The sequence below is a fragment of the Nocardioides sp. genome (genome assembly GCF_036493135.1).
GTDB lineage: Bacteria > Actinomycetota > Actinomycetes > Propionibacteriales > Nocardioidaceae > Nocardioides.
The window spans coordinates 1-57,671 of the sequence record NZ_DASXQG010000070.1; the positions used below are offsets into that span (position 1 = coordinate 1).

The following is a 57,671-nucleotide window of genomic DNA, read 5'->3' on the forward strand; positions in this document are numbered from 1 at the left end:
CCGTCCGCCTCAGCGAAGACCATCGTCTCGATGGCCTTGGCGGCGTCCCAGGTGAGCGTCGGAGCGAGCACCTTGATCATGCGAACAGCTCCTCGTCGCCGGACGGCGGGGCGGGTGGCACGAAGATCTCGTCCGCTGTCAGGGCGGGTTCCGCCTCGTCCTCGACGGACGCCGGTGCCACCGCCTCCGGCGCGGTGACGTCGGCGAGGAACGTGTCGAGGTCCGCCTGTTGGCCGCCCGCGGCCAGGTACTCGTCACTGAACTGCTGGAGCGCGTCGGGCACCACCGCGTCCGGGTCAGGCGGAGCCGGTGGCGGCGAGCCGTCGGCGTTCGCAGCGGGTGCCGGGCCGGTCGCGGCCGCCCTTTGCGAACCGAAAGACACCGTCCGGTACTGCGTCGCGTTGGAGACCGCGACGTCCACGTCGATGACCGAGGCGAGCGCAGCGATGTTCATCGTCGCCCACTGCGGGTCGCTGAGGTCGGCGTTGCCGGCGGTCATGTCAGCAGCGGTGATCACGACGGGCTCGGTCGTGTCATCGTCGTCGCTGGACGTGATCACCGCGCTACGCACTGGAAGGGCGGTGGCGAAGGCCGTCTTGAAGACCGAGTACACCTCGCCGAAGAAGAACTCATCCTTCGTCGAGTCCAGCGTCGCGTTCGCGGCGCGGCTGTTGATCACCGAACCCGTCGCGATGTCCTTGATGAATTTCAGGTCCGCCTTGTGGGTGAAGGTGTCGCGGGCGGTCGGCCACTGCGCGGTCTGAGTCGCGTGGATCGACGTCGCGCCCCACAGCACGGACCAGGTCCGGGCGAGACGGTGCTGGACCTTGCCGTCCTTGAGCCGGAAGACCGCCACCCGGATCGGCGCCGACACCTCTCTCGGCCCACCGAACAGCTCGCCGAGCGAGGTCAGGAACGCCGTGTCGCGACCCACGTCGCAGCCGTAGAGCACGATCCGCGTCTTCGGGGTGACCGCGCCGCTGCCCGGGGGCTGCAGCGATCCCGCCGACTTCGCGCGCGCGTCGAGGACGGCGTTGCCGAGGGAGTCTCGCATCGTCACGCCGCCGGCGGCCTCATCGGTCTTGCGCAGCGGCATGTCCATCCCGCCCATACCGGTGGCGTGGCTGACGATGTTGATCGTGTCGAACACGGCCGATGGACTTGCTGCGGCGCGCCTGGTGAGCTCGTCGAAGACGCTCTCCAGGCTCAGTGCTCTCTTCCCCGAGGCCGGCCCGACCGCCGGGATCGATACGCCTCGCTGCAGGACGAATCGCTTCGCCAGCGCGTAGTACTTGTTGGACGAACCGGCCGGGTCGGTTCCGGCGAGGAACAGGATCTCGCTCACCACGCGCCTCCGGCCTCGATCGCGACGTCGAACTCCAGGCCACTGGAACCGGGGCCGCGTCCAGCTCTGACGCTGCGACCCGCCCAGACATGACGGCCACCGTCGGCGGAGCGGGCGAGGAACCAGCGTCTGGTCACCACCACGCCGTCGGGCGGCACCTCCTCCTCGTGCAGCGGCGCGCCGCGTAGCTCTCGCAGCACGCTCGAGCGCGGCTCGACGGTGTGGAGCTCACCGGCGGAGTCGGGTCTCGGCAGCACGGCCTCGACGAGCACGACCGCCCGCAGCGACCCCTCGTCGTGGACCGGCACGAACGGCACCCAGTGAGGGGGCACGTCGGTCATGAGCCGGTAGAGCAGCTCGGCGCCCTGCGGCCAGGGTTCGGCCGGGCCGAGGCCGGCGGTGTAGGCGGCGACGAGGTCCTGGGTGTCACCGGCGTCGTCGGTGACGATCTTCTCGAGGCCCCAGACCAGGTTCGCGTTCTCGTCGCGCACGAACGCGACCTCCTCGACGACCGGGCCGCTCAGGGCGCCGGGGGCTGTCGCCGGCAGCACGAGGCGTGCCCGATTCGTGCCTGGCCCGCTCGGGGTGAACACGGCCCAGCTGGACAGGTCGGCGGCCGCGATCAGCTGCTTCACGCCGAAGGTGTCCACCGCGACGAGATCGTCGACTGAGGCGATCGTCCCGGAGCTGACTGGCGTCGGGAAGACGAACCAGTCGTTGCCGTACACGGTGCTGAACTCCACCAGCGCGAGACGCGACAGGTCGTGGGTGGACGCGTCGACGCGCGCCAGGGACAGCCGCGCGTCCTCGAAGGCCCAGTAGCGGTTGTCCGGCATGCCTGGGAAGCGGATCGGTGTGGGGACGCGACGTACCAGCGGCGCATCCCCGGTCGACGCCAGCGCCGCCCCAGCCTCGGTGAGGTCGAGATCCGGCACGTCGATGGCGTCGCGGGTGTGTTCGGGCGCGCCCAGCACCAGCTGTCCGTCGCTCGCCAGACCGAACCGTCGCTCGAGGCGCTTCGGATCCCAGCTGGACGGCCCGAGCCCGAAGGTCGTGGCCGCCCACCGTGCGACGGCTCGCAGTGGCCCCTCCGCCGTGCTCCACTGGGCGTCGCTGAGGCCGAGCACGTGCGCGGCGCCCCCAGACGACGCGTTCGTGACCGCGAGCGTCGCGGCGAGCCCGTCGCAGAAGCGCTCGGACGCACGCGCGAGGAGCACGTCGTCGGTTCCGGAGACGTCCAGCGGCAACGCCGCGCGCAGCGCGTCGTTGACGTCGCCCGGCACGGCGGCAGCGACGCGACGACCCGCGTCGACGCGGTCCCGGAGACTGTGCGACGGCCCGGCCGACTCGCCGGCGACGACCGCCTCGAGCACGTCGGAGGCAGGGTCGTAGGGCACGATCTGGTCGCCGTCCGCGCTCCAGCCGTCGATCGGGTGGTCGACGATCCGGAAGTCGACGCGGATCGGGCTGCCGGCGTCCTCGCCCGCGAGCTCTCCGTACTGTCGCTGCCGCGCGAGCATCCACAGCGGGTCGGCGACGACGGCGGCGAGCGCCTGGCCGGGGTCGCCCTGCCGACTGATCGGCTCGACCCGGTGCATCGCGTACACGGTCATGACGGGGACTCCGTCCATCGCCAGCGGGCGGGCTCGACCGCGGTGGCGGCGACGATGTCGCGCCAAGACCTGGCGTCGTCCTCGTCGAAGTCGTAGATATAGACCGCCGGCAGCAGTCGCGGAATGCGTTTCGAGGCGTCGAGGTCGACGAGCCGACAGTCGGCGAGCTCCAGCGCCTCGTCCACCAGGCCGAACAGGGAGTTGCGGGTCCACTCCTCCGTCCCCGGTACGCCGAGGAGGATCGTGTTCGGGGCGCGCGAGTTCGGGGCTGGGAGGTTCGCGCTCACCGCGCCGGAGGCGACGCGATCCGGGACGACCTCGGACCAGGCGTCGAGCTCGATCCCGGTCACCGCGCCGTCGAGCGCGCCCGGCCCGATGGCGACGATGCTGGTCACCGGCGTGTCGCCGAGCGGGAGCGGCTGGACGTCGCCGACCCAGGACCGGGTGGCCGGCACGGTCTCGCGGTAGGGGAAGACCGGTTCCTGCGCGGCCACGAGGGGTAGCTCGGCGATGCCGGTGAGCTCGTCGAGCAGCGTCGCCTCGTCCAGCTCCCGAGCCGCGTCGCGCACCCGGGCGGAGTCCTGCACCCACCCGGCAAGGGCGGCACGATCCACCCCGAGGGCAGCCTGGTCGGCGGCGCTCGTCCGGATGGACTCCGGGACGGTGACGGTTGCTTCGAGCACCGGCGCTCCGCCGAACATCGCCGCCGCGGCAGCCACCGGGTCGGTCGCCGCGGCGGCGGCGTCCCGGCGTCGCGCGACCTCTGTGTCGGTCTGCGCGCCGGGCGGTGTGACGACCCCGAACAGCCGGGCGTTGGATGCGGTGAGCAGGGCGCGGACGGCCGATACCGCGGCGACGAGATCGTCCGCCGCGACCCGGGTCGAGGTCGCGCCCTGGAGGCCGAAGCTCGTCGGCGACAGGGGAGGCCTGCCCGCCAGCGCGCGGTGCCACGCGGCGGCCCGCCGGAGCAGCGTCAGCAAGTCGGGGTCGCGGAGCCCGTCCAGGCCGATTCCCGTCGCGACCCGGCCGTCCCCGCCGCCGTCCGCCGTCGTCGGCAGCCCCGAGGCGACGAGAGCGCTCGCGGTGAGCAGTGGAAACAGCTGCGCTCCCTGGCTATCGGCCGCGTCCGCGGCGAGGTCGAGTGCCGACAACCCGAGGGAGGCCAGCGGGACGGTGGCCAGCTCGTAGCCGTCCCGGTCGACGACGCGCACCGCGACGCCGTCCAGCGGCCCGAGGCGGTTTGCGACGAAGGAGTCGGTTCGCGGGGCGAGCACGGCGCGCGGCGTCGAGCTCGCGTAGCCGACAGGGCGCGGCTCGTGCCCCGGCATCAGGAGCATTCGCTGTTCGATTCCGGTGCCGGCCCGCGGAGTGGTGACGACGTCGTAGGCGTCCGGCGGCGGCGCGGCGCGGCCGATCACATCCGTCGCCGCGGCCGCACGCTCGAAGTTCGAGCCGCCGAGCTGGAACAACGCCTCACTGAGGTTCAGGTCGGCGAACGCGTCGAGCGCACCGATCGCCCCCGCCACCGCGTCGGCCAGCGCGGTGTTGGCTTCGTCCACCAGACCGGCCCGCTCGGGGCCCGGCACGGACGCGTAGGCGTCCGCGATCGCCGGGGCGAGCTTCGCAGCGACAGCGCCGGGGGTCGCCAGCTCCTCGTCGGCGAGCGTCCAGCCGTTCACGACGAGCCGTTCGTCAGCGAGGTTCTCGGCGGCGTTCTCCAGGGTCCGGATGCGCAGCGGGTACTGCCTGCGAAGCTCGAAGACCAACCAGTCGGCCTCGACACCGCGCGTCGTGAAGGCCTCGTGCAGCGACCGCTCGACGCGGTAGCCGAGCAGCGCTCCGAGCTGCTGCCCCTGCCGCATCCCCTGCGCCAGCCCGAGGGCGAGCCGGACGCGGTCCGAGTGGAGGTCCACCGCGAAGGGAGCGGTGCCGGCCCCCGCGCCGTGCTCGTTCCACACCGCGCGCAGCACCCCTGCGGTCGCCGCGTGCCGCACGGACGGCGCCAGCAGACAGCCGCGGTTGCGTGCGTCGGTGAACACTCCCTGACGGTCGGCTAGCTCCTCCAGTCCCTGCGCGCCGAAGCCGCTGACATGTCCCCACGCGCCGAGCTGGATCCCGGCCGGTTGTTGTGCGCGCAGTGCGGCCAGCCGTCGCGAGGCCAGCGAGGTGACCCAGGCGTCGTACCGGTGGGATGCGGAGTCGATCACCTGCCCGGCGACGAGGGCGCGCAACCCGACCGGGATCGCGTCCACCTCGGCGAGCGACGCGGAGAAGGCGCGGACGGCGTCCGCCGCGAGGTAGGTGCCGAGGTCGATGGGATGGGCGCCGAGATCGATGTCCGTGACGAGCTGGCCGACCCACTCCGCAACGGAACCGCTCGCACCGTTGTCGAGGTCCACCGTGGCGGCGAGCTTCTGGGTGGTCGTCATCGGCGAGCTGACGGCCACCTCGGTATTCGTGCTGACCGCTGCCTCGGCCAGCGTCGGGAGGGACACTCCCAGCGGCCTCGCGACTTGCACCTCGTCGAAGACGTGGGACGCGACCAGCTTGTCGTTCACGGCGTTCTCGACGACCTGCAGCGCAGCGTTGCGGAGCAACAGCCCGAGGACGCTGGTGGCGTCCTTGGGCCTGGGGTCGCGGATGTCGAAGGTCGTCTCCCCCTCCACCGAAATCGGCAGGCGGAGGGGCGCGGTCGCGTCGACGAAGTAGTTGCGCGCGGCCAGCGGGATCGCGTCGCCAGTGAGACCGATCTCTGCGACGAGGAGGACGTCTGCGGCGGTGTCCGTGACCCCACCGGGACCGATGATCCCGGACGCCGCAAGGGCGGTGTGCGAGTAGAGCGCGACAGCGCTGCGGATCCGGACCCGGCTCGACGCGGGTTCGAGGCCGAGGATGTCCAGGCCGTGCGGCGCGTCCGGGACTCCGGCCAGCCACAGCTCGCGGATGCGCGGGAGGAGACCGGTCAGCCAGGCGACGAACGCGTCGTCCTCCACCGCCTCGGCGCGGGGTGGCTGCACCGGCAGGATGCCGTAGGGCTGGCGACCCAGCCGGAGCACCGGTAGCGGGCCGCCGGGGCGCAGGTGCTCGGTGACGTGACGGTAGACCGCCGGCAGCTGGGCTGCCTTGAAGGCCGGCACGGCGAGCTGGCGCAGGTAGGGCCCCCAGGTCGCCTCGAACAGGGCGCGCTGCATCGCGCCCTGGCCGGAGACCGCGCGCGTCTCGGAACCGGGCAGCCCGGCGAGGGCATCCAGGGGAAGGCCCAGGGCCATGCCGAGGACCGCGGCGTCCGAGTGCTCGTCCGGGGCCGCCGACGACGCCGGGTCGAGCGCCGCCGCCGGCGGCCGGAAGTCGACGCCGGACGGGCTGTCGGACAGGTTGTTCGTCGGTGTCCCGGGTGCGATGATCCCCGCGCCGTGGCTGACCTGCTGGTCGGCGATCAGGTCGGCGAGCAGGGAAGCGGACTGCTCGGCCGTGAGCGAGACGGTGATGCCGACGACGGTGACGTCGACGATCTGCGTCGCCCCCTGGAGGTCGATGTCGAGCGCGAGCCCGACGTCCACGGCCGCCTGGAAGTCCGAGAGCCAGGCCAAGCCGCCCTGCAGCGTGCCGTCCCCGTCGAGCAGACCGGACGAGGTCGGTCCCCAGTCGATGCCGACCTCCACCTCGTCAGGGACGGGCTGGCCCTGGGCATGGAGCTCGCCCTGCTCGGTGCGGACCCGGGCCAGGAACAGGTCGGGCAGCGCACGGGCGACCGCCGGGCCGGCGGTCCCGGCGGGGCGGAGCTGCAGCTCAGGCGTCACGCCGTCGGCGCCGGGACGCGTCTGCTCCCGCACCCAGATCGCACGGTAGAGGCCGACCCGGGCGGTAAGGCGGTTCCAGGCCGATTCGGTCGCCTCATCGCCGCCGGCGGCGGCGTCGGACCAGTACGCCTTCCCTGCGGTGAGCTCGTTGTCGTCGAGGAGCGGCTCGTGGTCGTCGACGTGGACGTCGTCGGGGAAGATCCGCAGCTTCAGGTGCCCGTCGAGCAGGCGGGTCTCCAGGCGCACCGGGAGCAGTGCGATCGGCACCGACTCGTCGACGCCCTCGAGCGGAGCATCCGCGTCTGGAGCGCCGCCGCCCCCGACGAAGACGGGCGACTCCCTGACGCCGCCGGTGAAGCGATCGGACGCGGTGCGCAGGTCGGCGCGGGCCTTCGCGAGGCTGGTGACGGCGTCCTCGCGCGCGTCGGTCGTCCTCGCGATCGCGTCGGCGTCCCCGACGCGGCGGGCCTCGGCCAGCTGCCCGTCGAGGGCGGTCACGGCACTGCGCCGCGCGTCGAGTGCGGCGCGGGCTGCACCGAGGTGCGTGCGAAGCGCGGCGAAGTCGGTCACTCGTCCTCCTGCGGGGGCAGCAGGTCAGTCGCGGGGATGCCGCGGCGGAACGGGAACTGGAGGGTGATCCACGCCTGAGTAGCCGCGTCCGCGCCCCAGGCGAAGGACGAGCCACCGCCGGTCCCCTTGGGAAGGGACCTGCCGAAGCTCGTCGCGGTCAGGAAGGTGCCCCGGCCCAGCGTGGCCCCGGCCCAGGAGGCGTCGTTCCAGGTGTCGCCGGTCCAGGCGGGCCCGTCCGCGTCGTCCAGCCCGAACCGGGGCTCGGAGACGTGCTCGGAGAAGAAGAACCACCAGGCCGCGTCCGCATCGTCCTTCGCGGCGAGCACCACCGGCAGCGTCAGTGCGGTGAATCCTGCGACCAGGACGTCAGGCTCGAGCAGGCCGCGGAAGTCGGGGTCGACCGCAGGCTCGGCCATCCGCCGGGTGCCGTCCTGGAGCACCGTGTGCCCGGCCTGGATGATGAGGGAGGGGTAGCGATGGATCAGCTCGCCCTTGATCACAAGGACCAGCGGGTCGTCCCCGGCGTCGCCCGACACGGTCTGCAGGCCGGCCAGCGACAGGGTCGCGGCGCGGTGCAGCTCGTGCTTGAGGTCGTAGTGGTCGCTGACATCGGAGGTGAGCCTTCGCGACCAGAACTGGCGAGCGTAGGTGGCCCGCTGGTCGGTCGGGTACTCACGCCACAGCAAATCGCGCGCGAGCTCGTGGTTGACCCCGACGAGCAACGCGCTGATGAAGCTCCGGTTGGACGTGGCCAGTGTCGTGGTGTCGGGCGGTAGCTCGTCGAGCCCGGGCAGTAGCCAGTCGTGCGAGATCGCCGCGAGGTCGTCGAAGGTCGGCTCCGACAGGTCGGGCGCGGGCATGATGTCGTCGAAGGAGCCGGCCAGCGTGCCGGGCAGGGCGGCGATCCGGCTGTTCACCGCCGCGCGCAGGGTCGTCCGCGGGTCGAGGGCGCTGAGCACGGAGGCGCGCAGGCCGTCGAGCCCCCTGGCCAAGGGCTGCGGCCCGCCGCTGTCCGGCGGGCGGACGAACCGGTCGACGATGCCCTGGAGGGTGCCGACGAGCTCCGCGCGAACCGTCGACATGGCCCCCGCGCTGAGCCCGAGCGACTCGACGACCGTCGACGCCGGAGTGAAGGTGCCGGCGACGATCTGGTCGAACACCTGCTCGTCCAGCGTTGTCGTCGCCCGCCCGGTGGCGGTGAGGTCCTGCAGGGCACCGACGTCGATCACGACCCGGTCCCCCATCGTCCGCACGATCGAGGAGTTGTCGCGCAGCACGTCGATCGCGTCGCTTGCCGTGATCCCGTGCAGCTGCGGCAGATGGCTCGCCACCGGACCGTGGCCGCCGTGCGGCGCGACCGGGTCGGCGGGGGTTGCGGGGGTTGCGGGGTCGGTGACGGCCCGGCGGACGAGACTCGCCGGGAGCAGCCCGAAGCTGCTGGCGAGTAAGTCGGGGTCGAGCGTCGGACTGGCGAGGGCCGACGCGACCGTCGCCTCCTCCGGCAACGCGAACCCCTGGGTGCCGCCGATCGCGTCGAGCTTCGTCCCGGCCTCGGCCGGCGTCAGGGCGGACACGTCCAGTTCGGACACCAGGGCGCCGAGGACCTGCACCAGCCGCTCACCCGGCCAGATGGAACTGGGCGGGCTCGACTGCTCGATCCCGTCCAGCTGGACCGCGGTCGTGTACGGGTGGACGTCGGTCGAGCGCTCGCGCACGGCTGCGACGGACACCGCGCCGGACCACGCGGGCGGCGCGAACGCCCCCCGGGTACGCGTCTGCCGACGCAGCTCGACCGAGACCGCGGCGGCGGTCACGCTCGAGGTGGCCAGCGCGCCGCGCACCGTCTGGTCGGACGTCACGGCGGTCTTGGCGAGCACCGGCGCTGCGGTGGCCAGCAGCATCCCGGAGTCGAGCGTCGCTATCCACCTCGTGTAGAGCCTCAGGCTCGCCCCCAGCGACAGCTCGGCACGGCGGCGCAGCCGGTTCGCGGCCAGCACGTCCCCGACCTGCTTCCAGGCCGACTCGGCGTAGTGGTCCTGGTCCCGCCGGACGATCTCCGCCCCAAGCCCGGCCGCAACCCTCAGGCGCGGGTCGACATTGAGGTGGGCCAGCCAGGGAGGCGCCGCGCCCGCCCCGATCGCTCCGGCCGAGCCGACTGCGCCAGCCGCGAGCTGGCCGTAGACCGGCGGCCCGACACGTGGCGACTCGGCGTCCGGCCCGGTGACGAGCGCCAGGTCGTACCCGGCGTCGGCCAGGCGCGACAGGAGGGTCGTGGCGTAGTCGGCGCCCACGAGCGGACGGATCGGCTCGTCCTGCTCGGCCGGCGGACGCAGCGCGACGTGCATGACAAGGTCCGCTCCCGCCACTGCCGGGTCGTCGGGAACCGGTGACGGCAACCCGGCGAGAGGGTGGTCGATCCGCAGGCGCCGACGTCCCATCCCGTCCGGGAGCGGCATCCCGTGCAGCCGGCGGACGAGCGCCTCGAAGTCGCCGTTGTCGCCGGTGGAGAAGGTAAACGAGTGGTACACCGGCAGGACCACGGTGCCGCCACCGGGCGCCCACGCGTACGTGCGGGCGGTGCGGATCGCGTCCGCCTGGTCCGTCTCGCCGACACCCGCCAGACGCGCGCTTTCCAGGGTCGGCACGACACAGGCCAGCCAGTCGCGGTCCGGCGCCAGCCGGCGGGGGCTGATCAGCCGGGCGAGGGAACGTCCCGGGTCGTCGGGAACGACGTCGTCGCCGAGGAACTGCACGTGGCTCCACAGCCAGGACTCCGACGGGTCGGGCAGCTCGTCCGCGTCGACCGTGAGCCGCAGCCCGGTATCGGACTGCTGCATCGGCAGCTCCGCCGGGAGCGTGTCGGTGACGTCGACCACGACAAGGGCGAGCCACGGCTCGATACGGCCGTTCTGCGCGGGACGACTGAACAGCCACGGCACGTCCGGAGAGTCGAACTCGACCAGCGGAAGGTAGTTCGGTTCGACGCCGCGCGAGCCGTCCCTCGGCCAGCTGCGGACGACCTGGGTCGCCGGGATGCCGACGACGTCGGCGGCCGTGAGCATGTCGAGCGAGCCCTTCGCCTGCCCGTTGGAGCCGGGGACAGTGACGACCAAGTCAGCGATGCCGGAGTCGGTCGGCTGAAAGCCACGCGTCGCGTGGGTCGCATAGGTGTACCGGGCCAGGCTCAACGGTGCATCAGCTCCGCCTCGTAGTCGGCGAACACCGCGACGTCGGCGTCCCGCAGCACCGAGACACCCAGGACGTCCGACGCGGCGACGAAGGAGACACCGGCCGCAGGCCCGCTCTCCGATGGTGCGACGACGTAGGCCGAGTCCTGCAACCCGATGCCCAGCGGGGTTGGTTGGTGCAGCTGGGCGAGGTGGGCCGCACCGACGGCGCCCAGGTGGTTCCACTCGAAGACGGCTACGTCGATCGTGGTGAACAACCGCGGCCCTACCGGCACGGGGTCGCCGATCTCCTCCTCGTACACGACGTCGACCGAGATGGTCGGTCCCACCCGCCAGGCGAGGTCCTGCACCACGACCCCGGATGCCATGGCGACGAACGCTTCCTTGGACAGCCGCTCGTCGTCGCTGAGCTCGAAGTACTGCGCACGCGCGAAGCTCTCGGTCACGGGCGTGGAAGGCAGCCCGCCCGAGGCAACGGCCAGGCTGACCGGGTTGGGGCCGGTGACGGGGTTGGTGCCGAATCGCTCGAGGGTCACGTCGAGGGGGGCCACCGTCTGGCTCAGCCGCACCGCTCCGAGGGGGTGCAGCCCGGAGGCCCGGTCCCGGACACGCACGACCTCTGAACCTCGCGCGGGCGCGAGCGCCGTCCAGCCCGCCGCAGCGTCGCCCGCGTCCGCCGCGGCTTGGCCGGCGAGGCCCGCCAGGACCTTCGCGGCCACGTCGACCGCCGGACCCGCGGTGAGCGGTGCCGTGCTGTCCCCCCACTCGATGTCGAGCGTGCCGGACACCGAGAAGAACAGGATGTCGATGCTGACGTGCGCGCGGGCGTGCCAGTGGCCCGGTCCCTCGAGCAGCACGGTGACCGGCACGGAGAGGAGGTCGTCACCGTCATAGGTGAGGGCGAAGGCACCGGTGATCTCCGCGATGAAGGAGAAGCGCGGCTCCGTGTGGATGAGCACGTCGGCGGTGAGCGAACCACGCGCCCCGAACGGGCCGATCTTCGCGGTGACGTACAGGCCGCCGCCGAACTGCACCGTCGAGGCGGTCAGGGCGAAGTAGGCCTCCGCCCGGATCGACAGGATGGCCGAGGGCGCGAAGGAGACCGACAGTCGCTTCAGCTCCTTCTGCGGGCGGGCGCCGTCGTACCTCGGGTTGAAGCCGCCCGCGGAGAAGATGAAGCCCGGCGAGCCCGCCTGGAGCACGAGGTCGCCCTGGACCTCGAACATCGCGATGTGCGACTTGACCAGGGACGCCGCGAAGTACAGGTCCCCGGTGCTGAAGTCGACGACGCCGATGAAGTCCGCCCGGATGTCGATGATGGCGGCGTCGGGTGTGGGCAGGGCGACCCGCACCGCTCCGATGATGGCGCCGACGACGGGGTCGGGGAAGGTGAACACCAGACCGGCGGAGATGGTCACGAAGGGTGTGGGCCGCCCCCAGCCGAGCTGCAGGATCGGGCCGACGACGTACTGGCTGCGGCGGGCGGGGAAGGCGTTCTTGACGCTGGCGATGATCTCGGGTGCCCGGGCGGCCAGATCGTCCGGGAACATGATGTCCTCGAGCTTGCCGGCACGGACGAGATCGGTCAGTGCCGCCGCGTCGAGTGTGCGGTTGAAGCCGAAGACTCCGCCCACGCCGGTGAGCTGCAGCCCCATGAACAGCTCGATGCCGGGCTGGAACGACGCCGAGATGACGACGACGAACGAGATCGCGCCGTCAACGGTGCCGAAGATGCCGACCGCGCGAACGGTCAGGTGGACCGCTCCGAGCTTGAGTGCGAGCTCGAGCGCTCCCTCCGCACCGTCGTCGGTGAGGGCGAGGAAGCCACCGCCCCCGATCACCGGGGTGTCGATGGAGATGCCGATGCCGGTCGGCATCTTGAGGGAAGGCGAGGCGATGTCGAGCGGGCCGACGTTGCCGCCACCGTCGGAGCGAACGATGACCGGCACGTTCATCCCGAGACCCGCGATGCTCACCTTCAGGGGCCCGAGCGCGACGGCAACCGACCCGGCCGTGCCCAGCTCGACCCGTCCGGACGAGGTGGCGATCGTCGTGTTCAAGGCGGTGATCGACAGCCCGGGCAGGCGGACCGAACCTGGCCAGGTGACCGAGAAGCCGACCCCACCCTCGAAGTGCACGCCGTGCTCGTCCACCACGACCACGAAGGCCCCCTTCAACGTGATCCCGTCGGACGGCAGCACCAGGCCGAGCACTGGTCCGAGGGCGTCGGAGGACACGATGCCGTCCAGCGTCCCGAAGCCGCCGCGAACGCTCCAGACCCCCGAGCCTGAATCCAGGGTGGCCTCCAGAACCGGCTGCCCGAACTCGAGCCGCAGTCCACCCGGGTCGCCGAAGGCCCACGACGAGGTGGTCGGATCGATCCCCAACGTCACCTTCGGGGTGATGCCGAACGGCGTGACCGTCCCCCAGCCGGTGATCGCGACACCCACGTCCTGCGAGCCGTCGACGGTCAGCCTCGCGATGGAGCCCAGCTGCAGCGGCTTCGTGATCCCGGGAACCCGCGCGACGGCGGCGGCGAAGTCGGGCGGATCGGCGGATGTGCCGTACAGCTCGACCGTCAGCGGGAAGGGTTCGTCATAGGCGTCGGCGGCGAACCTCAGGACGATGCGCTGGAGCAGGACGGCGGCGTCCGGTACCGCGGCGGTGAGCTCGGCCGGCAACGGCTCGTCGACGACGGGGATCGTCACGATCGAGCTGGTGCGGACGCCGGTGAGGATGCCGGCGACGGAGATGTCGACGGTTCGGCGGAGAGTCTTGGCGCGGTCCCAGACGAAGGCGGTCGGGTCGTCGATGACCGACTGGACGAGCTCGACGATCGGCATGTCCGGCGCCGACAGTCCGACCCCGCGCAGGAGGGCCCAGACGGACGGGGTGAGGGCGCGGATCGCGTCGTCGAGCGCTGTGGCGACCAGGGTCTGCAGCAGCGCGCCGACGTCGCTGAGGACGGCCACCCCGCCGATCCGCGCGAGCTCGGCTGCGTCCGCCGTGCCGGGAGCCACCGGTGGCTGCGGCAGCGTGACGGTCTCGAGGGTGTCGATGAGGTCGCCGATGCCCTTCCAGGCCTGCGCGACCGGTCCGATCAGCTTCGCCGCGTCGGGATGTCCGGATTCGAGCTCGGTCACCGCGGACTCGATCGCCGAGCTGACGGCGGTGATGTCGCCCTGGCTGCCCTTGAAGGCGTTCGCCGCGGTGTCGGCCGCGTCCCCGGTGAAGCCGAAGCGCGCGACCAGCTCGTCGATGCGCGCCTCGTCGGCCAGCGAGTGGGTGACGGAGTCGATCGTTCGCGTCAGCAGCGCGCCGACCGCACCGTCCAGTCGCTGCGCGTCACCGGCCATGATCTGCCACCGCTGGACGGCTGCTCCCGAAATCCATCCGAAACGCTACTGCGGAAACGCGCGGGACCGCTAGGGCCGTGCCTTCACTGCCAGCATCGGGCATCGCGCGTCGAGCAGAACGTTGGAGGCTTCGCCTGGCAGCGGGCTGGGAGCTCGCCTCGTCGTGAGTTGGCCCCGATCGACCGTCTGGGTCAGGCCATGCTTCAGGTGGCGGAGGATGCGGGATTCGAACCCGCGAGGGCTTGCACCCAACCCGCTTTCCAAGCGAGCGCCATAGGCCACTAGGCGAATCCTCCGTCGAGGAGGTTACCCAAGCGCCGACCGGCCCACGAAATCGCTCGAAACCCCTCGGACGTCATACGTTCTGGCTGCTAGAACGACCAATTCGTATGACGTCCCCGGAGGTTCCGCCGCTTTGGCCGGCCGTCACCGGCTCGCCTAGACTCGCGGGCAACCCCCCATGCGGCGGCATCTCACCGAACTCCCCCAGGGCCGGAAGGCAGCAAGGGCAGGCGGGCTCTGCCGGGTGCGTGGGGGGCCTCCTCATGTCCCGGGTCCGCATGCGTTCGACAACGCCCGGGACGGGTCTAGCATCCGGTCGTGTCGTTCCTCGACCTGGCGATCGTGTGCACGGTCGCGCTGGCCGGTCCGATCCTCGCCACGCCGAGGCGCTGGCGGCTGCCGGTGGTGCTCGGCGAGCTGGTGGCCGGCGTGGTTCTCGGGGCGACCGGGTTCGGCGTGCTGGACGCGAGCGACCCGACGTTCTCCTTCTTGGGCAGCTGCGGTTTCGTGCTGGTGATGTTCGTGGCCGGCACGCACGTGCCGGTGCGCGACCCGCGGCTGCGGACGGCTCTGCGCACGGGCGCCACCCGCGCCGTCCTCGTGGGCCTGGTCGCCGTGGCTCTCGGGTACGGCGTCGCGCAGCTGGTGGACACCTCCCACGCCCTGCTGTACGCCGTACTGATGGCGTCGTCGTCGGCGGCGATCGTGCTTCCGACGGTCGACTCCCTCCGCCTCGACGGACCCGACCTCGTCGACCTTCTCCCGCAGGTCGCCATCGCCGACTCGCTGTGCATCGTGCTGCTGCCGCTGGTCATCGACCCCGACCACGTGGGCCGCGCGGCGGTCGGTGCCGTGGCCGTGATCGCCGCCGGTGTGGCCCTGTTCGTGCTGCTGCGCTGGGTCGAGCAGAGCGGCTGGCGTACCCGGGTGCACGACGTGTCGGAGGACCGTCAGTTCGCGGTCGAGCTGAGGGTCAGCCTGGCGGTGGTGTTCGCGATGGCCGCGCTCGCCGTCAGCGTCCACGTCTCCCTGATGCTGGCCGGCTTCGTCTCCGGGCTCGCCGTCGCGGCCGTCGGCGAACCGCGACGCGTGGCCAAGCAGCTGTTCGCGGTGACAGAGGGCTTCTTCGGGCCGCTCTTCTTCGTCTGGCTCGGGGCGACGCTCCAGCTGCGCGACCTGGTCGACCATCCCTCGATGATCGTGCTCGGGGCCTGCCTGGGCGCGGGGGCCGCCGTGGCTCACCTGGCCAGCCTCACCCTCCGCCAGCCCGCGGCGTACGCCATGCTCGCCACCGCCCAGCTCGGAGTCCCGGTGGCCGCCGCAACCGTCGGCCGGCAACTCGACGTGCTCGCACCCGGTGAGGGTGCCGCCCTCGTGCTCGGCGCCCTGGTGGCCCTCGCGGTCACCGTCGCCGGCGGCTCCCTCGCGGCCCGCCGCCGTACGCCGGAGCCGGCCGATGCCTGACCTCAGGGCCCTGACCGCCGACTACGAGCACTGGCTCGGCGACCGGATCCCGCTCGACCGCGACGAGCTCCGCCGCAAGCACGAGGAGCTGGCCCACGACGAGTACCGGTTCCTCCGCGGCACCTACTACCTCTGGCTCATCCGCGCGGCCGCCGAGGTCCCGGACGCCTTCGGCCGGGCCGCCGTGCCGCTCGTCGGCGACCTCCATGTGGAGAACTACGGCACGTGGCGCGACCACGACCAGGTCCGTCGTTGGGGCGTGAACGACCTCGACGAGCTCGCCCGCGGCTCCTGGCTGCTCGACCTCGTCCGCCTGGCGACGTCCGCGGTGCTCGCGCCCCACCTCGCCCTGAGCGAGCACGAGGTGTGCGACAGCGTGCTCACGTCCTGGTACGCCGCGGCGCCGGGCGCGGCCGCCGACCTCCGCGACGCGCCCCATCTGGCGACACTGGTGCCGGAGCTCGCCGACACCCACTCCTTCTACTCCGCGCTCACGCGGGGGCAGGAGGCGCACGACGTCCCGGCGGCCGTGGTCGCCGCAGCGGAGCGGGTGGCCGAGGCCGGCTGGCGACCGACCTGGCACGTGCACGAGGCAGGCACCGGGTCCCTCGGCCACCGTCGCCGGGTCGGCGTCGGTCACGCCGCCGACGGCTCGTGGCACGCCCGGGAGGCCAAGGAGCTCGGCCCGCCCGCCTGCGTCTGGGCCGCCGGGCGGGGGTTGTCGGTGCGGGTCCCGCGCCGCGACGACACGGCGTACGACGCGGTGGTGGCTGCCCTGCGTGGTCCGGCCGGTGCCGCCCGTGTCGACGACTGGCAGGTCCGCGACCTGGCTCCCGACGTCGTCCGGATCCGACCCGAGGGACTCCACCATCACGACTCCCGGCGGCTGCTGGAGTCCATGGCCGCAGCGGCGGCCGACGTGCACGGCACCGATCCCGTCTCGCTGAGGGAGGCTCGGGCCGAGACCGTCTCGGAGCACGACTTCCGGGACCTGGTCGCAACGATGGGGGCGGCGGTCCGGGCCGATTTCCACGCGCAGGCCTGACCCGTCCGGACCGGTGTCCGGTTGTCGGCGTGGCTGGTTAGGGTTCAGGAGTGGAGTCACCGCTCGCGCTCTATCGGCGCTACCGGCCTGAGACCTTTGCCGAGGTCATCGGGCAGGACCACGTGACCGAGCCGTTGCGCGCCGCCCTCGCTGGCAACCGGGTCAACCACGCCTACCTCTTCTCCGGCCCGCGCGGCTGCGGCAAGACGACGTCCGCGCGCATCCTGGCCCGCTCCTTGAACTGCGAGCAGGCGCCGGTCGCCGACCCGTGCGGCGAGTGCGATTCATGCCGCGACCTGGGCCGTGGCGGTCCGGGGTCGATCGACGTGATCGAGATCGATGCGGCGTCCCACGGCGGCGTCGACGACGCCCGCGACCTGAGGGAGAAGGCGTTCTTCGCGCCGGTGCGGAGCCACTACAAGGTCTACATCATCGACGAGGCCCACATGGTCAGCACGCAGGGCTTCAACGCCCTGCTCAAGCTGGTCGAGGAGCCGCCACCCCATCTGCGCTTCATCTTCGCGACCACCGAGCCGGAGAAGGTCATCCCGACCATCCGGTCGCGCACGCACCACTACCCGTTCCGGCTGATCCCGCCGCGGCTGCTCACGGCGTACCTCTCCGACCTCTGCGAGCGCGAGCAGGTCACCATCGAGCCGGCCGCGCTGCCGCTTCTGGTCCGCGCCGGCGGCGGCTCCGCCCGTGACACGCTGTCGGTACTCGACCAGCTGATGGGCGGTGCCGGGCCCGAAGGCATCACCTACGCCCTGGCCTCGGGTCTCCTCGGCTACACGCCTGACACCTTGCTCGACGAGGTCGTCGACGCGTTCGCGGCCGGAGACGGCTCGGCGGTGTTCGGTGTGGTCGACAAGGTGATCGAGACCGGTCAGGATCCGCGACGGTTCACCGAAGACCTGCTGCGCCGTCTCCGAGACCTGGTGATCGTCTCCGCCGTCCCCGACGCCCCGGCCACCGGGCTCATCGACATCGCCGAGGACGCCGCCGAGCGCCTGGTGGCCCAAGCCGCGCGCTTCGGCCCCGCCGACCTGTCCCGCGCGGCCGACCTGGTCGCCACCGGACTCACCGAGATGCGTGGCGCCACCGCGCCGCGGCTCCTCCTCGAGCTGATCTGCGCCCGCGTGCTGCTGCCCGGCGCCGACCACTCGACCGACGGTGTGATGGCGCGCCTGGACCGTCTGGAGCGCCGGATGACGATCAGCGGCGGCGACCCGTCTGCCGCCTGGATCGCGGCCACCGAGCCGGAGTCGGTGAAGCCGGACCCCCACATCGTCGAGCCGACCGTGATCGAGCCGGTCCGGCCGCCGACCGCGCAGACCACTCCGGAGCCCGCGCCGGAGCCCGCCCCGACACGCGAGGCGACGCCGGAGCCGGTGCCCGAGCCGGCACCGGAGCCCACCCCGACTCCCGAGACCGCGGCGACCGAGCCCGAGACCCCGCTTGCGCCCGGGCCGGGCCCCACGACGACGACCGCCGGCTCCACGCTGACCCTCGTCGACGTACGCCGCCTCTGGCCCGACATCGTCGAGGCCACGAAGCAACGCCGCCGACTCACCTGGATCTACCTCACCCAGCAGGCGCAAGTGATCGCCGTCGACGACACGACCCTGACCCTCGGCTTCGCCAACGCCGGCGCCCGCGACTCGTTCGACAGCGGCGGCAGCGCAGAGATCGTCCGCCAGGCCGCGATCGACGTCGTCGGCCATGACTGGCGGGTCGAGACGATCGTCGATCCCGGTGCCGACCCGGAGGCGGCCACACCGCCGCCGAGCCGGCCCGCGGAGCCCGTCGCCCAGCCGAGTGGCCCGCAGCCGGACACGCCGTCCACGCCGGAGCCGGCCGCGAGCGAGACTCCCGATCCCCGTCCGGCCGACGAGCGCGCCAAGCCGGTCGAGGCCGACGGCGGCGCCCGGCCCGACGACACCGATGACGAGTCCTCGGGGCGCGACGGCGCTCAGCTGCTCCAGGAGGCGCTCGGTGCGCAGGTCATCGAAGAGATCCCCCACCAGTGACACCGCTCGTGACGACCCAGAGAGACGACCCAGAGAGACGACAGGTGAACCCATGACCGACAACCCCTTCGAGGGCCTCGGCGGCGAGGGGGGCTTCGACCTCCAGGGGCTCCTCCAGCAGGCCCAGCAGATGCAGGAGCAGCTCGAGAGCGCCCAGGAGCGGCTGGCCGACGCCCGGGTCGACGGCACGGCCGGCGGCGGCGCGGTCACGGTCACCGTGAACGGCATCGGCGAGCTCCAGTCGGTCACCGTCAAGCCCGGCACGTTCGACGGCTCGAGCGACGACGACCTGAGCGACCTCGGCGACCTGGTGGTCGCGGCGTACCGCGACGCCAAGGCGCAAGCAGACACCCTCGCCAGCAGCGCCCTCGGACCCCTCTCGGGCGGCATGCCGGGGCTCGGTGGTCCCAGTCCCGACGCCGGCCCCGGCGCCCTCGGGAGCTCCTTGGGAGACGCGACCTAACTTGTACGAAGGAATCGTCCAGGACCTGATCGACGAGCTCGGCCGCCTGCCGGGCGTGGGTCCCAAGGGAGCGCAGCGCATCGCGTTCCACCTGCTCCAGGCCGAGCCGGCCGACGTACGCCGCCTGGCCGAGGTGCTGCTCGAGGTCAAGGCGCGGGTGAGGTTCTGCTCGATCTGCTTCAACGTCTCGGAGGACGAACAGTGCCGCATCTGCCGTGACCCACGGCGCGACCAGACCGTGCTGTGCGTCGTGGAGGAATACAAGGACGTCGTCGCGATCGAGCGGACCAAGGAGTTTCGCGGTCGCTACCACGTGCTCGGCGGGGCGATCTCGCCGATCGACGGCATCGGCCCCGAGCAGCTCCACATCCGCGAGCTGATGACCCGGCTCGCCGACGGCGCGATCACCGAGGTGATCCTCGCGACCGACCCCAACCTCGAGGGCGAGGCGACCGCGACGTACCTCACCCGTATGCTCAAGCCGTTGGAGATACGCATCACCCGCCTGGCGAGCGGGCTTCCGGTTGGCGGTGACCTGGAGTACGCCGATGAGGTCACCCTCGGGCGGGCATTCGCGGGGAGGCGATCAGCAGAATGACGGAGCGGACCACCGAGGAGATCAGCGCGCAGGTGCTGGCTGCCGGGGCGTCGTTGCCCGAGGTCGGCCCGCAGGACGAGTTCGCGGTACAGATCGCCGACCAGATCGAGAGCTTCCTGATCGCGCTGAAGGCCGTCGCCGCCGAGGGCAACCCCGGCACCGGCATCTCGATGCTGCTCCTCGAGATCAGCCAGCTGCTGCTGGCCGGCGCGCGCCTCGGCGCCCAGATCGACTTCACGCCGACCACCGACTACCAGCCCGACGTCGGGCCCGACGCCGACCTCGACGAGCTGCGACTGCGGCTGGCCGAGCTCTTCGGCGGCGTCGACACCTACAGCTTCGTCTTCGACCCCTACGACCCGGAGCAGGTCGAGAGCCAGCTCTCCGACGACCTGACCCAGGTCGCGGCCGACCTGGAGAACGGCCTACGCCACTTCAACCTCGGCAACACCGCGGAGGCCCTGTGGTGGTGGCAGTTCTCCTACGTCTCGTCCTGGGGGAACCTCGCCGGGGCGCTGCTCAACGCCCTGCTCTCGATCGTGGCCCACGACCGGCTCGACGTGGAGTACACCGGTGAGCTCGACCGGGTCGCGGCCGCCAACGAGATGCTCGAGGGCTCCCCGGACCCCGGCGCCTGACCGGCCCTGCCCGGTTACCGCCCAGACCCGGCTGAGATGGACGCCGGGACGACGAGGCGTCCCCGGTAAACTCGGGGGCGGTCGCAGCGCCGCGACGTACCCGTCCGTCCACCTCTCCCGAGGACCCTTCGTGATCCCCCAGGTCAGCCCGTCATGAGCATCGTCGTGCAGAAGTATGGCGGCTCGTCGGTCGCCGACGCCGCGGGCATCAAGCGGGTGGCCCGTCGCATCGTGGACACCAAGGTCTCCGGTCACGACGTCGTCGTGGTCGTCTCGGCGATGGGAGACAGCACCGACGAGCTGCGTGACCTCGCCGAGCAGGTCAGTCCCGCACCGCCGCCGCGCGAGCTCGACATGCTGCTGACCGCCGGCGAGCGGATCTCGATGGCGCTGCTGGCGATGGCGATCGCCGAGCTCGGCCAGACCGCCAAGTCGTTCACCGGCTCACAAGCCGGCGTGATCACCGACTCGGCGCACGGCAAGGCCAAGATCATCGACATCACGCCGGGCCGCATCGAGAACGCCATCCAGCAGGGCGCGATCGCGATCGTGGCCGGTTTCCAGGGCGTCTCGCAAGACACCAAGGACATCACCACCCTCGGTCGCGGTGCCTCGGACACCACCGCCGTCGCCCTGGCCGTGGCGCTCGGAGCCGAAGTCTGCGAGATCTACAGCGACGTCGACGGCGTCTTCTCCGCCGACCCGCGGCTGGTGCCGACCGCCCGCAAGCTCGATCGGATCTCCCACGAGGAGATGCTCGAGATGGCCGCCTGCGGCAGCAAGATCCTCCACCTGCGGTGCGTCGAGTACGCCCGCCGCTACGACATCCCGATCCACGTCCGGTCCTCCTTCTCTCCGAAGGTGGGCACCTGGATCCTGCCCGACCCCCTGGAGGGAGCAGACGACATGGAGCAGGCGATCATCGCCGGCATCGCCCACGACCGCAGCGAGGCCAAGGTCACCGTGGTCGGGGTGCCCGACAAGGTCGGCGTCGCGGCGCGGGTCTTCGAGGCGCTCGCCGAGGCGGAGATCAACATCGACATGGTCGTGCAGAACATCTCCGCGCAGGCGACCGGCCTCACCGACATCTCGTTCACGCTCCCGCGGGCCGACGGGCAGACCGCGATGGCTGCGCTGGCCCGGCTGCAGAGCGAGGTCGGCTACGACCGGTTGATGTACGACGACAAGATCGGCAAGGTCTCCCTGATCGGCGCCGGGATGCGTTCCCACCCGGGCATCACCGCGAAGTTCTTCGCCGCGCTGGCCAACGCGGGCGTGAACATCGAGATGATCTCCACCTCCGAGATCCGCATCTCGGTGATCGTCGACGAGGTCGATGTCGCCTCCGCCGTCCAGGCCACCCATACCGCGTTCGACCTCGACACCGCGGAGGTCGAGGCCGTCGTGTACGGCGGGACCGGTCGATGAGCCTCCACGTCGGTGTCGTGGGCGCGACCGGCCAGGTCGGCGCCGCGATGCGTCAGATCCTGCTGGAGCGGGAGTTCCCGATCGACTCGATCCGGTTCTTCTCGTCCGCGCGGTCGGCGGGCACGGTGCTGCCCTTCGGGGACCGCGAGGTCATCGTCGAGGACGCCGACACCGCGGACGTCGCCGGCCTCGACCTCGCCCTGTTCTCCGCCGGTGCGACGGCGTCCCGCGCGCTCGCGCCGCGCTTCGCCGAGGCCGGCGCCACCGTCGTCGACAACTCGTCCGCCTGGCGGATGGACCCCGACGTCCCGCTGGTCGTCTCCGAGGTGAACCCCGAGCAGATCGCGAACGCGCGGAAGGGGATCATCGCCAACCCGAACTGCACGACGATGGCCGCGATGCCGGTGCTCAAGCCGCTGCACGACGAAGCCGGGCTCACCCGGCTGGTCGCGTCGACGTACCAGGCCGTGTCCGGCAGCGGTCTTGCCGGGGTGGACGAGCTCGCCGAGCAGGTCGCGGCGGCCGGTGACAAGGCGCGGGAGCTGGCCTACGACGGCTCGGCGGTGACGTTCCCCGAGCCGGTGAAGTACGTCGACACCATTGCCCACAACGTCCTGCCGTTCGCCGGCTCGCTCGTCGATGACGGCGAGGGCGAGACCGACGAGGAGAAGAAGCTCCGCAACGAGTCGCGCAAGATCCTCCAGATCCCCGACCTCCTGGTCTCCGGCACCTGCGTCCGCGTCCCGGTGTTCACCGGCCACAGCCTGTCGATCAACGCCGAGTTCGCAAGCCCGCTGACAGTCGCTCGCGCCACCGATGTGCTCGCGGCGGCGCCGGGCGTCGAGCTCGCGGACGTCCCGACGCCGCTCCACGCAGCCGGCCGCGATCCGTCGTACGTCGGTCGCCTCCGCCAGGATCCCGGGGTCCCTGACCGGCGCGGGCTGGTGCTCTTCGTCAGCAACGACAACCTCCGCAAGGGCGCGGCCCTCAACGCCGTGCAGATCGCCGAGCTGGTCGCCGCAGGGCGATAGTACGTATCAATCGGCCGGTCAGGGGCGGGGCGAAGACCGGCCTCGTGATCCGTAGGATCGATCGGTCGGCGGCGTGCCGGGCTCGACGTACGTCGTGGTCAGCCACCACGCGGCGAAGAACGTGATCATCGCCAGCACCGGGACGGCGATCACCATCCACCAGTCCTCCAGCACCGGCAGCAGCACGAGCAGGATCAGGACGACGAGCAGCCCGACGCCGAGGAAGCTGGTGCTGCCGTGGGTGTCGACGTGCGCGACCCGCAGCAGGAGCGAGCCGAGGAGGATCACTGCCACGGCGATCGCCAGCAGCAGCAGGAGTCCCGGCTTGCCACAGCTCGGCGCGCCGCGCATCGACGAGCACAGGTGCAGGCTCGCCGACGTCAGGCCGACCAGGGCGAGCCCGACGACCGCGCCGGTCAGCAGCGCGACCAGCGGCCCGGGCAGGTGGAGGCGGATCGGACTCCGTTCGCGGCGACGCCTCGGACCCTCGGTCGGCTCCTCGACCGGCTCCTCGGTCGGCTCCTCGGCCGGCTCCTCGGTCATCGCGACCGGCAGGATCGAGGTGTCCTGGACGTCGGGATCCGGCTCGGGCCGGGGATTTCGCCTTCGACGGAAGGCCGACCTCAGGGTCGGCAGCTCGAGGGAGGAGTCCTTCTCGTCGGTGTCGTGGCGCTCGTCGTCCGCCATGACCGGCAGTCTGCCATCCGGATCGCGCGCGGGCTCATCGCTGGTGGCCCGGGTGCGGATGGATCCGCCGGCCGAGAGCCGACGTCGGCAACACGTCGCCGCGGTGGTCGACCTGGAGCGTCGTGTGCTCGATGCCGAACTCCTCGCCGAGCAGCCGCTCGATCGTCTCGCGTCGTTCGTGGCAGTCCGCGGCCCTGTCGACCAGCACGTGGGCCGAGAGCGCCGGGAAGCCGGAGGTCACCTCCCACACGTGCAGCTCGTGCACGTCGGCGACCCCGCCCACGCCGCGGATCGCGGTCTCGACCAGTCCCGGGTCCAGGCCACGCGGGGCCGCCTCGAGGAAGACCCGCGAGCTGTCGCGCAGGAGCCGGTACGCCGCGGCGGCCATCAGCGCGGCGACGACCAGGGCCGCCACGGCGTCCGCCTGGGTCCAGCCGGTCCAGACGATCACGAGCCCGGCGATCAGCGTGGCGATGAAGGCGAACAGGTCGGTGACGACGTGCCAGTACGCACCGGCGATGTTGAGGCTGCGCCGGTCGGCCCGGGCCAGAAGCGCGGCCGCAACGAGATTCACCAGGATCCCGACCGCGGCCACGACCGCCACGGGGCCACCGGACACGTCGGGCGGGTGCACGAGACGGCGCACGCCCTCGATCACGAACACCACGACCAGCACGGCGAGCGTCAGCCCGTTGACCTGAGCGGAGAGGATCTCGGCCCGCTTCAGCCCGAAGGTGTACGCACCCGCCGCCGGCCGGGCCGCGAGCCGCACCGCGACCAGCGCGAGGCCGATCGCGCCGGCGTCGGTGAGCATGTGCCCGGCGTCCGCCAGCAGAGCCAGCGATCCGACCACCAGGCCGACCACGACCTCGCCGACCAGGAAGGCGACGATCAGCGCCAGCGCGCCGACCAGCAGCCGCCGGTCGCCGTCGCGGTCGATGCCGTGCGCGTGCTCGTGCGCCACCCGTGTCCCCTTCCGTCTCACACAAGTGTCGCGCACGGGCGAACGCGAGGCGGCGCTCAGCCGGTCCAGTGCGCCGGTGGCTCCAGCGTGCCGGGAAGCGTCGTACGCCGGTCGCCCAGCGCGCCCCCCACCTGCGTCCGGGTCACGAACAACGAGCCGGCCAGCATGGCACCGCGCAGGTCCGCGCCGCGCAGGTCGGTCCCGAGCAGGTCGGCCGCGTGAAGGTCGAGGTCGCGCAGATCGGCGCCGAGGAGGCTCGCCCCCCGGAGGCACGCACCGCGGAGATCGGTCTCACGGAGGTCCGCGCCGTCCAGGTCGTGGTCCCCCAACTCGGGTCCGGTGAGCCCCGAGCGCGCGAGCCGGCTCGCCTCGCGCAGCAGGGGAGCGACCACCGCGCGGAGATCGTCGACCTCGACGTCGAGGATGCGGTCGGCGGGCGCGGACGCCGACTCCTCCACGTCTGCCCGAGCCGACCGGAGGTCGTCCGCGATCGGCTCCGAGGTGGGCATGGCCAACGCCTCGTCGACGTACCAGAGCAGCTCGTGGAGCCCGCGCAGGATCGGGAGCGCGGCCATCATCGGCTCCGCCACGTCCGCGTACGTGCGCCAGTCCCGGCCGCCGAACGTCTCCTGCGCGAGCCGTTGACCCGCGCCGAAGCAGTCGTACGCCGTGCAGCCGGCGAAGCCCTCCGGCCGCAGCCGGTCATGGATCGAGCATCGGTGATCGTCGGCCAGGTGCGGGCACGGGACCCCGGCCGGCTTGTCTATCGCGAAGTCGGACGACCGGGCGAACGCGGGCGATACGCAGCAGATCGCGAAGCACCGGCCGCAGTCGGCACGCAGGTCTGCGCGAGCCGTCACGGCCCCGATCGCCTCCGCAGCAACGTGGAGCCGAGTGCCCCGGCACCGAGCAGGACCGCCACGATCGACAGCACCAGGGCCGCGGTCGCCTTGCCGTCGCCGGATCCCGAGTCCGCGGACGCGTCGCTCGCGACCTGGTCCGAGGCCGGGACCAGGGTCAGCGTCGGCGCCGGATGCTCAGGCTCCGGCTGGCCCTCGGCCGCGGGCGGATCGATCCACCGGACGACGGTGCCGTCGGAGTAGGTCTGCAAGGTCTTGAAGGTCAGCGACGAGACCTCCGGCAACGGCCCGACCGAGAGGTCGAACTCGTCGTACTCACCGGGCTTGATGGCATCCCCCTGGCTGTCCGGTGTCCAGGTGACCCGTGAGACGGCCTCGGTCACCTGACCGTCGTCCGTGGTCAGCGGTGTCGTCAGCTTCGTCGTCGCCACCTGCACGTGCCAGCCCGGGTGCGGCTTGACGCTGACCGAGGCGATCGGGTGGTCCTCGGGCAGGTACACCTGCACCTTCGTGGTCGATGCGGAGTCCGACTCGGTCGGCACGCGGAAGCTCAGGGCGGTGTACCCGCCCTGGGTGGCCGTCCCCGGGTTGACCGTGACGTGGGCCCAGCCGGGAGCCGCGACGAGCACGAGACAGGCGGTGCAGGCAGCGGCCAGGGTGCCGAGGGCTAGCCGGCTCGCCGTCCGCAGAGTGGTCGGGTGCTGCGTCATGTCGGTTCTCTCGTCGGCGGCGATCCCGATCGGCCGCCCGTGTCGTCGGTCAATCCCTCCCAGGCCGGGTCTGGTTCCCGCCAACCCTAGGGAACTTCCCGGGCCCTTCGGCAGACTGGTCCCCGTGAGGGGTACGCAGGCACGCGAGGCGCTCTCGGCGTGGCACGACGGGGAGCCCGTCGACGCCGACCCGTCAGACCCGTCGGCGTTGTCCGCCGGCGTCCGCCTGCTCAGCCGGTCGGCCCTCCCCGCACTCGCCGCGACGTTCGTGGTCGCGCTGGTCCTGCTCGTCGTCCCGCCGGCCTCGGCCCACGCGATGCTCGAGGGCAGCACCCCGGCCGCCGACTCGGTGCTCACCGCGCCGCCGTCCTCCGTCGACCTGGTCTTCAACGAGGCGATCTCCCTGCTGCCCGACTCGGTCCGGGTCTTCGGCCCGGATGGCACCCGGGTCGACCGCGGAGCGGTCGCGCACAGTCACCGCGATGCGGCGACCGCCGGCGTCGACGTGCATGCCGACCTGCCGGACGGTACCTACCTCGTCTCCTACCGCGTCGTCTCCGCCGACTCGCACCCGGTCGAAGGGGCGTTCACCTTCGTCATCGGTCACCCGTCGCGGGCGCCCGCGGTGGCACCGCCCGTCGACGGCTCGCGGTCGGTCGACGTGGCGCTCGGCTTCTCCCGCTGGCTCACCTACGCCGGCTCCGCGCTCGGACTGGGTGGCTTCGCGTTCCTGGTCTGGTGCTGGCCGACCGGATGGTCGGTCCGCCGCGCTCGGCTGCTGGTGGGCGCCGGCGCCGGGGTGCTCACCCTGGGCACCCTGCTCGCACTCCTGCTCAAGGGTCCGTACGACGCAGGCGCGGGCCTCGGCAGTGCCACCGACGGGCGCCTGCTGCGCGAGGTCCTCGGCACGACGTACGGACGCGCCCTCGACGCCCGGCTGCTGCTGATCGCGGCTCTCGTCCTGTTGCTCACCTACCGCGAGCACGTCCCGGCCCGGTGGCTCGCGGCCGCGCCGGGCGTGCTGCTGGCCGGCACCGGCGTGACGTTCGCGCTGTGCGGTCACGCGGCCGCCGGAAGCCTGCGGCCACTCGCCGTGGTCAGCGACACGATCCACGTCGCGGCGATGAGCATCTGGCTCGGCGGTCTGGCGCTGCTCCTCGGCGCAGTGCTCGTGCGCGGCCGCGAGCGGGCCGACGCGACGTCGCCGGTGATGCGGTTCTCGTCCTGGGCCGGCGCCGCGGTGACCGCGCTGATCGCGACCGGGATCTACCAGACGCTGCGGGAGGTGCGGTCTTGGGAGGTGCTGCTGCACTCCCACTACGGGCACGTGCTGGTGTGGAAGCTCGGCATCGTCGCGGTTGCCTTCGTCGCCGCGGCGGGTTCTCGGGCGTGGGTGTGGCAGACCGCCAACCCGGTGGTCGCGGTCCACGCCGCCACCGCCGCGCCGCCGGAGCCGGTCATCGACGGCCGGCCGAGCCTGAAGCGACTCCGGGTGTCGGTCGCGATCGAGACCGTGGTGCTGATGGCCGTGCTGGTGGTGAGCGCGATGCTGGTGACGTCAGACCCCGCGGTCTCTGCGCCGGTGTCCCGCCCCGTCTCCGCCACCGTGAAGGTCGGCCCCGACCACGTGCACGTCTCGGCCGTCCCCGACGGCGCCCACCACGTGCACCTGACGCTCGACGTCACCGACGCGGCTGGCACGCCCACCGAGCCGCGCGAGGTCGACGCCTCGCTCTCGCTGTCGTCGTCCCGGATCGGGCCACTGCCGATCAAGCTCGCGACGACCGGGCACGGTCACCGCACGGGCCAGGTCAGCGTGCCGGTCTCCGGCGACTGGCAGCTCGCGGTGACCGTACGCACGTCGGCCATCGACGAGGCGACGGGGTACGTCGACCTCCCCATCGGGTAGGTAGTCGACCAGCGCCCGGCGCAGCTTCGAGACCCTGATCTGCAGGGCGTTCATCGGGTCCACCGGCAGCGCTGTCTCAGACCAGAGCCGGTCAACGAGCAGGGTGGCCGGGATGGTCCGGCCGGGGGCGAGAAGGAGCTGGGCCAGCAGGGCGCGTTCGGCCACTCCCGGCAGCTTGGCCGGCGCTCCGGCAACGCGGACTTCCATGGGCCCGAGCAGCCGGAAACGTACGTCGTCCATGACCGCCCCTCAGTAGGTCTCGAGCCATCGTCTCGTGCGGCGGTCCGCCCGTTCAATCGTCCTATCGCGCGCGGCCGCCGTTGGGCGCTGCCTCGACGCCCCCGGAACGTTGCGGTGCGTCATGTTCGGGCGCGCATTCGCGGCATCGCCGAGGACCACCGGGCAGGCCGGAGCCGAAGCCCAGGGTCGGGTGCTCGCGTCCGTGCTGCGGTTAGTCTCCGGGCGTGACGTTGCATGGGAGGGAGCCCGAGCAGGCGGCGATCGCTGACCTGCTGGCTCGCGCCCGGGTCGGCGACGGCGGCAGCCTTGTCCTCACCGCCGAGGCGGGAGCCGGGAAGTCCGCGCTGCTGTCCGAGGCCGCCGATGGTGCACGTGCGGCGAGGGACATGACGGTGGTCGCCACGTGCGGCATCGAGTCCGAGGCCCCGCTGGCGTTCGCCGCACTGCAACGCCTCCTCGCGCCCTTGTCCAGTTCCTTGGACCGAATCCCGGCACCCCAGGCGCACGCTCTGCGGGTCGTGTTCGGCATGGAGGACGGAGACGCCGGTGACCGGTTCCTGATCTTCCTCGGCGTGCTGTCCCTCCTGTCCGACGCGGCCGAGCAGCAACCGGTGCTCGTGGTGATCGACGACGCCCAGTGGCTCGATGACGCCTCAGCGGCCGCGCTTCAGTTCGTCGCCCGGCGTATCGGCATGGAACCGGTCGCGCTGCTGTGGGCAGCCCGGAACGACGAGGCGCGCCCGTTCGACACGACCGACCTACCTACCTTGAGGTTGCCGGGGCTCGGGCTCGCTGGCGCGTCCTTCGTCCTTGCGGAGCAGGCCAGGGCAGACATCTCGCCCGAGGTGGCGGCGTTGCTGGTGGCCAACACAGGCGGAAACCCGCTGGCGTTGCGCGAGCTGCCACGGGTCCTGACCCCCGGGCAGCTGTCTGGGGCAGAGCCGTTGCCCCCGCGGCTGCCGGTGACGCAGCGGGTCGAGCGGGTCTTCCTCGACCGGGCCCGCCGCATGTCCGACGACGCTCAGACGATGCTTCTGGTCGCATCGGCGGACGACTCCGCACGCCTCGCGACGGTCCTGCAGGCGGTCGAGTCCCTGGGCGCAGACGTCGAGGCGCTCGCGGAGCTCGAGCGGTCCGGTCTGGTGACCGTCACCGGCGACCAGGTCGCCCTACGGCACCCGCTGGTCCGCTCCGCCTTGTACGACGCGGCGCCGAGCGCCGAGCGGCGGCACGTGCACGCGGCGCTCGCCGATGCGCTGACGCGCCAGGACGACGCCGACCGGCGGGCGTGGCACCGATCGTCGTCGGTGGTGGAACCCGACGAGTCGGTCGTCGACGAGCTGGTCGCGGCCGCCCAGCGGGCCGAACGGCGCGGAGGCCACGAGGCGGCCTCGGCTGCGTGGGCGCGCGCCGGGGAGCTGGGCACCGACTCCCACCAGCGGGCACGGCATCTGTTCGCGGCGTCGATGTCGGCATGGGTGTCCGCGCATCCCGACGTGGCTCGTGACCTGATCGAGAAGGCGATGGTCGAGACCGACGATCCGCTGATGCTGGCGGATGCCCGGCGGCTCCGGGGCCGCATCGAGTGGAACACCGGCTCGGTGAAGCTGGCGAACCGGATGCTGCTCGAGGCGGCCGTCGATGCCGCCGCCCACGACCCGGTCCGCGCGCGGGAGATCGCGGCGGAAGCGGTGTCCATCGCAGCGTGGAACGGCGACTCCGGCTCGGGCATCGACGCGACCACTCTGGTGCCGCCACCACCCGAGGAAGCCCCGGCCCGGGAGCGGGCCTACGACCAGCTGCTGCACGGTTGCGCGAACGTGATCGCCGGCGACTACGCGGCCGCCACCGCGTCCTTGCGACGAGGGTTCGCGATCCATGAGGAGCTACCCGAGGACTTCGAGCTGCTGCCGAACATGAGCATCGCGGCGTTCCATCTCGGCGACTTCGACCGCTCCGAGGCGTACATGCAGCGGCTGCTGACCCACGCTCGCAACAACGGCGGGGCCGTGATGGTGCTCTACGCCTTGACCCGGCTGGCGATCATCGACCTGGTCGCCGGCCGCTGGTCGAATGCGGTCGGCAACGCTGCCGAGGCCGTCTCACTCGGGGAGGTCACCAGACAGGAGGTGCTCGCCGATACTCCAGCCGCGCTGCTGATGCTGTTGGCGGCCCTGCGTGGCGACGAGGGGGCGTACGGCGAACTGTCCCCGCGGCTGGAAGCGGCGACCTCACGCGGCGCCGCCGGCATTCTCGATGTGGTGCTGCGTGACGTCTTCCACTGGGCGCACGGGGTACACCTGACGAACGCCGCGGCGAACCGACCGGCGTCTGCGTTCCATCACTTCGCGCAGATGTCGCACGACGTGCCGAAGCGGATGGCGGGTCTGGACCGGATCGAGGGCGCCGTGCGTGCCGAGCAGACCGAGGCAGCCCGACTGTGGGTCGACGACCTCGTCGGTTTCGCGTCCGCGACCGGCGAGGCGTGGGCAGCCGCGGTCGCCGAGCACGGGCTGGCGCTCCTGGCGGGCCCCGACTCGGCGGAGGCGCACTTCCAGCGGGCGCTCGAGCTCCACGACCGGGCCGGTCGGGGCGGCCGGGCCGGCCGGCCCTTCAGCAAGGCCCGCACCGAGCTGGCCTACGGCGAGTTCCTCCGCCGAGCCCGACGACGCGTGGACGCCCGCGCCCACCTCCGAGCGGCGCTCGACACCTTCGAAGGGCTACGCGCCAAGCCGTGGGCCGAACGCGCGGCGACCGAGCTGCGTGCCTCGGGCGAGACGGTCCGCAAACGCGACGAGACCGGCGGCGAGGTCCCCTTGACGCCGCAGGAGCGGCAGGTGGCTCAGCTGGTCCGGAAGGGGATGTCCAACAAGGACGTCGCCGCTCAGCTGTTCGTCAGTCCCCGCACGGTCGACTTCCATCTCCGCAACGTGTTCACCAAGACCGGCGTCAGTTCGCGAGGCGAGCTCGTCAGCCTTGAGCTCGACTGACCGTCCCGCCGCCCCGAACACGGTCCTGCCGATGGCGGCAGGGGTGCGCCGTCCCGCTTGGTGCCAGTGATGCTCGCGGCCAACAGCGAATCTCGTCCACTTCCGGGCCTCGCTCCTGGGGGCGTACCGTCGAGTCCCTCGGAACATGCCCACGTGCAGATGAGTGTGCTCGCACGCGCACGATGCGCCAGGAGTTGAGTTCCATGACCAGAACCCCCGTCACCCGCGATGGCCCGGGCCTCGACCACCCGGATGACGGCTCCATTCCCGGGCCGAAGGGTCATATCGCACGGATCGTGGCCGGGTCACTGGCGAGCGGAGTCGTCGCCGCTCTGCTTCTGGTCGCTGCGCCCTTCATCCAGGTGCAGGAGAACGACATCACCGGCGCGGTGCTGTGGGGGTTCGCCGTGGGCTGGGCGATGCTGGCCGTGCTCTCGGTGCGGTTCACCGACCAACCACAACGATGGGCCGTGGTGCCGGCGGTCTTCATGGGCGTCTCCGGACTTCTCCTCGTCGCGTTCGGCTCCGGCGTCAACGATGCGCTGCACTGGGTGTGGCCGCCCGCGCTACTCGCGTTGACGGTCTGGATGGTCGTACAGGCCCACGGGCAGCTGCGTAGTCGCAGCCGATGGCTGCTCGTCTACCCCGTGATCGCGGTGATGGCTCTTGCCTCGGTGAGCGCGGGCTTCGAGACCGTGCGCGAGCACCGCGACGCCAGCGCGTACCCGATGGCTGGTCAGCTGATCGACGTCGGCGGACACAGGTTGCACCTGCACTGCACCGGCTCGGGAAGCCCCACCGTGGTGCTGCAGCCGGGGGGCGGCGACATGTCCTCCGCGATGGGTTGGATAGCGCCGGCGGTCGCCGGTCACACGCGCGTGTGCGTCTATGACTCTGCAGGTCGCGGGTGGAGCGACGCTTCCGACCTCACCCAGGACGGCGCGCAGATGATGACCGACCTACACGCGTTGCTGCACCGCGGACACGTGCCAGGTCCCTACGTGTTGGCCGGTCACTCGTTCGGTGGCCTGTACGTGCGCATCTTTGCCGCCCAGTACCCCGATGAGGTCGCCGGAATGGTGCTGATCGACTCAACGGGAGCCCACTCGCCGGCATCGACCTCCGCTCAAAGTTGGGGTCCCGACGACATCCTGGCTCGCGTCTCTGTGCTGGCATCGACGTCGGCCAGGCTGGGGGTGGGGCGATTGTTCGGCCTCGGCTACGGCAGCCTGCCGGAGCAGTCTGCGGACGAGGTGAGCGCGAAGATCGCCACCTCCACCAGTCTTCGCAGCACCATTGACGAGTTCCTCCAGGCCAGCGCATCGGAACACGAAGCGGCATCTCTCACCGAGTTCGGCGACAAGCCACTGGTCGTCCTGACAGCCGGCAGCGGGAGCGACGCGGCCTGGATGGCGGCTCAGAACCAGACCGTCTCCTTGTCGACCAACAGCGTGCACCGCGTGGTCGACGGAGCCAGCCACCCGGATCTGATCCTGAAGCAAGCAGACGCTGCCGTGACCGCCCAGGCCATCAACGACGTCGTCACATCGGTCCGGACCAACCAGCCCCTGAGGTGACCTGTAGCGCGGCATCCCTCACAACACCCGGCCCTGCCTGCGTGTCCGTTTGCGCCGGTGAGATCACCCGGTTCGGCCGGCACCGGTCCGCCTCTCCTGGGGAGGACCAAGACGCCCCGCGGGCCGGGTGGGGCGACAGGTGATGTCGCTCCTCCCGGCCCCGAAGGGTCGCCTGGTCGGCGACGGGTCAGTGCATGCCGTGCCCGTGGCCGCCGGCCGCGGCGTACGCCTGCTGGCGGGGGACCGCGAAGGCGGCGAACGCGGACAGGGCGACCATGGCGAGGGCGATGGCGGTGAAGACCGTCGGGTAGGCGTTGATGAGCCCGGCCCGGGTGGTCAGGTCGCCGGCGATCGCGGTCAGGGATGCGACGCCGAGGGCGGCGCCGACCTCGTGGCCGGTCATCATCACCCCGGAGGCGAGCCCGGACTGCTCCTGGCGGATGCCGCTCATGGCGGCGATCGAGATGGCCACGAACATCGGGCCGGTGCCGAGACCGATGACGATGAAGCCGGGCAGGACGTCGGTCCAGTAGCTGGGGTCGGAGTCCATGGTGGCCAGGAACGCGGCGCCGGCCGCGACGACCAGGAGCCCCCCGACCATCAGGTGCTTCGGGCCGACGTGGCCGATGGCGTGCGAGGCAGCTGCGGCGCCGAGGGTGATGGCGGCCGCCAGCGGGAGGAACTCCAGGCCGGCGACGATGGGTGAGGAGCCGAGGACCTGCTGGAGGAACAGCGAGTTCACGAAGATGGCGCCGACGATGCCGCCGGTGAGGACGGCCATGACCGTCGAGGCCGAGACCAGCGACCGGATCTTCCACGTGGCCGGTGGGATCAGCGGCGCCGGCACCCGGCGCTCGATCAGGTAGAGAGTGCCGAGCAGCAACGTGGCGGCGGTGGCCCCGACGATCGTCTGGGCCGAGGTCCAGCCGTGGGTGCCGGCGTTCTCGACGGCGTACACGAGGGCTAGCAGCCCGGTGACGAGTGCTGCGGCGCCGGGGACGTCGAGGGTGCGGGCGTTGCCGGCGCGGTGGCTGCGGGCGACGGTCCGCAGGGTCAGGACGCCGGCGAGGATGCCGATGGGCACGTTGACGAAGAAGATCGAGCGCCAGCCCAAGGTCGAGGTGAGCAGGCCGCCGAGGAGGACGCCCGCGGCGATACCCATGCTGCCGATGGTGCCCCAGATGGCCAGAGCGGTGGAGCGCTGCTTGCCGGTGTAGGTGGTGACGATGATGGACAGGGCGGCCGGGGTGAGCATCGCGGCGCCGGCGCCCTGGGCAGCGCGGGACGTGATCATGGTGGCGGCCGAGGACGCGGTCGCCGACACCAGGGACGCCGTGGTGAACACGCTCAGACCGGTCAGAAACATGGTGCGCCGGTCGAACAGGTCGGCGAGCCGGCCGCCGAACAGCAGTAACCCGCCGGAGAGCAGGACGTAGGCGCTGACGACCCACTGGTAGTCACTGCTGGAGAAGGACATGGTCCGCCCGATGGAAGGCAGCGCGACGTTCACGACGGAGACGTCGAGGATGACCATGAACTGGGCCATCAGCATCAGCGCGAGGATGGTCCAGGGTCGGCGGGTCCCCTCGTCGGCGCTTCCGTGTGGGTCGCCGTCGGCGTCTGCGGTGGCATGGCCGTGCGGAGCAGCGCCGTGGTCTGGCGCCGTCGCGGTGTGGTGAGACATGTCGGGCTCCTTCGTGTGGATGGGGCTCGGCTGCCCCGCTGACTCGACGCTCCCGCCCGGGACGCCTTCGTCGCGCCGGTCGAATCGCCGGGTTGTGCGGGTGCGGAGCTCCTCGAGCCGGCTCGAGCGGGCGGTGGCGGTGAGCTTCTTCGCTGGCGGCACCGGCCTCGGGTGTGGTCGGCCACGGCGAGCCCCGGTGGCATCCGGCGATTTCGCCGGCGCGAGGGCGAGCCGCTGGTTCATAGCGTCAGCGACGCAGCAACCGCAGTCCGACACCTCGACGATGGAGCAGACCCCCATGTACGCCGCACCGGGACCCACCACTCACTGCCCAGCTCAGGCCGTGCCGCCACGCACGCCGCTCGACGTGCTCGTCATCGGCGCCGGTCAGGCCGGCTTCGCCGTCGGCTACCACCTGTCCAGGCACCGGATGCGGTTCCTCCTGGTCGACGCCGCCCCCGAGCTCGGGCACAGCTGGCGCAGCCGATGGGACTCGCTGCGGCTGTTCACACCGGCCGAGTACTCCGCGCTGCCGGGCTTGTCGTTCCCCGCGGTACCGGGCACGTACCCGAGCAAGGACCAGGTCGCGAGCTATCTGACGACGTACGCGGCCCGGTTCGACCTCCCGGTCATGCTCAACACCCAGGTCGAGTGCGTCGACCGAAGCCCCGAGGACGGCGGCCATGAGGGGAGCCTGTTCCGGGTCGCGACCAGCCAGGGCACCCTGTGGGCCCGGCAGGTCGTCGTCGCCACCGGACCGTTCCAGCAGCCCGACATCCCGCGCGTCGGCGGCGGCTTCGCTCCTGCGGTGGGTCAGCTGCACAGCTCCGACTACCGCAACCCCGGTGAGCTCCCGGCCGAGTCGAACGGGAAGGTTCTGGTGGTCGGCGCGGGCAACTCCGGCCTCCAGATCGCCCTGGAGCTCAGCCGGACCCATGAGGTCCACCTCGCCGTCGGCACCCGGCAGAAGACCGTCCCGCAGCGCCCGCTCGGCCGCGATCTGTTCTGGTGGCTCACCAGGACCGGGCTCGTCACCCGGCCGACCGGCTCCCCTGTCACTGCGTGGTTGCGCAGGCGTGGCGGTGACCTGGTCATCGGCACCACCTGGGACGACATCGACGCCGCGGGCATCCACGTCCACCCCCGGCTCACGTACGCCGACGGGCGTACCGCCCGGCTCGGCATCGGTCCCGACGACACTCTCGACGAGGTCGCAGCGGTGGTGTGGGCCACCGGGTTCCGGGCCGACTACTCCTGGCTGGACATCCCGGGTGTGTGGGACGGCCGGCGGGTCCGCCAGGAGGGCGGCCGCACCGACGTACCGGGCCTGTGGTTCATCGGCCTGCCATGGCAGCACAGTCGCGGCTCGGCGCTTTCGGGTTCGTCGGCGAGGACGCGGCCCAGGTCACCAGCCAGGTGGCCGCCCGGCACTCCGCCGCGAAATGACCACAGCCGGACCTGCACTCCGCAGGTCCGGCTGTCGCGCATGTCCTGAGACATCACAGAGTCGGGCTGACAGGATTTGAACCTGCGGCCTCCTCGTCCCGAACGAGGCGCGCTACCAAACTGCGCCACAGCCCGATTGCCGCGCCGGACCGAGCTCAGCTGGGACCACGGGGGCGACAAGCATCGGCGAGCATACCCGAGCGGTTCGGCCGCTCCGAATCGCCGTCGGAGGCGTGGGACGCCTCGTTCTCAGGCGTCGGTCACTCGTCGGGCACCAGCGTCAGCAGGGTCGCTTCGGGGCGACAGGCAGTGCGGATCGGGAAGTACGGCGAGGTGCCGAGGCCGGCCGAGACGTGCAGCCACGTCGTCCCCGGGTCGCCCGGTCGCGAGTCGGCCGGATGGCGATGCAGCCCCCTGGCCCGGGCCGGCTCCAGGTCGCAGTTGGTGACGAGGGCGCCGTACAGCGGCAGGGCGATCTGCCCGCCGTGGGTGTGGCCTGCGAAGACCGCGTCGTACCCGTCCGCGGCGAACTGGTCCAGCACCCGCAGGTACGGCGCATGGGCGAGCGCGGCGCGCACGTCGGCGTCGGCGTCGGCCGGCCCGGCGATCGCGTCCAGGTCGTCGTACTCCAGGTGTGGGTCGTCCACACCGGCCCAGGCGAAGGTCAGGTCGCGCACCGTCGTCGACGTACGACGGTTGGTGAGGTCGGTCCAGCCGGCCGCGCTGAAGGCGTCGCACATCTCCCGCCACGGCAGCTTCGTGGTGTGGGTGACCCGTCGGCCGTCGTCGGGCAGCAGGTAGCGCAGGGGGTTGCGCAGGAGCGGCGTGAAGTAGTCGTTCGAGCCGAGCACGAAGACACCCGGCACGTCGAGCAGGGGCCCGAGCGCATCGAGCAGTGCCGGGAGAGCGTCGAGGTGGGAGAGGTTGTCGCCGGTGTTCACCACGAGATCGGGCTCGAGATCGGCGAGTGAGCGCAGCCACTCGCGCTTGCGCGACTGTCCGGCGGTCAGGTGCAGGTCGCTGAGGTGCAGCACCCGCAGCGGCTGCACACCGGACGGCAGCACCGGGAGCTCGACGGACCGGAGGGTGAACGCGCGCGCCTCCCAGACGGCGTACGCCGTGACCCCGGCGCCGAGGGCGACGCCGGCACCGAGCGTGCGGGCGAGGAGACGTCCGGGGGTCACCCGGCAAGGCTGCCACACGGGCTGCACAATGACCCCATGAGCGAGCTCAAGGACCGGCTGCGCAACGACCTCACCACCGCGATCAAGGCGCGGGACCAGATGCGATCCTCGACCCTGCGGATGGTCCTGTCAGCGATCACGAACGCCGAGGTCGCCGGCAAGGAGGCCCGCGAGCTCAGCGACGACGACGTGATCGGTGTGCTGTCGACCGAGTCGAAGAAGCGGCGCGAGGCCGCCACCGCCTTCTCGGACGCCGGTCGCGGCGAGCTCGCAGACAAGGAGACCGCGGAGGCGGCCGTGATCGCCGAGTACCTGCCCGAGCAGCTCGACGCCGCCGCAATCGCCGAGCTCGTCACGGCAGCCATCGAGCAGACGGATGCCGCCGACGAGGGTGCGCGGGCCATGGGCAAGGTGATGGGCGTGGTCCAGCCCCAGGTGCGCGGGCGCGCCGACGGGGCCGCCGTCGCGGCCGAGGTCAGGCGCCAGCTCGAGCCGTGAGCGCGCACCGACGTCACGGTCGGTACGGCGGACGGTCGCTACCAGGCGACCCAGGCGTCTGAGAGCACGCCGTTGAACCAGTCGTACCCGGACTTGGGGTCGTCCTCCGACTTGGCGCCCAGTCCGAGGTTCGAGGTGTTCGAGATCGACCCCAGCCCGCCGGCGATCGCCTTGGTGTGGACCGGGAGAGAGTCGACCTGGATGGTGATGCTGGTCGAGGTCTTCGAGCAGGTGACCGTGTGGGGGACGCCGTCGGCCAGCTGCACGCTCTTCATCACCGCGGCCAGGACCTTGGTGCCGTTGCTGCGGAAGGAGTTGAACACGCAGCGTGCCTCTGCCTTGCCGCTGGAGTTCACGATCTCGATCTTGTAGTCGCCGGCCTTGTTGGTCACCAGCCCCTTCCGCAGTACGTCGTACGTCTCACCGGTGGCCGGCGGCTGGGTCATGGTCAGGGTGATGCCGTAGAAGAAGTCCGCCGACCCCGGGTTGAGGCTGGCCGAGTCCGGCACGATCACGCGCGAGTCGATGCCGTTGAAGGTGTAGCCCGTGCCGTTGCCGACCACGTCGTAGTTGGTGCCGTCGTTGCCGTTGCCGGTGACGTCGTGGGCCGTGCTGCTGCCGATCTCGTCGAACGTCCAGTGTGCCTTGTAGGCCGGGGACGTCGGATCCGTCGGGGGCGGCGGGGGAGGAGGAGTGGCATCCGGCACCGAGCTGACCCAAGCATCGGAGATCACGCCCTTGAACCAGTCGTACCCGGATGAGGAGTCCGGCTGGGCCTGGCGCCCAGTCCCAGGGCCGACGCGTTCGACACCGACCCCAGCCCGGCCGCGATGGCCTTGGTGGTGGCGGGGAGGGCGTCGATCTGGATGCTGATGCTGGTCGAGGTCTTGGTGCAGGTGATCGTGTGCACGCGCCCGTCGGCCAGGGACGTGCTGCCCAGCTGGGCCGAGTTCGACCGCTTCCCGCTTGGCAGGATCGAGTTGAACACGCAGCGTGCCTTGGCCTTGCCGCTGGAGCTCGTGATCTCGATCTTGTAGTTCCCCGCTTTGTCCCCGGCGAGCCCCTTGCTCAGCACCTCATAGGTCTCACGAGTGGCCGGTGCCTGGGTCATGGTCAGGGTGACGCCGTAGGAGAAGTCCCCGGACCCGGAGTTGAGGCTCGCGGCACTCGGCACGACCACCCGGGAGTCGACGCCGTTGAACGTGTAGCCGTCGCCGTCGCCGACCACGTTGGCGTTGGTGCCGTCGTTGCCGTTGCCCGTGGCGTCGTACGCCGTGCTGCTGCCGATCTCGTCGAGCGTCCAGTGTGCGCTGTAGGCCTGGGCGGCCCCGGCGTGTGGCACGGTCAGTGACACGAACGCCATGACGGCGATGAGCACGGTGAGTGAGCGAGCGAGCATCAAGACGTTCTCCGGTGCCGGCGTCAGCGGATGGTGGGTGCGGGGGTTATGACGCGGAGGCGACCCAGGCGTCGAAGAGCTCGCCATCGAACCAGTCGAACCCACTCTTCGCCGTCTTCTCCGCCTTGGCTCCCAGGGCCAGGTCGAGGGTGTTCGACACAGCTCCGAGCCCGCTGGCGACCGTCTTGGTCTTGGCGGCGTGGGAGTCGACCTGGACGGTGACGGCGTTCGAGGTCTTCGTGCACGTGATGACGTGCTGACGGCCGTCGGCCAGTGAGGTCGCGTCCAGCTGGGCCGCGTTCGCCCGCTGGCCGTTGGGCAGGACGGAGTTGAACACGCAGCGCGCCTTGGCCTTCCCGCCGGAGTTCATGATCTCGAGCTTGTAGTCGCCACCCTTGGATCCCGCGAGCCCCTTGCGCAGGATGTCGTAGGTCTCGCCCGTCGGCATCGGCGGCTCGGTCATGCTGATCGTGACGCCCCACGAGAAGTCACCGGACCCGGAGTTGAGGGTCGGGGAGTTCGGGACGATCACTCGCGAGCTGGAGCCGTTGAAGGTGTAGCCGTCGCCGTCGCCCTCCACGTTGAAGCTGGTGCCGTCGTTGCCGTTGCCCGAGGAGTCGACGGCCGTGTTGCCGCCGATCTCGTCGAGCGTCCAGTGTGCGCCGAAGCTCTGAGCTGCGTTGGCATGCGGCGCACTCAGTGCCACGGCAGCAGCCGCGCCAACGACGACAAGGCCAGAACGGACGAGCATGGAGGTCCCCCCAATCACCTCACGCACGCCCGGACGACGAGAGTTCAGCGGCTGGTTTCGGGGAGTGTAAGCCACGTCGTACGACGATTCGTCGATCGAGCGGATGAATCAGCAAGAACGATGAAATAGCCCAGTGACCCGTGGCCGGGATGCCCCTCGAGCCCCTGGTAGCCCTAATGTCCCCCGTGGTTGCCCCCGTGGTTGCCGCCGTGGTTGCCGCCGTGGTTTCCGCCGTGGTCGCCACCGTGATGCCTGGTGACCTTGGGCGTGCCGTCGGAGCGGTAGATCGTCACCGTCGTGCCGCTGGCGACCTGTGATCCTCCGCCCGGACTGGTGAAGGCCACCGTGTCCTGCGGATAGCCCGAGTCGGTGTAGCCACCGTCGGCGACGGCGAAGCCCGCCTGCTTGATCTGTTGGGCTGCCTGGTCGTAGGGCAGACCGCCCACGTCGGGGAGGGTGGTGAGCACGCCGTTGATGTCGTTGCCGTTGGGCGCGGTGAACGTCGCGTCGGGCAGCCACTGCTGGATCACCCGCATCGCGTCGTACCACATCGGGCCGGCGGTGGTGGATCCGTGTGCGGTCGCGGTGTACGCCCCGCCGAGCACCTGGCCGTTCAGCGTGACCCAGTGCCCCAGCCGGTTGGCGCCCGCGACCATCGCGGCGGTGGCGAGGTTCGGCGTGTATCCCATGTACCACACCGACATGTTGTTGTCGTTGGTCCCGGTCTTGGCCGCCGACTCCTGGTTGAGCTGGAGCGCCGCGCCGAAGCCGGTCGGGGACTGCACGCCGCGCAGCACGTCGTTCACCGCGTCGGCGACCGGCGCGGCGATCACCTGCTCGCACTGCTGCGGGTACGTCTTGAGCTCGTGGCCGTTGGAGTCGTCGATCGACGTCACCGGGCGGGGGTCGCAGTGCAGGCCCCGGGCCGCGAACGTCGCGTAGGCGTCGGCCAGCTCGAGCGGGCTGACGGAGGCGACGCCGAGAGTGAACGACGGCACCATCTCCCGGGCAGGGTCGTGGAGCGGGATGCCCATCTTCTGGGCGAGGTGGTACGGCTCGCACAGGCCGGTCTGCAGCTCCAGCTTGGCGAAGAAGGTGTTCACCGACTCCTGGGTGCCGGTGTACGCATCCATCGGGAAGCCGCCGATGGTCGAGCTGTGCACGTCCCAGGTGTCGGTACTCGCGAACGAGCGGCCGCCGCACACGCGGTACTCGCTCATCGGGATGTTCTCCTCCATCGGGGAGGGGATCTTCTGCGTGAGCGGGAATCCCTGCTGGATCGCGGACGCGAGCACGAACGCCTTGAACGTCGAACCCGGCTGGAAGCCGGCGGAGTCGCCGTACTTCTGCGGGACGGTGTAGTCCAGGAAGGTCTGGCCGGCGGCGGCGTCACGACCCATCGGGCGCGACTGCGCCAACGCCTTCACGTCTCCCGTGCCGGGCTCGATCATCGCGAGCGCGCCGATCGCCTGGTCCCTGGCGAAGACGTGGTGGCGCACGGAGTTGTCGGCCGCGCGCTGGAAGCGTGGGTCGATCGTGGTGTGGATCGTCAGGCCACCGGTGTAGAGCAGCTTGTGGCGTGCCGCGACCGTCTTGCCGAGGGCCGGATCATGCTCGAGGTAGCGGACCACGAAGTCGCAGAAGAACGGCGCGCTGGAGTTGATGCAGCCGTTGGGAGTTGCCACCGGGTGGAGGCCGAGCGGCTGCTTCTTGAGCTTGTCCGCCTTCTGCTGCGAGATCACGTGCAGCTGGGCCAGTCGGTCGAGCACGACGTTGCGCCGATCGAGGCCGCGGGTGGCGTTTCGCAGCGGGTCGTACCCGGTGGGGTTCTTCACCAGACCGGCGAGTGTCGCGCCCTGCAGCCAGGTCAGGTCCTTGGCGTTGGTGCCGAAGTAGTGGCGGGCGGCGGCCTGTACGCCGTAGGCACCGTCGCCGTAGTAGGCGATGTTGAGGTAGCGCTCGAGGATCCAGTCCTTGGAGTAGTTCTGCTCGAAGGCGATCGCGTAGCGCAGCTCGGTGAGCTTGCGGGCGTAGGTGTCGGCGGTGGCCGCCTTCCGCTCCTTGGCGGTCTTCGCCTGCGCGAGCAGGGTCATCTTGACCATCTGCTGGGTGATCGACGAGCCGCCCTGGACGGTGCCGCCGGAGGACTGGTTGGTGATCAGGGCGCGCACCGTGCCCTTCACGTCGAGGGCGCCGTGCTGGTAGAAGCGGTAGTCCTCGATCGCGACGATCGACTTGACCATCTTCCGCGAGATCTGGCGGAGCGGGACGTTGATGCGGTTCTCGTCGTACAGCGTGGCGATGGTCTGGCCGCTCGGGTCGACGATCTTCGTCTGTTGCGCCAGCGGCTGGGTGCGCAGCTGGGCGGGCAGCGACTCCACGGTGTGTGAGAGGGACTTGGAGGCCAGTCCGAGCACGCCCGCGAAGGGGATCGCCAGGCCGGCCACGACCACTCCCATGACCGCCGCGACGATGGCCATCACGCCCAGATGGGAGGCGACACGAGACGCGGGAAGCCGCTCCTCGGGGGGCAAGGTCATGTCGAAGAGACTACGTGACGGTCGGGAGACCTGTGCATTCTCGACCCCCACGGACTAGTCCAATGGGACTACGGGGATAGAACCGTACGAGTCTGTCCCCGAGTGACGCATGTTCTTTACCTTGGAGCCTCGACTGAGCATCCGTTCGGGCGGATGGCTTCATGGGGAAGCTTCAGTCAGCTGACGATCGTGGGGACGTCATTATGTGGAATCAAGATTGGGCTGCCCAGGCTGCGTGCCGGGGCCAGCAACCCGACAAGCTGTTCGTGCGAGGTGCAGAGCAGAACAAGGCGAAGCAGGTTTGCGGTGCGTGTCCTGTGCGTACCGAGTGCCTCGCGGAGGCTCTCGACAACCAGATCGAGTGGGGCGTCTGGGGCGGGATGACCGAGCGTGAGCGCCGAGCCCTGCTGCGTCGCCGTCCGAACGCATCATGGCGAGCCGTTCTCGAAACGGCTCGTGAGCAGCACGCCGGTGTGGTCGTCAGCGCCTGAGCCGCGCTGACGAAACCACCGACAACGTCGGGTCAACCGCGTCAGGTCGGCCGCTCCCCCGCTAAGAGCGCGCCGACCTGACGCAACCCCGCCAGGTCGTGCACGTCGCCCGCGAGGGCCGGCACCACCGCGGTCGGCACCTGTGGGTGAGCCGCCTCGAAGCGCTGACGTAACAGAGTCTCTCTCTCGACCATGCGCACGCGGTCCGCGTGCAGCCGCAGCAGACCCGCTGTGCGGGAGTCCGCGTCGTCCTTGCGCAACCGCTGGGCAGCCGCCATCGCCCCCTCGGCGGTCACGTCGCCGATCGGCTGCGGGCTCGCCCGGTTGACGACGAGGCCCGCCAGCGGCATCTCGTCCTCGCTCAGCCGCTCGACGAAGTACGCCGCCTCGCGAAGCGCATCGGGCTCCGGGGCCGCGACGACGAGGAACGCCGTTCCGTCGGCCTGCAGGAGCTCGAAGGTCTTCTGTGCGCGCTGGCGGAAGCCGCCGAAGAGGGTGTCGAACGCGGCGACGAACGTCTGCATGTCACGCAGGACCTGGGCGCCGAGGACCTTGGCGAGCGTGTTCGTCACGATGCCGAAGCCGGCGGTCATCATCCGGGCCGGCCCCTTCGCGGGCGCGAGGAGCAGCTTGATGAAGCGGCCGTCCAGGAAACTGGACAGCCGTTCGGGGGCGTCGAGGAAGTCGAGGGCCGAGCGGGACGGTGGCGTGTCGACCACGATCAGGTCGTAGGTGCCGTCGCGCTGGGCGTCGGCATGGATCTGCCCGAGCTTCTCCATCGCCATGTACTCCTGCGTGCCGGCGAAGGAGCTCGACAGCGCGACGTAGAACGGGTTGTCCAGGATCTGCCGCGCCTTCTCCGGGCTGGCCTGGCTCTCGACCACCTCGTCGAAGGTGCGCTTCATGTCCAGCATCATCGCGTCGAGGCTGCCACCTCGACCGGCACCGCCCCCCACGCCCGCGACCGGGCGCGGGGTGTTGTCCAGCACCTCGATCCCCATCGACTGGGCGAGCCGGCGGGCGGGGTCGATGGTGAGCACGACGACCTTGCGGCCGCGTTCGGCGGCACGCAGCGCCAGGGCCGCCGACGTGGTCGTCTTCCCCACGCCGCCGGAGCCGCAGCACACGATGATCCCGGTCCGCGGGTCGTCGAGGAGCCGGTCGACGTCCAGGGTCCGCCCCCCGGTCAGCGACTGCGGACCAACCCGGGAGCGTGTCCTGCTCCTGCGTGGGGTGGTCATGCGAGTCCCTGGTCGCGGAGCATCCCGGCCAGCTCATAGAGCGCGCCGAGGTCGACGCCACCGACGAGCAGGGGCAGCTCGTACGTCGGGACGTCGAGCGCATCGACCAGGGCGCGCTGGGCGTCCTCGAGCGCCCGGCGCTCGGCATGGTCGCGGGCCTCGGTGAGCAGGCCGGTGACCATCTCGGCCTTCCCGTCGAGACCCGAGCGGGTCAGGTCAGAGGCGATCTGACGCTTGGTGACCGCGCCCGCGCGGACCGCGGCGAGGTCGTCGTCGTCGAGGTCGCGCGGCCGCACCTGGTTGACCACGACCCCGCCCACCGGCAGGCCGTGCTCGCGCAGCTGGGCGATGCCGTCGGTGGTCTCCTGCACCGGCATCTCCTCGAGCACGGTGACCAGGTGCACGGCGGTGCGCCTGGAGTGGAAGAGCGTGGTCACGGAGTCGGCCTGGGTCTTGATCGGCCCCATCCGGGCCAACCCGGCGAGCTCGTGGTTGACCCCGAGGAACTGGGCGATGCGCCCGGTCGGCGGTGCGTCGAGCACGACGGCGTCGTAGGTGATGGCCTTCTTGTTGCGGGAGTTGCGCTTGGTCGCCTCGTACACCTTTCCGGTGAGCAGGACGTCGCGGACTCCCGGAGCGATCGTGGTCGCGAACTCCACGACACCGAAGCGGTCCAGGGCCCTGCCGGCGCGACCGAGCTTGTAGTACATCGAGAGGTACTCCAGCAGCGCGGACTCGGGGTCGATGTGCAAGGCGTGAACGACCCCACCTCGCTGACCGTCGGTCTCCGGAAGGCCCGTGGCGACGCGTCGCTCGGCGTACGGGAGCGGCTCGACGTCGAACATCCGGGCGATGCCCTGGCGGCCCTCGACCTCGCAGAGCAGGACGTTGGTGCCGGCAGCCGCCAGACCGAGCGCGAGCGAGGCGGCCACCGTGGACTTCCCGGTGCCGCCCTTCCCCGTGACGATGTGCAGGCGGACCTGCGGGAAGTCGCGGCTCGACACGGCAGCGAGCCTAAGGGGTGTTGCTTGGTGAAGGTTTTCCCAGTCTTCAGCGCGGGCGTCTCTGTGCGGCTACCGTCGTTTTCGGGGGAAGCACATGGACTGGACCAGATTGCCGGTTCCCGGTCGCGTCACGGCGTTGCAGCGGGGGCTGTGTGCCGGAGTGACGACCGAGGGCACCGTGTTCGTCTCGCACCTGCGCCTGCCGCACGCGAACCCGACGACGTACGACGACGTGCTCGTCGACTCCTTCGGCGTGCTCGGGGTCGCGCCCGGGCCGGAGCCCTGGCTCACCGGCCGCGGGGCCGACGGCCGGCTGCAGCTCTGGACGGCGCGTGACGACGACACGACGGTGGAGTCGAGCTCGCTCGACGGGATCGACGCGATGTGGGCCGCGCCCGCCACGGACGCGGGAACCGAGCTGTTGCTGAGCTGTCACCTGTCCGAGGGATCCTGGCGCCTCCGCACCTACGACCGGCAGAGCGCGATCGCGGGGGGCGCCCCGAAGGCGCGCGACCTGCCGCTCGCCGGCCCGCCCGACACCTCCTTCGTCCTCGGCTGCCCGGAGAAGGACCCGCTGGTCGTGGCCGGACGGCTCGGCGACTCGGGGGCCGCGACGGCGTGGGCGTTCAGCGGCGACTGGCGCCGCATCCACCTCTCCCGCGCACCCTCCGCGCTCACCTCGGTCGCCTACGCGTGGGGAGGCCGGCACACCTGGATCGGCGGCGTGGCGGACGGCAGCGCGGCCGTGTACGAGCTGCTTCCGCTCCCGTTCCGCGGACCGCTGCGCAGCTTCACCCTGCCGATGCCGCATCTGGAGCTCGTCCACATCCCCGACGGGGGTGGGCGGCCCCTGGTCCTGGTCGACGACACCACCGGCGACCAGCCCGTGTTCGTCGCCGCGACCGGACGGGGGAACCGTCTGTGCTGGCACGACGGCGCCGAGTGGAAGGCGTTCCCCGCGCCGGACGGTCCGCTGAGGGCAGCCTGCGCCTCGGGTGGTGCGGTGCACCTTCTGGTCGGCCAGACCCTGTGGTCGATCGAGGACCCGACAGCCGGCTGACGACCCGGCCGAGACGCCCTCCCGCACCGTGGCAGGATGCCCGCAGGAGGTGCGCGGATGGACAAGGTCGTGGCGAGCGCTGCCGAAGCGGTGGCCGATGTCGCCGACGGGTCGACCCTGGCGGTCGGTGGGTTCGGGCTCTGCGGAGTCCCGTCCGTGCTCATCGATGCGTTGCTCGACGCCGGCGTGAAGGAGCTCGAGGCGGTGTCGAACAACTGCGGTGTCGACGAGTGGGGCCTGGGCCGGCTGCTGATGGAGAAGCGGCTGCGGCGGATGATCTCGTCGTACGTCGGGGAGAACAAGGAGTTCGCCCGGCAGTACCTCTCCGGCGAGCTCGAGGTCGAGCTGACTCCCCAGGGCACCCTGGCCGAGCGGATGCGCGCCGGCGGCTCCGGCATCCCGGCGTTCTTCACCGCGACCGGGGGCGGCACCCAGGTCGCGGAGGGCGGCCTGCCCTGGCGGTACGACGCCGAGGGCAACGTCATCGTGAGCTCGCCGCCGAAGGAGACCCGCGACTTCGTGACCAATGGTGAGAGCCGCGAGTACGTCCTCGAGGAAGCGATCATCGCCGACTTCGGGTTGGTGCGCGCCTGGATGGGTGACCGGCACGGCAACCTCGTGTACCGCGAGTCCGCCCGGAACTTCAACCCGCTCGCGGCGATGTGCGGCCTGATGACCATCGCCGAGGTCGAGCATCTCGTCGAGCCGGGCGAGATCAAGCCCGAGGACGTCCACACGCCCGGTGTCTACGTGCAGCGGGTCGTCGCGCTGACCGAGGAGCAGGCGGCGGACAAGAAGATCGAGAAGCGTACGACGCGGCCGCGGCCGGAAGGGGCCTGACGTGGCCTGGACCCGTGAGCAGATGGCCGCGCGCGCGGCGTCGGAGCTGGTCGACGGCTCCTACGTCAACCTCGGCATCGGACTCCCGACCCTGGTGCCCAACTACGTCGCCGACGACGTGGAGCTGGTGCTCCAGAGCGAGAACGGCATCCTCGGCGTCGGTGCCTACCCGTACGAGGGCGACGAGGACCCCGACCTGATCAACGCCGGCAAGGAGACGGTCACGCTGCGCAAGGGCGCGTCGTTCTTCGACTCGGCCACGTCGTTCGGGATGATCCGCGGCGGCAAGATCGACGCCGCGATCCTCGGCGCGATGCAGGTCTCGCGCACCGGTGACATCGCGAACTGGATGATCCCCGGGAAGATGGTCAAGGGGATGGGCGGCGCGATGGACCTGGTCCACGGCGCCAAGCGGGTGATCGTGCTGATGGAGCACGTCGCCAAGGACGGCTCGAAGAAGATCCTGAACGAGTGCGCACTGCCCTACACCGGCCGTGGTGTCGTGCAGCGGATCATCACCGACCTGTGCGTCCTCGACGTCACTCCCGAGGGTCTGCGGCTGGTCGAGCTGGCACCCGACGTCACGCTCGACGAGGTGCGCGAGAAGACCGAGCCCGAGATCCTCACATGATCGGCGCAACCCGGATCCGGCCCGGCTCGGCCGTACGCGGAGCCGGGGTCGCGCTCGCGTGTCTGTCGCCACGGCTCCCGGGCCGCGCCCGCGCGGTGCTCGCGTCGTACGTCGGCGGCTGGCCGCTGAACCGGCCGGGCCTGCAGGTCTTCGTCGTCGTTCCCGACGAGGACGCCGAGCCCTGGCAGCGCGCGGTCGTCCCGCTGGCCACGTCCGGCGCGTCGTGGACGGCGCTGATGCTCGTCGCCACCTCCGCCGTACGTCGCAGCGCGCTGCCGGCGCCGGTCGCCGCCGTACTGCTCGGGGGCGTGGTCGCGGTCGGGGACTCGTTCCTCGCCGACCTCGGCGAGCGGATGAAGGCCAAGGCCACCGGCGCTGCGGTCGCCCGCGACGCGGCGGGGTCGGAGGACGCCGGCGTCACCGCATAAGCGGTGAAACCGACACGCGCCCATCCACCGAGCCGCTCGCTCCGAATCCGCTGTGGCGCGCCTCACAACGGGGCACGCCCATCAAGGAGGGCTCTGATGAGCGACACCACCAGAAGGAAGCTCCTCGCCGCCACGGGGGCGGGCGTGGCCGCAGGCACTGTAGGACTGACCATGGGTCCCGCCCAGTCGGGCGAGGCCCGGCGTTCCACGTCGAGCGCGCGGGAGTCGGTCGTGGCGTACATCCACGACCACCGTTCCAGCGAGGTCCGGCTCATGGTCGGGGAGCGCGAGATCGTGGTGCACGACCGCGACCTGGCGACCCGGATCCTGAACGCGGCGGGAGGTCGATGACATGTCCTCGCACCGTGAAGCACCCGAGATGGCCAAGGATCCGGTAGCCGACAGCACCGACGTCTACGCCTTCGTCAGCCCCGACCGTGCCAATACGGTCACGCTGATCGCCAACTACATCCCGTTCCAGGCTCCGGACGGCGGCCCGAACTTCAACGAGTTCGGCGACGACGTGGCCTACGACATCAACATCTCCAACAAGGGCAAGGGCGAGGCGGACATCGTCTACCGCTTCCACTTCACCACCAGGGTGCGTGACGCCAAGACCTTCCTCTACAACACCGGCCCGATCTCGAACATCCACGACACCACGTGGAACCGGCCGCAGTTCTACTCCCTGACCCGGATCAAGAACGGCAAGCGCAAGGTGCTCGCGGAGCACCTGCCCTGCCCGCCGGTCAACATCGGCCCGCGCAGCACGCCGAACTACCACCACCTGGCGGCCCAGGCCGTGCACAAGGTCGGCCGCCGCCGGGTCTTCGCCGGGCAGCGGGCCGATGCGTTCCACGTCGACCTCGGCAGTGTCTTCGACCTCGGAGCGCTGCGGCCCTTCCAGCATCTGCACCTGATCCCGATGGCCGACACCGCCGGGCGCAACTCGCTGCAGGGCTTCAACGTGCACTCGCTCGTGCTCCAAGTGCCGATCTCGGAGGTCAGCCGTGGCGGCGACCTGCCCCACAAGCCGGAGCAGGCGAGGTCCGTGATCGGGGTGTGGTCCTCGGCGAGCCGCAGGAAGTCCCGGATGTTCGACAAGCAGAAGGGCGCGTACGTCGGGCACGGTCCCTGGGAGCAGGTCTCCCGGCTCGGCAACCCGCTCTTCAACGAGGTGATCACCCCGATGGCGCACAAGGACGCGTGGAACGCGCGGGCGCCGAAGGGCGACGCGTTGTTCGCGAAGTACGTCAACCACCCGGAGCTGGCCCGGCTGCTGCCGGTGCTCTACCCGGGCGTCTTCCCGCACCTCGCGGCGTACCACAAGACGCGGGCGGACCTGAACGCCATCCTGCTGACCGGCATCCCGAACGGGATCGTGCCCGGGTTCCAGAACTTCACCGGGACCGTCGAGTCGGACATGCTCCGGCTGAACCTCGCGATCCCACCGACGCACAGCCCCAACAGCATGGGTCTGCTCGGCGGCGACGCGGCCGGCTTCCCGAACGGACGGCGCGTCGGCGACGACGTCGTGGCGATCGAGCTGCGGGCGGTGGCCGGGGTGACCATCCCGCTCGTCGACCCGTCGTTCACACCCGACGGCGCGGCGGGACTGCTCACGGACGGGACGACGGACACCAACGGCGGGACCACGGCGACGTTCCCGTTCCTGGGCGACCCGGGCGGTGGGTACCAGACGCAGCCCGGTACGTCGGCAGTGTCATGAGCCGTGCAGTGAGCGGGGTGATCACCGAGGTGATGCCCTCGGCGGCAAGGCCCGAGAACGACTGGGCCGGCCAGGGCGCCGTCCTGCTCGACATCGGAGGCGACGTGGGTGCGCTCGTGGTCGCCATGCCGGAGTCGACGCTCGGGCTCGAGGTCGAGATCCGGCCGCTCGACGGGCAGCACGTGCATGCGCACGCGCATCACCACGGGGACGGGCACACGCACGAGCACCTGGCACATGTGGCCGTCGTCGCCCGCCCGGTCGCCGAAGGGCGCCTGCCGTCGCTGGTGTTCCCGGCGCTGGAGTCGGGCCGCTACCAGCTGTTCGAGAAGGGGCGGCCCGAGGCCGTGGCCTTGTGGGTCGAGGTCACCGGAGGCGTCGTCACCACGGCCGACTGGCCGAGCTGACACCTGCAGCCGACAACCGGGAAGACGGCCCCGGGGCGGGTCACGGGTACGGAGCAATTTCCTCCGCCACACCCGTCGCCCCGGGGCCGTTGGCTCGTTGATGAGGGTGTGCACCCGCCCTGGGGGAGAGCGCACGAACGTCGTACCGAAACCCCCAGCGGGCGCGCCCGGCCGCCTCTTCTCCCTGTGTGGCCGGGCGGCCCGCTGGCCATCCTCGACGCCCGTCCGACCACCCGGAGGCCGGGGGTAGGGTCGCGCCATGGCTGAGACTCAGAGGTGGGAGTACCTTACGGCGCCGATCCTCGTGCACGCGGCGAAGCAGATCCTCGACAACTTCGGTGCCGACGGCTGGGAGCTCGTGCAGGTCGCTCCGGGGATGAACCCGGAGAACATGGTCGGCTACTTCAAGCGCCCGGTGACCGACTGATGGGCGCCGTCGAGGACCGCCTGGCCGAGCTGGGGTTGTCGGTACCCGATGTCGCCACGCCGGTGGCGTCGTACGTTCCCGCCGTGCGCACCGGGTCGTACGTCTACACCTCGGGCCAGGTGCCGATGCGTGACGGTGCGTTGATGACGACCGGAAAGGTCGGCGACGCGGTCTCGCCCGACGAGGCCGCCGCGTGCGCGCAGCAGTGCGCGTTGAACGCGATCGCCGCCGTGAAGGCCGAGATCGGCGACCTCGACGCCGTGAAGCGCGTGGTCAAGGTCGTCTGCTTCGTGGCGTCGGAGCCGGAGTTCACCGGTCAGCCGCAGGTCGCCAACGGCGCCTCCGACCTGCTGGGCAAGGCCTTCGGCGAGGCCGGCGTGCACGCGCGCTCGGCCGTCGGCGTACGGGTGCTGCCGCTGGACGCCCCGGTCGAGGTCGAGATCCTCGTCGAGGTGTAGCCGGTGCGGGTGTCGCTGCCGCCACAGCTGGTGGAGCACGCGCGGGACTTCGCCGAGGGACGTCGTACACCGGCGCAGCCGCGGGACGCCGCGACCGTGATCCTGATGCGCGCAGGCTCGGACGACCATGCAGGGCCGGACCTCTACCTCCTCCGCCGCCAGACGTCGATGGCCTTCGCAGGCGGGATGTGTGTGTTCCCGGGTGGCGGCGTCGACCCCCGCGACTTCGACAGCGCCGTCGCCTGGTCCGGGCCCGGCCCGGCGGAATGGGCGGATCGGCTCCGAACGTCCGAGGAGTTGGCGCGGGCGCTGGTCTGTGCCGCGGTCCGCGAGACGTTCGAGGAGTCGGGCGTGCTGCTCGCCGGACCGTCGGCGGCGGAGGTCGTCGCGGACACGACCGGCGACGACTGGGAGGCCGACCGGCAGGCGCTCGAGGCCAAGGCCCTGTCCTTCACGGCGTTCCTCGACCGGCGCGGGCTCGTGCTGCGCACCGACCTCCTCGGCGCCTGGTCGGGATGGTGCACGCCGGAGTTCGAGCCGCGCCGCTTCCGCACCTGGTTCTTCGTCGCCGCGTTGCCTCCCGGCCAGCTCACGCGCGACGTCTCGAGCGAGTCGTCATCGGTGGCGTGGATGTCGGCTCTCGGGGCGTGCGACTCCGTCGACGCCCACGAGCTCGGGATGATGCCGCCGACGTACGTCACCTGCCTCGAGGTCGGCCAGTACGCCGACCCCGACGCGGTGCTCGCGGCGGCGACGGGACGCGACCTGACCATGTTCACACCGGCGGTCGAGAGCGAGGGTGAGGTCGCCACCATGTCGGTGCCCGAGCGGAGCATGCCGTTGCTGGTGGCGCGCGGTGGCTGAGGCCGGCTGGACCGGCGGGACCTTCGGATCCGTGGGCACCTGCGTCCTGGCGCCCAACGCGTCGCCGATGACCCTCGACGGCACCAACACCTGGGTGCTGCGCGCTCCGGGCTCGGCGCGATCCGTCGTGATCGACCCGGGCCCCCCGGACGCCGGTCATCTCGACGCGGTGACGGACGCGGCCGGTGACGTCGCGGTGGTGCTGCTGACCCATCACCACCTCGACCACTCCGAGGCAGCACGTGGCTTCGCCGAACGGGTCGGGTGCGGCGTCCGGGCGCTGGATCCGGCGTACCGGCTGGGCTCGGAGGGGCTGGGCGAGGGCGACGTGGTCGCCGTCGACGACCTCGAGATCCGGGTCGTGGCCACCCCCGGGCACACCTCCGACTCCCTGTCGTTCGTGCTCCCCTCGGAGCGGGCCGTGCTCACCGGCGACACGGTCCTCGGCCGCGGTACGACGGTCGTCGCCCACCCCGACGGTCGGCTCGGTGCCTACCTCGGCTCCCTGGATCGTCTCCATGCGTTGGCCGAGGCCCACGAGATAGCGACGATCTGGCCCGGCCACGGGCCGGTGATCGAGTCGGCGCTGCCGGTGCTCGACTTCTACATCTCGCACCGCAAGGAGCGGCTGGCCCAGGTCCGCGACGCCCTCCGCACCGCCTGGGCCGACCCGCGCGACGACGTACCGCGCGACGACGTAACCCTGTCCCGACGCATCGTGGAGATCGTGTACGCGGACGTCGATCCCGTCCTGTGGCCCGCCGCCGAGCTCTCCGTCCGCGCCCAGCTGGACTACCTGCGTTCTGGGTGAGCTGGATGCACGGGGCGCTGTCGTATCCGCGCGATCGCGCGGTTGTGACAGTCGGCGCCGGAGAATGCACGTCCTAACGGCGCGATCGCGCTGAAATGACAGGGCTGTGGATGACGCCTGCAAGGCTCGCCTCAACCGGTCACCCTGGAGGCATGCCGGAACTCGGGATCCGTGATGGGGAGCTCTTCACGCGACAGATGCTGCGCGCCCGAGGCATCGACCCGGGGTTGGTGAGGCGCAGCGAGTTCTGCCAAGTGGTCCGATCCGTGTGGGTACGCCGAGACCAGGTGAACCAGGACACCAGAATCCGAGCGGCGTTGGCGCTTCATCCGAACGACGCCGTGGCGAGCCACTTCAGCGCCGCGAAACTGTTGGCGCTGCCCGTCCCCGAGCACCCCTTCGAGCACGTCACAGTGTTCCGTCACGAGGACCGGCGTTGGCGTCCGGAAGTCAAGCCGCACGTCACCAAGCGCCTGCGCAAGATGCTGATCATCCGAGGTATCCGGTGCACGGACCCGGTGACGACGTTCATTCAGTTGGCAGGGTCGCTCTCGCTCGTGGACCTCGTCGTGCTCGGCGACGCGATCGTCAAGCATTACAAGGTGTCGCCCTCCCGGCTGGTCAGGATGTGTCGCGAGAGCACTGACTACTACGCCGCCGCGGCCTTGCGCGCGGCTCGCTACGTCCGCCGCGGTGTCGACTCACCGATGGAGTCGCGGCTCAGGATGCTCCTCGTGCTGGCGGGACTTCCGGAGCCGAAGGTCGACGTGAGGGTCATGAACGAAGACGGCACGTGGCGCCGGCGCTACGACCTCTGCTACCCCGGCTTCAAGCTGATCATCGAGTACGACGGGCGCCAGCATGCCGATGACGTCGAGCAGTGGAACGCAGACCTCGAGCGCCGTGAAGAGCTCGACGAGGACGGGTTCCGGATCCTGGTCGTGACGGCCCGCGGAATCTTTGTCGAGCCGGCGCGCACCATCGAACGTGTCCGTCGCGCGCTGATCGCGCGTGGCTGTCAGCAGCGCCTCGTCATCGATGACGCCTGGCGCGAGCACTTCGGAGGCTGAACCCGCTCATGTCATAACGGCGCGATCGCACGGTTGTGACACTCGCACTGGCGAAATGACTGTCATAAGTGCGCGATCGCGCTGAAATGACGTCGCGCAGAGCAGCGGCCATCTACCGGGCGCGGCGGCGGAGGCGGTCGATGTCCATGATCACGACCGAGCGGGGTTCGAGGCGGAGCCAGCCGCGGGAGGCGAAGTCGGCCAGGGCCTTGTTGACGGTCTCGCGGGAGGCGCCGACCAGCTGGGCGAGCTCCTCCTGGGTGAGGTCGTGGTGGACGTGGACGCCGTCGTCGGCGGTGCGGCCGAAACGGTCGGCAAGGTCGAGCAGTGCCTTCGCGACCCGGCCCGGTACGTCGGAGAACACCAGGTCGGCGTTCACGTCGTTCGCCTTCCGCAGTCGCGACGCGATCTGGGCGAGGAGCCCGCGTGCCACCTGTGGCCGGCCCTCGAGCCACTTCAGGAGGTCCTCGTGCGAGAGCGAGGCGAACGACGCGTCGGTCACCGCCGTCACGGTCGCCGAGCGCGGCCCCGGGTCGAACAGCGACAGCTCGCCGAACATCTGGCCGGGGCCGAGGATGGCGAGGAGGTTCTCGCGGCCGTCGCTAGAGGTGCGGCCGAGCTTGATCTTGCCGTCGAGCACGATGTACAGCCGGTCACCTGAGTCGCCCTCGTGGAAGAGCACGTCACCCCGTCGCAGCCTGGTCTCGCTGAGCGAGCCACGCAGGGCGGTGGCGGCCTCGTCGTCGAGCGCACTGAACAGCGGCGCCTGACGCAGTACCTCGTTGTCCACGACGTCCTCCATCGCCCGCCGCTGCACGCCGTAGGTCGGTCGCCGCGCGTGGGACGTGCTGATCCTAGCCAGTGGCCTGGGTCACACCTACCGGACGGGCGCGCCGGTCGGGGTCGGTACGCCACCGTAGGCTGGCGGCGTGTCAGCCGTGTCCGCGCCCGAGACCCGCACCGGTCTGGTGAGGCGGGCTCGACGCATCAACCGAGCGCTGGCCGAGCACTATCCGGACGCCCGGATCGAGCTCGATTTCGACGACTCGTTCCAGCTGCTCGTCGTCACCGTGCTCAGTGCTCAGACCACCGACCGCCGGGTCAACGCCGTACGTCCGGTGCTGTTCGCGGCGTATCCCGACGCGCCGGCGATGGCCGCGGCTCCACGAGAGGACCTCGAGCAGATCGTCGGACCGCTCGGCTTCTTCCGCGCCAAGACCGACGCGCTGCTCAAGCTCAGTGCGGCCCTCGTCGAGCGGTACGACGGGAAGGTGCCGCCGCGGCTCGACGACCTGGTGACGCTCCCCGGCGTCGGCCGCAAGACGGCGAACGTCGTGCTCGGCAACGCGTTCGGTGTCCCCGGAATCACCGTCGACACCCACGTCGGCCGGCTCTGCCGTCGCTTCGGCTGGACCGAGGAGACCGACCCCGTCAAGGTCGAGCACGCCATCGGTGCGTTGTTCCCCAAGAAGGACTGGGTGATGCTCTGCCATCACCTGATCTGGCACGGCCGACGCATCTGTCACGCCAAGAAGCCGGCCTGTGGGGCGTGCCCGGTGGCGCGCTGGTGTCCGTCGTACGGCGAGGGGCCGGTCGACCCGGTGGCCGCGGCCATGCTGGTCAAGACCGAGGGCCCGGCATGAGGCGCGCGCTGCTCGTCGCCCTGGTCCTCCCGCTCCTCGCGGCCTGTGGTGCCGGCACGCCCGACGCGATCAAGCCCGGTCCGCACCAGATCGACGTCTCGAACCCACAGCTGGTGTCCTTCAAGAAGCAGACCGACATCCCGAACTGTCCCCGGGTCGGGTCGTCCGGAGTCGAGGACGGCATGCCCGGGGTCACCCTGCCCTGCCTCGGTGGTGGCCGCTCCGTCGACATGGCCGGCCTGCGCGGTCCGACGATCGTGAACTTCTGGGCGTCCTGGTGCAGCGCATGCCGCAAGGAGATGCCCGCGCTCGCGGCGTACGCCAAACACCACTCGGCGGTGCAGGTCCTCGGGATCGACTTCCTCGACCAGCAGCCCGGCGCCGCGCTCGAGCTCGCGAAGGGCAGCGACGTCGGCTACCCACTCCTCGCCGACACGAAGGGGGCGCTCGACAGGGCGAGCCCGATGCCCCACATCCCGGGTCTGCCACTGACGGTCTTCCTCGACGCCAAGGGCTCGATCGTCCACATCGAGGCCGTCGCGATGCTGACCGAGAAGGACGTCGCCGAGGCCGCGCAGAAGTACCTCGGGGCGACCGGGTGATCCCCGAGTGGCTCGAGCCCGTCGCACGGGCCGCGAAAGAGATCACGGCCGACGACCTGACGCGGTTCGTCCCGCCGGACGGCGCGGTCAGCCGTCGGGGCGCGGTGCTGCTCCTGTTCGGGTCGCAACACGACCTGCTGCTGACCGAGCGTGCCCACGACATGCGCTCCCATCCGGGGCAGGTGTCGTTCCCCGGCGGCTCCCTCGATCCCGGTGAGACCCCGCGACAGGCCGCACTGCGGGAGGCCGAGGAGGAGACCGGTCTCCGGGCGGACGGCGTCGAGGTGTTCGCGGAGCTGCCCGAGCTGTGGCTGCCGCCGAGTCAGTTCGCGGTGACCCCGATCCTCGGCTGGTGGGCCGACGAGACGCCGGTCGGCGTCGTCGACCCCGCCGAGGTCCACCAGGTCTACCGCGTGCCGATCGACGAGCTTCTCGACCCGGCCCACCGGGTCTCCGTGCGTCACCCGAGCGGCTGGGTGGGCCCGGGGTTCCTGATCGGACCGGCCCATGACGTCGTCCTCTGGGGGTTCACCGCAGGGATCATCTCCCGCCTGCTCGACTTCGTCGGCTGGACGCGACCCTGGGACGAGCGCGTGGCGCGTGACCTCCCGGCGTACATGCTGCAAGGTGGGCCCCCGGTGGTGCCCCGGCCGCCCGGTCCCGAGGAGCGCTGAGTGAACCTGCTCGACTGGGTGCTGATCGTGGTGGTCGTGCTGTACGCCGTGTCCGGCTACTGGCAGGGCTTCATCACCGGCGCCTTCGCGACCGTGGGCCTCCTGGTCGGCGGGCTGATCGGGGTCTGGGCCGCGCCCACGGCTCTGGGCAACGCGAGCCCGTCGATCATGGTCTCGCTCGCAGCCGTCTTCATCGTGATCATCTGTGCCTCGCTCGGGCAGGCGCTGTTCCAGATCGGCGGGGCGCACCTCCGGTCCAAGATCACCTGGCAGCCGGTGCGCGCGCTCGACGCCGTCGGTGGGGCCATGCTGAGCGCGGTCGCCGCCCTGCTGGTCGCCTGGGCGCTCGGGGTCGCGCTCTCGGGCTCCGGGCTGCGCGGCATCACGCCCCTCGTGCGCGACTCCAAGGTCCTGGCCGAGGTGAACAGCATCCTGCCGGCCGAGGCGAGCTCGAAGCTGTCGGCGTTCAACGACGTCGTGGGCACGACGTTCTTCCCGCGCTACCTCGAGCCGTTCGCGCCGGAGCGCATCGTCCCGGTGCCGCCCGGCCCGCGCCGGATGCTCACCGACCCCGACGTCCAGCGCGCCGCCGGTGACGTCGTCCGCATCCGCAGTACCAACCGCTGCCACCAGGGCATCGAGGGGTCGGGCTTCGTCTACGCCCCCGACCGGGTGATGACCAACGCCCACGTCGTCGCCGGCGTGAACACGCCGCTCGTCGAGCTCCACGGCAGCTCGGTGGCCGCGAAGGTCGTCTACTACAACGCCGACCTCGACGTCGCCGTGCTCTCGGTGCCGACCGGCACGGTCCGGCCGCTGAGGTTCAGCTCGGCGGCCGCGGGCGACGGCGTCGCGATCCTCGGCTTCCCGCAGAACGGCCCGTACGACGTGCAGCCGGGCCGCGTGCGAGCCGACCAGCGCCTGCGGTCGCCGGACATCTACGGCCACGGCACGGTGATCCGCGAGGTGCTGTCGCTGCGCGGTCTGATCCGGCCGGGGAA

At 71.2% G+C, this 57,671-nt stretch carries 48 protein-coding genes, 2 tRNA genes and 1 other RNA gene (1 of these 51 running past the window's edge); 31 read left to right on the forward strand and 20 right to left on the reverse strand.

Features of this window, described 5'->3' with window-relative positions:
• Positions 1-76 precede the first annotated feature (76 nt).
• The 6 genes from VGJ24_RS12870 to VGJ24_RS12895 all read right to left on the reverse strand — a co-directional run bounded on the left by VGJ24_RS12870 (position 77) and on the right by VGJ24_RS12895 (position 14,168).
• Entirely contained in the window at positions 77-1,345 is a 1,269-nt protein-coding gene (locus VGJ24_RS12870) for a hypothetical protein (RefSeq protein WP_331501028.1), read from the reverse strand.
• Positions 1,342-2,958: a hypothetical protein gene (locus VGJ24_RS12875; protein ID WP_331501029.1), complete on the reverse strand. Its 1,617-nt coding sequence runs from the start codon at positions 2,956-2,958 to the stop codon at positions 1,342-1,344. The genes VGJ24_RS12870 and VGJ24_RS12875 overlap by 4 nt, the downstream gene beginning before the upstream one ends.
• Positions 2,955-7,328, reverse strand: coding sequence for a hypothetical protein (locus VGJ24_RS12880; RefSeq protein WP_331501030.1), 4,374 nt, complete (start codon positions 7,326-7,328; stop codon positions 2,955-2,957). The genes VGJ24_RS12875 and VGJ24_RS12880 overlap by 4 nt, the downstream gene beginning before the upstream one ends.
• Positions 7,325-10,516, reverse strand: a complete 3,192-nt coding sequence (locus VGJ24_RS12885) for a hypothetical protein (RefSeq protein ID WP_331501031.1) — start codon at positions 10,514-10,516, stop codon at positions 7,325-7,327. The genes VGJ24_RS12880 and VGJ24_RS12885 overlap by 4 nt, the downstream gene beginning before the upstream one ends.
• The gene (locus tag VGJ24_RS12890; protein WP_331501032.1) at positions 10,513-13,872 is read right to left on the reverse strand and encodes a DUF6603 domain-containing protein; all 3,360 of its coding nucleotides are present in this window, start codon (positions 13,870-13,872) and stop codon (positions 10,513-10,515) included. The genes VGJ24_RS12885 and VGJ24_RS12890 overlap by 4 nt, the downstream gene beginning before the upstream one ends.
• Before the next feature lie 208 nt (positions 13,873-14,080).
• Positions 14,081-14,168 (reverse strand) — tRNA-Ser (locus VGJ24_RS12895).
• Between the two features lie 155 nt (positions 14,169-14,323).
• Between VGJ24_RS12895 and ffs the strand changes: the two genes are divergently transcribed.
• From ffs to VGJ24_RS12940, 9 genes are all read left to right on the forward strand, one after another.
• An RNA gene (ffs, locus tag VGJ24_RS12900) (signal recognition particle sRNA small type) lies at positions 14,324-14,416 on the forward strand.
• Between the two features lie 56 nt (positions 14,417-14,472).
• Complete coding sequence (locus VGJ24_RS12905; RefSeq protein ID WP_331501033.1) at positions 14,473-15,618, forward strand: cation:proton antiporter; 1,146 nt, start codon at positions 14,473-14,475, stop codon at positions 15,616-15,618.
• Positions 15,611-16,663 carry a DUF2252 family protein gene (locus VGJ24_RS12910; RefSeq protein WP_331501034.1) on the forward strand — a complete coding sequence of 351 codons (1,053 nt, stop codon included), beginning with the start codon at positions 15,611-15,613 and terminating at the stop codon, positions 16,661-16,663. Before VGJ24_RS12905 ends, VGJ24_RS12910 begins: the two co-directional genes overlap by 8 nt.
• 50 nt (positions 16,664-16,713) lie before the next feature.
• Positions 16,714-18,693 carry a DNA polymerase III subunit gamma and tau gene (locus tag VGJ24_RS12915; protein ID WP_331501035.1) on the forward strand — a complete coding sequence of 660 codons (1,980 nt, stop codon included), beginning with the start codon at positions 16,714-16,716 and terminating at the stop codon, positions 18,691-18,693.
• Positions 18,694-18,745: 52 nt separating this feature from the next.
• A complete protein-coding gene (locus VGJ24_RS12920) occupies positions 18,746-19,156 on the forward strand; it encodes a YbaB/EbfC family nucleoid-associated protein (RefSeq protein ID WP_331501036.1) in 411 nt (136 codons plus the stop codon).
• A 1-nt stretch (position 19,157) separates the two neighbouring features.
• The gene (gene recR / locus VGJ24_RS12925) at positions 19,158-19,754 is read left to right on the forward strand and encodes a recombination mediator RecR (protein WP_331501037.1); all 597 of its coding nucleotides are present in this window, start codon (positions 19,158-19,160) and stop codon (positions 19,752-19,754) included.
• Positions 19,751-20,392 (forward strand): DUF5063 domain-containing protein, encoded by a 642-nt coding sequence (locus tag VGJ24_RS12930; RefSeq protein ID WP_331501038.1) that lies wholly within the window; start codon positions 19,751-19,753, stop codon positions 20,390-20,392. Before recR ends, VGJ24_RS12930 begins: the two co-directional genes overlap by 4 nt.
• A 153-nt stretch (positions 20,393-20,545) precedes the next feature.
• Positions 20,546-21,820 (forward strand): aspartate kinase, encoded by a 1,275-nt coding sequence (locus tag VGJ24_RS12935; RefSeq protein WP_331501039.1) that lies wholly within the window; start codon positions 20,546-20,548, stop codon positions 21,818-21,820.
• The gene (locus tag VGJ24_RS12940) at positions 21,817-22,851 is read left to right on the forward strand and encodes an aspartate-semialdehyde dehydrogenase (RefSeq protein WP_331501040.1); all 1,035 of its coding nucleotides are present in this window, start codon (positions 21,817-21,819) and stop codon (positions 22,849-22,851) included. The genes VGJ24_RS12935 and VGJ24_RS12940 overlap by 4 nt, the downstream gene beginning before the upstream one ends.
• Before the next feature lie 18 nt (positions 22,852-22,869).
• Here the strand turns inward: VGJ24_RS12940 and VGJ24_RS12945 are convergent, their stop codons facing one another.
• Genes VGJ24_RS12945 through VGJ24_RS12960 form a run of 4 tightly spaced genes read right to left on the reverse strand, consistent with a single transcriptional unit; the run spans position 22,870 to position 26,072 of the window.
• A complete protein-coding gene (locus tag VGJ24_RS12945) occupies positions 22,870-23,538 on the reverse strand; it encodes a hypothetical protein (protein ID WP_331501041.1) in 669 nt (222 codons plus the stop codon).
• Between the two features lie 34 nt (positions 23,539-23,572).
• On the reverse strand, positions 23,573-24,502 hold the full coding sequence (locus VGJ24_RS12950) for a cation diffusion facilitator family transporter (RefSeq protein WP_331501042.1): 930 nt from the start codon (positions 24,500-24,502) through the stop codon (positions 23,573-23,575).
• 56 nt (positions 24,503-24,558) lie between these two features.
• Positions 24,559-25,362 carry a pentapeptide repeat-containing protein gene (locus tag VGJ24_RS12955; protein ID WP_331501043.1) on the reverse strand — a complete coding sequence of 268 codons (804 nt, stop codon included), beginning with the start codon at positions 25,360-25,362 and terminating at the stop codon, positions 24,559-24,561.
• Complete coding sequence (locus tag VGJ24_RS12960) at positions 25,359-26,072, reverse strand: YcnI family protein (protein WP_331501044.1); 714 nt, start codon at positions 26,070-26,072, stop codon at positions 25,359-25,361. The genes VGJ24_RS12955 and VGJ24_RS12960 overlap by 4 nt, the downstream gene beginning before the upstream one ends.
• 124 nt (positions 26,073-26,196) lie before the next feature.
• Here VGJ24_RS12960 and VGJ24_RS12965 point away from each other — a divergent pair, with 124 nt between their 5' ends.
• The 3 genes from VGJ24_RS12965 to VGJ24_RS12975 all read left to right on the forward strand — a co-directional run bounded on the left by VGJ24_RS12965 (position 26,197) and on the right by VGJ24_RS12975 (position 32,788).
• Positions 26,197-27,981 carry a copper resistance CopC/CopD family protein gene (locus tag VGJ24_RS12965; RefSeq protein ID WP_331501045.1) on the forward strand — a complete coding sequence of 595 codons (1,785 nt, stop codon included), beginning with the start codon at positions 26,197-26,199 and terminating at the stop codon, positions 27,979-27,981.
• A 464-nt stretch (positions 27,982-28,445) separates the two neighbouring features.
• A complete protein-coding gene (locus VGJ24_RS12970; RefSeq protein ID WP_331501046.1) occupies positions 28,446-31,211 on the forward strand; it encodes a helix-turn-helix transcriptional regulator in 2,766 nt (921 codons plus the stop codon).
• 203 nt (positions 31,212-31,414) lie between these two features.
• On the forward strand, positions 31,415-32,788 hold the full coding sequence (locus tag VGJ24_RS12975) for an alpha/beta hydrolase (protein WP_331501047.1): 1,374 nt from the start codon (positions 31,415-31,417) through the stop codon (positions 32,786-32,788).
• Between the two features lie 187 nt (positions 32,789-32,975).
• Here VGJ24_RS12975 and VGJ24_RS12980 read toward each other — a convergent pair whose 3' ends face one another.
• On the reverse strand, positions 32,976-34,472 hold the full coding sequence (locus VGJ24_RS12980; RefSeq protein WP_331501048.1) for an MFS transporter: 1,497 nt from the start codon (positions 34,470-34,472) through the stop codon (positions 32,976-32,978).
• A gap of 283 nt (positions 34,473-34,755) precedes the next feature.
• On the opposite strand from VGJ24_RS12980, the gene VGJ24_RS12985 reads away from it, so the two are divergent.
• Entirely contained in the window at positions 34,756-35,967 is a 1,212-nt protein-coding gene (locus tag VGJ24_RS12985) for an NAD(P)/FAD-dependent oxidoreductase (RefSeq protein WP_331501049.1), read from the forward strand.
• Between the two features lie 12 nt (positions 35,968-35,979).
• Here the strand turns inward: VGJ24_RS12985 and VGJ24_RS12990 are convergent.
• Both VGJ24_RS12990 and VGJ24_RS12995 read right to left on the reverse strand, forming a co-directional pair.
• A tRNA-Pro gene (locus VGJ24_RS12990) sits at positions 35,980-36,053 on the reverse strand.
• Between the two features lie 125 nt (positions 36,054-36,178).
• Entirely contained in the window at positions 36,179-37,102 is a 924-nt protein-coding gene (locus VGJ24_RS12995; RefSeq protein ID WP_331501050.1) for a metallophosphoesterase, read from the reverse strand.
• A gap of 36 nt (positions 37,103-37,138) precedes the next feature.
• Between VGJ24_RS12995 and VGJ24_RS13000 the strand changes: the two genes are divergently transcribed.
• A complete protein-coding gene (locus VGJ24_RS13000) occupies positions 37,139-37,600 on the forward strand; it encodes a GatB/YqeY domain-containing protein (RefSeq protein ID WP_331501051.1) in 462 nt (153 codons plus the stop codon).
• A gap of 38 nt (positions 37,601-37,638) precedes the next feature.
• On the opposite strand, the gene VGJ24_RS13005 is transcribed toward VGJ24_RS13000, so the two are convergent.
• The 4 genes from VGJ24_RS13005 to VGJ24_RS13020 form a co-directional block, all read right to left on the reverse strand.
• Entirely contained in the window at positions 37,639-38,334 is a 696-nt protein-coding gene (locus VGJ24_RS13005) for a hypothetical protein (protein WP_331501052.1), read from the reverse strand.
• Entirely contained in the window at positions 38,331-38,999 is a 669-nt protein-coding gene (locus tag VGJ24_RS13010) for a hypothetical protein (protein WP_331501053.1), read from the reverse strand. Before VGJ24_RS13010 ends, VGJ24_RS13005 begins: the two co-directional genes overlap by 4 nt.
• Positions 39,000-39,045: 46 nt before the next feature.
• On the reverse strand, positions 39,046-39,705 hold the full coding sequence (locus VGJ24_RS13015; protein WP_331501054.1) for a hypothetical protein: 660 nt from the start codon (positions 39,703-39,705) through the stop codon (positions 39,046-39,048).
• 218 nt (positions 39,706-39,923) lie between these two features.
• Complete coding sequence (locus VGJ24_RS13020) at positions 39,924-42,290, reverse strand: transglycosylase domain-containing protein (RefSeq protein ID WP_331501055.1); 2,367 nt, start codon at positions 42,288-42,290, stop codon at positions 39,924-39,926.
• Positions 42,291-42,490: 200 nt separating this feature from the next.
• Here VGJ24_RS13020 and VGJ24_RS13025 point away from each other — a divergent pair, with 200 nt between their 5' ends.
• Complete coding sequence (locus tag VGJ24_RS13025; protein ID WP_331501099.1) at positions 42,491-42,781, forward strand: WhiB family transcriptional regulator; 291 nt, start codon at positions 42,491-42,493, stop codon at positions 42,779-42,781.
• A 41-nt stretch (positions 42,782-42,822) separates the two neighbouring features.
• On the opposite strand, the gene VGJ24_RS13030 is transcribed toward VGJ24_RS13025, so the two are convergent.
• On the reverse strand, positions 42,823-44,022 hold the full coding sequence (locus VGJ24_RS13030) for an ArsA family ATPase (RefSeq protein WP_331501056.1): 1,200 nt from the start codon (positions 44,020-44,022) through the stop codon (positions 42,823-42,825).
• Positions 44,019-45,026, reverse strand: a complete 1,008-nt coding sequence (locus tag VGJ24_RS13035; protein ID WP_331501057.1) for an ArsA-related P-loop ATPase — start codon at positions 45,024-45,026, stop codon at positions 44,019-44,021. The genes VGJ24_RS13030 and VGJ24_RS13035 overlap by 4 nt, the downstream gene beginning before the upstream one ends.
• 94 nt (positions 45,027-45,120) lie before the next feature.
• Here VGJ24_RS13035 and VGJ24_RS13040 point away from each other — a divergent pair, with 94 nt between their 5' ends.
• From VGJ24_RS13040 to VGJ24_RS13095, 12 genes are all read left to right on the forward strand, one after another.
• On the forward strand, positions 45,121-46,086 hold the full coding sequence (locus tag VGJ24_RS13040) for a hypothetical protein (RefSeq protein ID WP_331501058.1): 966 nt from the start codon (positions 45,121-45,123) through the stop codon (positions 46,084-46,086).
• A 57-nt stretch (positions 46,087-46,143) separates the two neighbouring features.
• Entirely contained in the window at positions 46,144-46,926 is a 783-nt protein-coding gene (locus VGJ24_RS13045) for a CoA transferase subunit A (RefSeq protein ID WP_331501100.1), read from the forward strand.
• Between the two features lies 1 nt (position 46,927).
• A complete protein-coding gene (locus tag VGJ24_RS13050; protein WP_331501059.1) occupies positions 46,928-47,557 on the forward strand; it encodes a CoA transferase subunit B in 630 nt (209 codons plus the stop codon).
• Complete coding sequence (locus VGJ24_RS13055) at positions 47,554-47,985, forward strand: hypothetical protein (protein WP_331501060.1); 432 nt, start codon at positions 47,554-47,556, stop codon at positions 47,983-47,985. The genes VGJ24_RS13050 and VGJ24_RS13055 overlap by 4 nt, the downstream gene beginning before the upstream one ends.
• A 96-nt stretch (positions 47,986-48,081) precedes the next feature.
• Positions 48,082-48,336, forward strand: coding sequence for a twin-arginine translocation signal domain-containing protein (locus VGJ24_RS13060; protein WP_331501061.1), 255 nt, complete (start codon positions 48,082-48,084; stop codon positions 48,334-48,336).
• Between the two features lies 1 nt (position 48,337).
• Positions 48,338-49,714 (forward strand): DUF4331 domain-containing protein, encoded by a 1,377-nt coding sequence (locus VGJ24_RS13065; RefSeq protein WP_331501062.1) that lies wholly within the window; start codon positions 48,338-48,340, stop codon positions 49,712-49,714.
• A gap of 8 nt (positions 49,715-49,722) precedes the next feature.
• Entirely contained in the window at positions 49,723-50,121 is a 399-nt protein-coding gene (locus VGJ24_RS13070; protein WP_331501063.1) for a hypothetical protein, read from the forward strand.
• Positions 50,122-50,380: 259 nt separating this feature from the next.
• Positions 50,381-50,548 carry a DUF4177 domain-containing protein gene (locus tag VGJ24_RS13075; RefSeq protein WP_331501064.1) on the forward strand — a complete coding sequence of 56 codons (168 nt, stop codon included), beginning with the start codon at positions 50,381-50,383 and terminating at the stop codon, positions 50,546-50,548.
• Positions 50,548-51,006: a RidA family protein gene (locus VGJ24_RS13080; RefSeq protein WP_331501065.1), complete on the forward strand. Its 459-nt coding sequence runs from the start codon at positions 50,548-50,550 to the stop codon at positions 51,004-51,006. The genes VGJ24_RS13075 and VGJ24_RS13080 overlap by 1 nt, the downstream gene beginning before the upstream one ends.
• A 3-nt stretch (positions 51,007-51,009) precedes the next feature.
• Positions 51,010-51,870, forward strand: coding sequence for an NUDIX hydrolase (locus VGJ24_RS13085; RefSeq protein WP_331501066.1), 861 nt, complete (start codon positions 51,010-51,012; stop codon positions 51,868-51,870).
• Positions 51,871-51,901: 31 nt separating this feature from the next.
• Positions 51,902-52,681, forward strand: a complete 780-nt coding sequence (locus VGJ24_RS13090) for an MBL fold metallo-hydrolase (RefSeq protein ID WP_331501067.1) — start codon at positions 51,902-51,904, stop codon at positions 52,679-52,681.
• Between the two features lie 152 nt (positions 52,682-52,833).
• Positions 52,834-53,751 carry an endonuclease domain-containing protein gene (locus VGJ24_RS13095; protein WP_331501068.1) on the forward strand — a complete coding sequence of 306 codons (918 nt, stop codon included), beginning with the start codon at positions 52,834-52,836 and terminating at the stop codon, positions 53,749-53,751.
• Between the two features lie 112 nt (positions 53,752-53,863).
• Here the strand turns inward: VGJ24_RS13095 and VGJ24_RS13100 are convergent, their stop codons facing one another.
• Positions 53,864-54,553, reverse strand: a complete 690-nt coding sequence (locus tag VGJ24_RS13100) for a Crp/Fnr family transcriptional regulator (RefSeq protein ID WP_331501069.1) — start codon at positions 54,551-54,553, stop codon at positions 53,864-53,866.
• Between the two features lie 136 nt (positions 54,554-54,689).
• On the opposite strand from VGJ24_RS13100, the gene nth reads away from it, so the two are divergent.
• The 4 genes in view from nth to VGJ24_RS13120 are tightly spaced (each overlapping or abutting the next) and all read left to right on the forward strand, a layout consistent with a single transcriptional unit that may run on beyond the window.
• Positions 54,690-55,394 carry an endonuclease III gene (nth, locus tag VGJ24_RS13105; RefSeq protein WP_414691076.1) on the forward strand — a complete coding sequence of 235 codons (705 nt, stop codon included), beginning with the start codon at positions 54,690-54,692 and terminating at the stop codon, positions 55,392-55,394.
• Positions 55,391-55,996 (forward strand): TlpA disulfide reductase family protein, encoded by a 606-nt coding sequence (locus VGJ24_RS13110; RefSeq protein WP_331501071.1) that lies wholly within the window; start codon positions 55,391-55,393, stop codon positions 55,994-55,996. Before nth ends, VGJ24_RS13110 begins: the two co-directional genes overlap by 4 nt.
• Positions 55,993-56,670 (forward strand): CoA pyrophosphatase, encoded by a 678-nt coding sequence (locus tag VGJ24_RS13115; RefSeq protein ID WP_331501072.1) that lies wholly within the window; start codon positions 55,993-55,995, stop codon positions 56,668-56,670. The genes VGJ24_RS13110 and VGJ24_RS13115 overlap by 4 nt, the downstream gene beginning before the upstream one ends.
• Positions 56,671-57,671 carry the 5' portion of a MarP family serine protease gene (locus VGJ24_RS13120; RefSeq protein ID WP_331501073.1) on the forward strand. Its footprint extends 172 nt past the window's final position, so the window shows 1,001 of its 1,173 coding nt (coding positions 1-1,001); it begins with the start codon at positions 56,671-56,673; its stop codon lies off the right edge, out of view.

What these genes read in the sequence shown, in the direction of transcription:
- VGJ24_RS13100 (WP_331501069.1), bottom strand. Translation starts at nt 54,553, where the DNA reads ATGGAGGACGTCGTGGACAACGAGGTACTGCGTCAGGCGCCGCTGTTC.
- VGJ24_RS12935 (WP_331501039.1), top strand. Translation starts at nt 20,546, where the DNA reads ATGAGCATCGTCGTGCAGAAGTATGGCGGCTCGTCGGTCGCCGACGCC.
- VGJ24_RS12985 (WP_331501049.1), top strand. Translation starts at nt 34,756, where the DNA reads ATGGAGCAGACCCCCATGTACGCCGCACCGGGACCCACCACTCACTGC.
- VGJ24_RS13060 (WP_331501061.1), top strand. Translation starts at nt 48,082, where the DNA reads ATGAGCGACACCACCAGAAGGAAGCTCCTCGCCGCCACGGGGGCGGGC.
- VGJ24_RS12960 (WP_331501044.1), bottom strand. Translation starts at nt 26,072, where the DNA reads ATGACGCAGCACCCGACCACTCTGCGGACGGCGAGCCGGCTAGCCCTC.
- VGJ24_RS12890 (WP_331501032.1), bottom strand. Translation starts at nt 13,872, where the DNA reads ATGGCCGGTGACGCGCAGCGACTGGACGGTGCGGTCGGCGCGCTGCTG.
- VGJ24_RS12920 (WP_331501036.1), top strand. Translation starts at nt 18,746, where the DNA reads ATGACCGACAACCCCTTCGAGGGCCTCGGCGGCGAGGGGGGCTTCGAC.
- VGJ24_RS13030 (WP_331501056.1), bottom strand. Translation starts at nt 44,022, where the DNA reads ATGACCACCCCACGCAGGAGCAGGACACGCTCCCGGGTTGGTCCGCAG.
- VGJ24_RS13045 (WP_331501100.1), top strand. Translation starts at nt 46,144, where the DNA reads ATGGACAAGGTCGTGGCGAGCGCTGCCGAAGCGGTGGCCGATGTCGCC.
- VGJ24_RS13055 (WP_331501060.1), top strand. Translation starts at nt 47,554, where the DNA reads ATGATCGGCGCAACCCGGATCCGGCCCGGCTCGGCCGTACGCGGAGCC.
- VGJ24_RS13040 (WP_331501058.1), top strand. Translation starts at nt 45,121, where the DNA reads ATGGACTGGACCAGATTGCCGGTTCCCGGTCGCGTCACGGCGTTGCAG.
- VGJ24_RS13020 (WP_331501055.1), bottom strand. Translation starts at nt 42,290, where the DNA reads ATGACCTTGCCCCCCGAGGAGCGGCTTCCCGCGTCTCGTGTCGCCTCC.
- VGJ24_RS13110 (WP_331501071.1), top strand. Translation starts at nt 55,391, where the DNA reads ATGAGGCGCGCGCTGCTCGTCGCCCTGGTCCTCCCGCTCCTCGCGGCC.
- VGJ24_RS13010 (WP_331501053.1), bottom strand. Translation starts at nt 38,999, where the DNA reads ATGCTCGCTCGCTCACTCACCGTGCTCATCGCCGTCATGGCGTTCGTG.
- VGJ24_RS13080 (WP_331501065.1), top strand. Translation starts at nt 50,548, where the DNA reads ATGGGCGCCGTCGAGGACCGCCTGGCCGAGCTGGGGTTGTCGGTACCC.
- VGJ24_RS12930 (WP_331501038.1), top strand. Translation starts at nt 19,751, where the DNA reads ATGACGGAGCGGACCACCGAGGAGATCAGCGCGCAGGTGCTGGCTGCC.
- VGJ24_RS12940 (WP_331501040.1), top strand. Translation starts at nt 21,817, where the DNA reads ATGAGCCTCCACGTCGGTGTCGTGGGCGCGACCGGCCAGGTCGGCGCC.
- VGJ24_RS12975 (WP_331501047.1), top strand. Translation starts at nt 31,415, where the DNA reads ATGACCAGAACCCCCGTCACCCGCGATGGCCCGGGCCTCGACCACCCG.
- VGJ24_RS12910 (WP_331501034.1), top strand. Translation starts at nt 15,611, where the DNA reads ATGCCTGACCTCAGGGCCCTGACCGCCGACTACGAGCACTGGCTCGGC.
- VGJ24_RS13000 (WP_331501051.1), top strand. Translation starts at nt 37,139, where the DNA reads ATGAGCGAGCTCAAGGACCGGCTGCGCAACGACCTCACCACCGCGATC.
- VGJ24_RS13095 (WP_331501068.1), top strand. Translation starts at nt 52,834, where the DNA reads ATGCCGGAACTCGGGATCCGTGATGGGGAGCTCTTCACGCGACAGATG.
- VGJ24_RS12980 (WP_331501048.1), bottom strand. Translation starts at nt 34,472, where the DNA reads ATGTCTCACCACACCGCGACGGCGCCAGACCACGGCGCTGCTCCGCAC.
- VGJ24_RS12945 (WP_331501041.1), bottom strand. Translation starts at nt 23,538, where the DNA reads ATGGCGGACGACGAGCGCCACGACACCGACGAGAAGGACTCCTCCCTC.
- VGJ24_RS12875 (WP_331501029.1), bottom strand. Translation starts at nt 2,958, where the DNA reads ATGACCGTGTACGCGATGCACCGGGTCGAGCCGATCAGTCGGCAGGGC.
- VGJ24_RS13065 (WP_331501062.1), top strand. Translation starts at nt 48,338, where the DNA reads ATGTCCTCGCACCGTGAAGCACCCGAGATGGCCAAGGATCCGGTAGCC.
- VGJ24_RS13075 (WP_331501064.1), top strand. Translation starts at nt 50,381, where the DNA reads ATGGCTGAGACTCAGAGGTGGGAGTACCTTACGGCGCCGATCCTCGTG.